Genomic DNA, 46,935 nt, shown 5'->3' with positions numbered 1-46,935 from the left:
CCCCCCCCCCCGCATCGTTTTTCAAAGCGCGGTCCAGCCGGGGCTTTTACACACGCGTTCGCGGAGAGGGAGGGGCCGGGGGGAGGGAGGGGCGCTGGGGGTCACCAGAGGCCGGCGAGGTCTCCTCCGATGCGGAGGGTGAAGGCGCCGACGACGACGACGAAGACCGTCCGGACGAACCGGCTGCCGCGCGCGACCGCGGTGCGCGCGCCGACCCACCCGCCGAGGAGGTTCGCGACGGCCATGACGCCGCCGACGACCCAGACGACGTGCCCCCCGGGGGCGAACACGGTCAGCGCGCCGAGGTTCGTCGCGAGGTTGGTGATCTTCGCCTTGGCGCTGGCCTCGAGGAAGGCGTACCCGAGCAGCCCGACGAGCGCGAAGACGAGGAAGGACCCCGTGCCCGGCCCCAGCGCGCCGTCGTAGACGCCGATGACGAAGCCGGTCAGCACCGCGGCCGTCGTGTGCCGGGCGCCGCTGAAGCGCAGCCGGGTCAGCTCGCCCACCGACGGCTTGAGCAGCGTGTACGCCCCGACGACGACGAGCATGACGAGGATGACCGGGTTGAAGAGCGACTTCGGGATGTGCAGCCCGAGCAGCGCCCCGCCGATCGCGCCGAGGTACGCGACGGCGGCCATCGGCAGCGCCGTGCGCAGGTCCGGCCTCACCCGCCTGTAGTACGTGACCGACGCGGTGGCGGTGCCCCACACCGACCCGAACTTGTTCGTCGCGAGGACCTGGGCCGGCGTCGCCCCGGGCATCCCGAGCAGCAGCGCGGGCAGCTGGACGAGCCCGCCGCCGCCGACGACGGCGTCGACCCACCCGGCGACGAACCCGGCGAGCGCGAGCAGCGCGAGGACGTGCGGCGCGACGTCACCCACGGGTCACGCGGCGTTCCACCCGTCGACGATCCCCAGCACGTCGAGCAGCTCGTGGGCCCGCGCGTCGGGGACGGCGGTCACCTCGACCTTCTGGTTGTCGGGCAGCACCGAGTGGGGCACCCACACGGCGCGCATTCCGACCTGCTGCGGGCCGTGCACGTCCTCGAACATCCGGTCGCCGACGTACACCGCCGCGGCCGGCTCGACCCCGACGGCGCGGCACGCCGCGAGGAAGACCTCGGGGTGCGGCTTCACGTGGTCGAGCTCGCTCGAGTAGAGGTCGGCGTCGATGAGGTCGAGCACGCCGTCGCGCGCGAAGATCTCGCGGTGGTACTCGCGCGTCCAGATGGTGTTGGACAGCACGCCCACCTTGATCCCCCTCTCGCGCAACCCTTCCCAGAGCGGCTTGACCTGCGGGTCGGTGAGGGTGTGCGGCTCCCAGAAGCGCCGGTACGCCGCGAGCGCGAGGTGGTGCCGGTCGTGCTCGGCGTCGACCCCGGCGGCGTCGAGGATGTCGGCGAGCGCCGCGGACGAGTGCTCGTCACGGCCGCGCGCCCACGCCCCGGCCTCCGCCTCGAGGATGCGGTCGGCCAGCCGGTGCGCCTCGTCGAGGTCGGCCTGCGGCACGTCCGGCGACCCGACGGGGATGCCGTGCACCTCGCGAGCGAAGACCCGCCACTGCTCGGGCAGGTCGACGTCGTGCCAGGGCGTCAGCGTCCCACCCCAGTCGAAGACGACCGCCTCGACGCGACGGCTCACGCGCGACCGACCTCCGCCAGCACCTCACGCACCGCGTCGTCCGTGGCGACCTCGCGGCGTTCCCCGGAGCGGCGGTCCTTGACCTCGACCTTCCCCTCGGCCAGCCCGCGGCCGACGACGACGATGGTCGGCACGCCGATGAGCTCGGCGTCCTTGAACTTGACTCCGGGAGAAGCCTGCCGGCGGTCGTCGAGCAGCACCTCGACACCCTCGGACTCGAGCGCGCGGGTCAGCTCCTCGGCGTACCGGTGCACCTCCTCGTCCTTGCCGGTGGCGACGACGTGCACGTCGGCGGGCGAGAGCTCGCGCGGCCAGACGAGCCCGAGCTCGTCGTGGTTGCCCTCGGCGACGCAGGCGACGGCGCGCGAGACACCGACGCCGTAGGAGCCCATGACGACGGTGCGCAGCTTGCCGTTCTCGTCGAGCACCTTGAGGTCGAGCGCCTCGGCGTACTTGGTCCCGAGCTGGAAGATGTGCCCCATCTCGATGCCCCGGGCCGACTCCAGCCCGTGCCCGCACGAGGGGCAGGCGTCGCCCTCACGGACGTCGGCGGCCTCGATCGTGCCGTCGGCGGTGAAGTCGCGCCCGGCCACGAGGTCGAGGACGTGGCGGCCGTGCTCGTCGGCGCCGGTGACCCATGCGGTGCCCTCGACGACGCGGGGGTCGAGAAGATAGCGGATGCCCGAGGACCGCTCGGAACCGAGCGCACCCGGCCCGATGTAGCCCTTGGTCAGCGTCGGGTACCGCGCGAAGTCCTTCTCGTCGAACGCCTCCACGCTCGCCGGCTCGACCTGCGCCCCGAGGCGCTTCTCGTCGACCTCGCGGTCGCCGGGCAGGCCGATGGCCAGCGGCTCGCGCGTGCCGTCGGGGTGGACGAGCATGACGACGACGTTCTTCAGCGTGTCGGCGGCGGTCCACGACCGGCCGTCGGCGCGGGGGAAGGCGTGCTCGAGGTGGGCGACGAGCGTGTCGATCGTCGGGGTGTCGGGGGTGTCCTCGACGTGCGCGGCGGGCACCCCGGAGGCGTCGACCGCGTCGGGCACGGGCACCCGGACGGCTTCGACGTTGGCGGCGTACCCGCAGTTCGCGCACCGGACGTAGGTGTCCTCGCCGTTCTCGGCGGTCGCGAGGAACTCCTCGGACTTCGAGCCGCCCATCGCGCCGGCCATCGCCTGGACGATGACGTAGTGGAAGCCGAGCCGGTCGAAGATCCGGACGTAGGCGTCGCGGTGCAGCTGGTAGCTCTTGTCGAGCCCGGCCTCGTCGAGGTCGAACGAGTAGCTGTCCTTCATGACGAACTCGCGCCCGCGCAGGATGCCCGCGCGCGGCCGCGCCTCGTCGCGGTACTTCGTCTGGATCTGGTAGATCGACAGCGGCAGGTCCTTGTACGAGGAGTACAGGTCCTTGACGGCGAGGGTGAACATCTCCTCGTGCGTCGGGCCGAGGAGGTAGTCGTCGCCCTTGCGGTCCTGGAGGCGGAAGACGCCGTCGCCGTACTCGGTCCAGCGGCCCGAGGTCTCGTAGGGCTCGCGCGGCAGCAGGGCGGGGAAGAGGAGCTCCTGGGCGCCGATGGCGTCCATCTCGTCCCGGACGATGCGCTCGACGCGGCGGAGCACCTTGAGCCCCAGCGGCAGCCACGTGTAGATGCCGGGGCTGACCCGGCGGATGTACCCGGCGCGCACGAGCAGCTGGTGGCTCGGGACCTCCGCGTCCGCCGGGTTCTCGCGAAGGGTTCGCAGGAACAGGGACGACATGCGCATGGCCACGGGGAGGCTCCTGGGGTCGTGGGAGGAGAACCCGGCAAGGATAACGACGCGCCCGTCCCCGGCGCCGCGCGGTTTGTGCGGCGGCCGGACAGCGGGGCCTCCCGTCGCCCACCCGCACGTACCCCCGACGGGGAGCCGCGGCGCCCCGGGCGAGGACCGTCATTTGTCCGGTGGTCGAACGAAAGGGTCCGGCGGGTCTATGGTGACGCCCATGTCGACGTCGACGAGCCGTCGGACCCCGGGGTCCGCGCTGCCCCGCGGAGGGGGCCGGGAGGCCGCGCGCCAGTCGACCCTGCGGGAGCACAACCTCGCCGTCGTCCTCCAGCGCGTCGTCGACGCCCAGGCCGTCGGCGCCCCGCTGTCCCGGGCGGCCATCGCCGGCGAGGTCGGCCTGGCCCGCGCCACCGTCTCGGACCTCGTCGACCGGCTCATCCAGGCACGCCTCGTCTCCGAGCTCGAGCCGCTGACGGCCTCGCGCGCGGGCCGCCCCGCCGTCCCCCTCGCCCCCTGCGGCCGCTCCGTCGTCGGGCTCGGGCTGTCGGTCGGCATCGACCACCTCTCCGCGCTCGTCCTCGACCTGGCCGGCATCACCGTCTCCGAGCGCGTCGTCGAGGTCGACCTGCGCGGGTGCGACCCCGACCGCACCTTCGCCCGCCTCGCCGAGCTCGCCGCCGAGACCGTCCGCGCCGTGAGCGCCGACGGGATGCGCGTCGCGGGCGCCTGCGTCGCCCTGCCCGGCCTGGTCAGCCGCGAGACGACCACGCTGCGCTACGCGCCCAACCTCGACTGGCACGACATCGCGGTCGACGACGCGCTGACCCGCCACCCCGCGCTGGCGCACCTCCGGGTGACGGCGGCCAACGACGCCGACCTCTCGGCGCGGACCGAGGTCGAGGAGCGCCGCCGCCGCGACCGCCGCCCGGCCGAGGCCCAGAACTTCCTCTTCGCCTACGGCGCGGTCGGCATCGGGTCGGCGGTCGTGCTCGGCGGCCGCGTCTTCGAGGGGATGCACGGCTGGGGCGGCGAGATCGGCCACGTGGTCGTCGACCCCGACGGCCGCCCGTGCCACTGCGGCGCCGTCGGGTGCCTCGAGCCCTACGCCGGCAAGGACGCGATGGTCGAGGCCGCCGGGATGCCCCCGGGCACGACGACGGCCGCCCTGAGCGGCGCCGCCGAGACCGCCGGCCCCGCGGCGGACGCGGTCGACGCCGCGGCCCGCGCCCTCGGCCAGGCCGCCGCCACCGTCGTCAACGTGGTCGACGTCGACGAGGTCGTGCTCGGAGGGGTCTACGCCACGCTGCACGGCCGCCTCTCCCCCCGCGTCCTCGCCGAGCTCGAGCGCCGTGCCGTCATCGCCCGGTGGGCCACCGTCCGCGTCTCCCCCGCGCTCGGCGGCTCCAGCTCGCCGGCCCGCGGCGCCGCGCTCACCGTCCTCGACGACGTCATCGCCGACCCCTCGGCCTGGCTCGTCACGGCCGGGTGAACGGCGAGTTACCCGATCGTTACCAGGCGGTACCGGGCAGCCTCTTGCCGGACAACGGTGTCTCCAATATGTTCGGCCGTACAACAATTCGCGTGAGCCCCGGGCCCCAGCGGCCCACCGGACGCCTGAGCCCTCAACGTCGAGGATGGGAAATGAGCAACGTCGCACCGACCGCCACGGGCACGGCCCGCACCGGCAGCCACGAGGTCATCCTCGAGATGCGCGCCATCACCAAGGAGTTCCCGGGCGTCAAGGCCCTCTCCGACGTCGACATGACCGTCCGCCGCGGCGAGATCCACGCGATCTGCGGCGAGAACGGCGCCGGCAAGTCGACCCTCATGAAGGTCCTGTCGGGCGTCCACCCGCACGGCAGCTACCGCGGCGAGATCCTCTGGAACGGGGCCCCGGCCCGGTTCTCGTCGATCCGCGACAGCGAGCAGGCCGGCATCGTCATCATCCACCAGGAGCTCGCGCTCATCCCCGAGCTGTCGATCGCCGAGAACATCTTCCTCGGCAACGAGCAGACCCGCCGGGGCGCGATCGACTGGGTGCAGACCCAGGCCAAGGCCGCCCAGCTGCTCGAGCGCGTCGGGCTCTCCGAGGACCCGATGACCAAGGTCAAGGACATCGGTGTCGGCAAGCAGCAGCTCGTCGAGATCGCGAAGGCGCTCTCCAAGGACGTGCAGCTGCTCATCCTCGACGAGCCGACCGCGGCGCTCAACGAGTCCGACTCCCAGCACCTGCTGCAGATCATGGACGGCCTGCGCTCGCACGGCGTCACCTGCATCATGATCAGCCACAAGCTCAACGAGATCGAGCAGATCTCGGACGCCATCACGATCATCCGCGACGGCCGCTCCATCGAGACCCTCCGGGTCAAGGAGGACGGCGTCGACGAGAACCGGATCATCCGCGGGATGGTCGGCCGCGACCTCGAGTCGCGCTTCCCCGACCACACGCCGACGATCGGCGAGGTGTTCTTCGAGGTCAAGCACTGGAACGTCCAGCACCCGGTGCGGGCCGACCGGCTCGTGGCGAACGACGCGAGCTTCTTCGTCCGCCGCGGCGAGATCGTCGGCTTCGCCGGGCTGATGGGCGCCGGCCGCACCGAGCTGATGCGCAGCATCTTCGGCCGCTCGTACGGCACGCTCCTCGGCGGCACGATCGTCAAGGACGGCAAGGAGCTGCACCTCAAGCACGTGCGCGACGCCATCGACGCCGGCCTCGCCTACGTCACCGAGGACCGCAAGACCCTCGGCCTCAACCTCCTCGACGACATCAAGCGCACGACGGTCTCGGCCAAGCTGTCCCGGATCACCCACGGCCTCGTCGTCGACGAGACCGAGGAGTACCGGATCGCGGAGCAGTACCGCCAGGACCTGCGCACCAAGACCCCGAACGTCGAGGAGGGTGTCGCCAAGCTCTCGGGCGGCAACCAGCAGAAGGTCGTCCTCGCGAAGTGGCTCTTCACCGAGCCCGACCTGCTCATCCTCGACGAGCCCACCCGCGGCATCGACGTCGGCGCGAAGTTCGAGATCTACGGGATCATCCAGCGCCTCGCGGCGCAGGGCAAGGGCGTCATCGTCGTCTCCTCCGAGCTGCCCGAGCTCCTCGGGCTCGCGGACCGGATCTACACGATCGCCGAGGGCCGGATCACCGGCTGCCTCGACAAGGCCCAGGCCGACCAGGAGTCGCTCATGCGCCTCATGACGAAGAACACCACCCGCACGCAGGCCAACGCGGTCTCCTGACCCCGACCCGAGGACCCCCATGAACATCGTCCGCAAGATCTTCGGTGGCGACATCCGCCAGCTCGGCATGGTCGCCGCGCTCGTCATCCTCATCGCGTACTTCCAGTGGCGGACCGGCGGCCTGACCCTGGACCCCAACAACGTCAACAACATCATCCAGGGCAACGCGTACATCCTCGTCCTGGCCATCGGGATGGTGCTCGTCATCATCGCCGGCCACATCGACCTCTCGGTCGGCTCGATCTCGGCGTTCGTCGGCATCGTCGTCGCCATCGCGATCCGCGACTGGAGCCTCCCCTGGCCGGTCGGCATCCTGCTCGGCCTCGGGCTCGGTGCGCTCGTCGGCGTCTGGCAGGGCTTCTGGGTCGCCCGCGTCGGCATCCCGGCCTTCATCGTCACGCTCGCCGGCATGCTGTTCTTCCGCGGTGCCAACCAGTTCGTCGGAGACTCCACCACCGTCCCGGTGCCCGCCGGCTTCCAGGTCATCGGTTCGGGCTCGCTCCCCGAGGTCGGCCCGAACACCGGCTACAACAACCTCACGGTGCTGCTCGGCATCCTGGGCTGCGCGGCGATCGTCTTCGGCGCGCTGCGCTCCCGCGCCCGCCTGACCAAGATCGGGGCCCAGGTCGAGGAGGCGTGGGCGATGTGGGTCCGCCTCGCTCTCGTCTGCCTCGTGATCCTCGGCGCGATGTTCCTCATCGCCTCGGGCCGCAAGGGCTTCCCCGTCTCCGGCCTCATCCTCGTCGTCCTCGTCCTCGTCTACGGCTTCATCGCGAGCAAGACCGTCCTCGGCCGGCACATCTACGCCGTCGGTGGCAACCGCCACGCGGCCGAGCTGTCGGGTGTCAAGAGCCGGCAGATCAACTTCTTCGTCATGGCGAACATGGCCGTCCTCGCCTCCCTCGCGGGCATGATGTTCGTCGCCCGCTCCACCGCGTCCGGTCCGTTCGACGGTGTCGGCTGGGAGCTCGACGCCATCGCCGCCGTGTTCATCGGTGGCGCCGCGGTCACCGGTGGTGTCGGCACCGTCGTCGGCTCGATCGTCGGAGGCCTGGTCATGGCCGTCCTCAACAACGGCCTCCAGCTCCAGGGCGTCGGCGCCGACGCGACCCAGATGATCAAGGGTCTCGTCCTCCTCGTCGCCGTTGCCTTCGACGTCTACAACAAGAGCCAGGGCAAGCCGTCGATCCTCGGTCTGTTCCAGCGCAACCGTGACCGCAACCGGCGCCTGGCCGAGGCCGAGAGCGGCACCGTCGACACCCAGAACCCCGCCCAGTCGAGCGTCAGCTCGACGAGCAGCACCCTCGGCTCGGACTCCTGAGCCACCTCCAGACCCCTCCGGCCGGCGCCCGCCGACCCGTGAGCAGGACCCCGCGTCCGCAGGACGCGCGAGTAGAAGGAAGAGCACATATGCGTCACCTCACCAAGGCGCTCGCGATCACCGCGGTCGCCGGCCTCGCCCTCACCGGCTGCGGCCGGTCCGAGTCCGACAACACGGCCGCCACGGCCAGCGCGGGCAGCTCGGCCGCCGCCGGCTTCCCGGCCGACTCGGTCATCGGGATCTCCCTGCCGCAGAAGACCTCCGAGAACTGGGTGCTCGCCGAGCAGCTGTTCAAGGACGGCCTCGCCTCCGCCGGCTTCCAGGGAGACGTGCAGTTCGCCAACGGCGGTGTCTCGGAGCAGCAGAACCAGATCCAGGCCATGGTCACCAAGGGCGCCAAGGTCATCGTCGTCGGCGCCATCGACGGCTCGCAGCTGGGCACCCAGCTCAAGGCCGCCAAGGAGTCCGGCGCGACGATCATCGCCTACGACCGCCTCCTGACGAACACCGCCGACGTCGACTACTACGTCGCGTTCGACAACTTCAAGGTCGGTGAGCTGCAGGGCCAGGCGCTCCTCGAGGGCATGGCCAAGAAGAAGCCGAACGGGCCGTACAACATCGAGCTCTTCGCCGGCTCCCCCGACGACAACAACGCCAAGGTCTTCTTCGACGGCGCGATGAGCGTCCTCCAGCCGAAGATCGACGACGGCACCCTCAAGGTCGTCTCCGGCCAGACCTCGTTCGAGCAGGCCGTCACCCAGGGCTGGAAGGCCGAGAACGCGCAGAAGCGCATGGACACCCTGCTCGCCGGCTCCTACGGCGGCAGCACCGAGCTCGACGGCGTCCTCTCCCCCAACGACACCCTGGCCCGCGCCATCCTCACCTCGGTGGACCAGGCCGGCAAGCCGGTCCCGGTCGTCACCGGCCAGGACTCCGAGGTCGAGTCGGTCAAGTCGATCATGGAGGGCGTCCAGTACTCCACGATCAACAAGGACACCCGCGAGCTCGTCAAGGAGACCATCGCGATGGTCAGCGCCCTCCAGAAGGGCGAGAAGCCGACCGTCAACGACGACAAGTCGTACAACAACGGCGTCAAGGTCGTCCCGGCCAACCTCCTCGCCCCGGTCATCGTGACCAAGGAGAACGCCGCCGAGGCCTACGCCAACGACCCGACGCTCGGCCCGCTGACCAAGTGACCCCAGCCGGCTGACCGCACGGTCATCCACGACGAGGGCCCGTCCGCACCCGCGGACGGGCCCTCCGTCGTCCCCGGCGAGGGCCGCCGGCGGCGCTCAGGCCTCGCGCTCCCAGCGGCTGCGCAGCCCCGCGTCGACGAACCCGAGCCGCTCGTAGAGCCGGTGCGCCGGGTTGTCGACGTTGACGGCGAGCCACGCCTCCTCGCAGCCTCCGCGGGCCAGGGCCCGCAGCGAGCGCGCGACGAGGTGCGCGCCGAGACCGCGGCCGCGCCAGGCCGGGACCACGCCGACCTGGTCGACCCAGCAGTCCGACAGGGTCACGAAGCCCGCGACCCGGGCCTCGGCGTCGAGGACGACGCGCGAGCGGTCGGGCCGGAAGCCGGGGTCCTCGGTCAGCTCGTCGACCCACTCCTCGAGCGGGGGGTCGGGGAAGCCCGGCCGGTCGGCGAACGAGGCCCGGTAGGCGCGGTGGAAGAGCGAGGCGGTGTCCTCGCTCCAGGCCAGGGCCCTGGTGCCGCGTGGCCGGCGCACGAGCGGCACGGCATCGAGGTCGTGGCGCATCACGTGCTCGGCAAAGGTGCGGCGCAGCCCGAGCGCGCCGAGGAAGTCGTCGGTGCCCGGCGAGGTCGTCTCGACGACGACCCGGGTCAGCACTCCCCCGGACCGCTGGGTGCACCAGGCGGCCAGCTGCTCCCCGAGGCCGGTGTGCCGGGCCGAGGGGCGCACGAGTCCGGTGGCGCTCCATCCCCCACCCGCGACCGGGCGCACGGCGGCGGCCGCGACGAGGTCGCCGGTCTCGTCCCGTCCGCCGACCCCGGGGCCGTCGAGGAAGAGCCGGCGCAGCATCGGCTCGTCGGCGAGGAGCGGCAGCCCGCCGTCCGCGCGCAGGCAGGCCAGGGCGAGCTCGCGCAGGTCGGGCAGGTCCGCGGGCCCGAGGGGCGTCCACTCGGTGAGGGCCATCAGCGGGGCCCGCGCGTCACAGCAGGACCGTGGAGAACTCGCCGACCTCGTGGAAGCCGAGCCGGTCGTAGGTGGCGCGGGCAGCGGTGTTGAAGTCGTTGACGTAGAGCGAGACCAGCGGCGCCTGGCCGGCCATGACCTGCTCGAGCACCGACGCGAGCATCGGCACGGCGAGGCCCTGCCCGCGCAGCCGTGGCGCGACCCACACCCCCTGGAGCTGGGCGCAGCCGAGGGCGATGCTGCCGATGTCGGTCTTGAACACGACCTCGCCGTCCTCGACGACGACGTAGGTGTGCCCCCGGGCCACGAGCGAGGAGATGGAGGCGCGGTAGCCGCGGCTCGACCCGCTGTAGGGGCGGTAGCCGATCTCGGCGGTGAACATGTGCTCGGCGGCGGGCAGGACGAGGTCGACCTCCGACGGGCGGGCCGGGCGCACCCGTTCGTCGAGCGCGACACCGAGCGCCGACGGGGGCTGGTGCGCGGCGAGCAGCGGCTGGTGCGCCCGCACCGCCCGCGGTGTCCCCCAGTGCGGCTCGAGGTGGCTCCACAGCCCCTCGACCTCCTCCCGCGGCCCGAAGACCGAGGCGGCCCGGCCGCGCCAGCGGCGCAGCCGCTCGGCGAACGCCGGCTGGTCGGCGGCGGTCGTGCCCACGGGCACGACGTTGGCGCTGGCCCAGCACAGCGACCGCAGCTCGCCGTCCTCGCGCAGCCCGAGGACCGAGCCGATGGACCCCGTGCGCGCCCCCTCGAGGAGGCGCGCGGCCACGAACACACCGCGCGGCAGGTCGCGGGCGCACACCTCGAGGGCGGCGTCGCGGTCGGCGAGCGACAGCGGCCGGACCGGGGATCGTGTGCGCAGCACGTGCACAGCCTAGGGCCGTGAGGCCCAGAGCACAGGATGCTCCAGGTCGGTGTTGTCCAGGACCCACGTGGCGCGCGACCGCGGGGCCACCTCGGCGAGGTAGGTCCGCTGGCCGCCGACGTACCTCGCGTTGGCCGACGAGTCGGGGTCGCGCAGCGCGTCGTCGACCGGCCCGAAGCGGGCGTTGCCCCGGGGCACCGAGACGTCGAACGGCACCTCGACCCAGAGGCTCGCGTCCCACAGACCGGCGAGCTCGGGGCGGTGGAGGAAGATGCCGTCGACGAGCAGGAGCGCATCCTCGCCGGCGGAGGGCTGCGTGTCCTGGACGGGGCCGTCGGCCCCGACGTCGAACACCGCGCGCGCCCACGGGGCGCCGGCGCGGAAGGGTTCGACGAGGCGCGAGCGCACGGCGTCGTGGTCGTAGGAGTCGCGGTAGAAGGACTCGGCGGTCCGGCCGCGGGCGTACCGCAGGGACCGGGGCCGGTGGAAGCCGTTGACACCGGCCCGGTGCACCTCGCGCCGCCCGTCGAGCGCGGGTGGGGTCACCCGGTCAGGAGACGGTGACGCTCGGGGCGCCCGCGGACTCCTCGTCGACCGGCTCGCCCATCTCCTCGGCGATGCGCATGGCCTCCTCGATGAGCGTCTCGACGATCTGGCTCTCGGGGACGGTCTTGATGACCTCGCCCTTGACGAAGATCTGGCCCTTGCCGTTGCCGGAGGCGACACCGAGGTCGGCCTCGCGGGCCTCGCCGGGGCCGTTGACGACGCAACCCATGACGGCGACGCGCAGCGGCACGGTCATCCCCTCGAGACCGGCGGTCACCTCGTCGGCGAGCTTGTAGACGTCGACCTGGGCGCGCCCGCACGACGGGCAGGAGACGATCTCGAGCTTGCGCGGACGCAGGTTGAGCGACTGGAGGATCTGGATGCCGACCTTGACCTCCTCGACCGGCGGGGCCGACAGGGAGACGCGGATGGTGTCGCCGATGCCCTGCGACAGCAGCGCCCCGAACGCGGTCGCGGACTTGATCGTGCCCTGGAACGCGGGGCCGGCCTCGGTGACGCCGAGGTGCAGCGGCCAGTCGCCGCGCTCGGCGAGCAGCTGGTAGGCCTTGACCATGACGACGGGGTCGTTGTGCTTGACCGAGATCTTGAAGTCGTGGAAGTCGTGCTCCTCGAAGAGGCTGGCCTCCCAAACGGCCGACTCGACGAGCGCCTCGGCCGTCGGCTTGCCGTACTTCTCGAGCAGCCGCTTGTCGAGGGACCCGGCGTTGACGCCGATGCGGATGGAGACGCCGGCCTCCTTGGCGCGACGGGCGATCTCGCCGACCTGGTCGTCGAACTGCCGGATGTTCCCGGGGTTGACCCGCACCGCGGCGCAGCCGGCGTCGATGGCCGCGTAGACGTACTTCGGCTGGAAGTGGATGTCGGCGATAACCGGGATCTGCGACTTCTGCGCGATCGCCGGCAGCGCCTCGGCGTCGTCCTGGCTCGGGCACGCGACCCGGACGATGTCGCAGCCGGCGGCGGTCAGCTCGGCAATCTGCTGCAGCGTGGCGTTGATGTCGGTCGTCGGCGTCGTCGTCATCGACTGCACCGACACCGGCGCGTCCCCGCCGACCTCGACCTTGCCGACCCGGATCTTGCGGGACGGGCGGCGGGGGGCGATGACGGGCGGCGGCGCGGCAGGCATACCGAGGGAGACGGACATGGAACCAAGCCTACGGTCCGAACCTCGGAGGACCATGAGTGACCTCCCCGCGACCTCGTCCACCCGCGCAACCCTCGACGCGGCCGTCGCCGACGCGCAGGAGGCCGGGCACCTGCGCCGGCTGGTCGGCGGTCTCGACACCGAGCTCGAGGCAGCTCGTCGCGAGCGCGACCTCGTCGAGCGGCGTCACCGGCTCGAGGCCGATGACGTCCGCCGGCTCGAGGGCGTCGGGTGGTCCTCGCTCGTCGCCGCTGTGCGCGGCACCCGTACCGGCGAGCTCGACCGCGAGCGGGCGGAGGAGACCGCTGCTCGCTACGCGCTGCAGGCGGCCTCGGCACGGGTCGCCGACCTCGAGGCCCGTCGCGAGGCGACCGTCGAGCAGCTGGAGCGCCTCGGTGACACCGCGGGCCGGGTCGAGCGGGCCCGGCGCGCCCACGCCGAGGCGGTCCGGGCGACCGGCGCCTCCCCCGAGCTCGAGACCGTCCTCGACGACCTCGCCCGGGTCGAGGCCCTCGGCACCGAGCTCGACGAGGCCACCGCCGCGGGCCGCCGCGCCGCCCACGAGCTGGCCGCCGCGCGCGGACGCCTCGGGTCGGCCGAGAGCTGGTCGACCTACGACACCTGGCTCGGGGGCGGGCTCGTCTCGTCGATGGTCAAGCACGACCGCCTCGACGACGCCGGCCGGCACGTGGCATCGGCGCAGGCGGCCCTCGCCGACTTCGCCCGCGAGCTCGGCGACGTCGGCGCGGTCGACACCCTGCGCGCCGACCTCGGCGTCGGGCCGACGATGCGGACCGTCGACATCTGGTTCGACAACCTGTTCACCGACCTCTCGGTCCGCGCGCGCATCAAGGACTCCGCCGCCGACGTCGACGCGGCGGCGCTGGCCGTGCGCGACGTCCTCGCGGACCTCGAGCGACGCGCCGGCCTGCTCGCGCAGGAGCGGGCGGCGCTGCTGCGCCGGCGCGACGAGCTCGTCGGCGGCTGACCGGGGTCAGCCGAGGCGGACGGGGTTGACGAGGTCGGCGTAGATGAGCAGCGCCGACATCCCGACGAGCACGATCGCCACGGAGTAGGCGACCGGCAGGGCCTTGGCGACGTCGACGTAGCCCGGGTCCGGCCGCCCGCGCAACCGGGCCCAGCGGCGCTTCGTGCCCTCCCAGAGCGCGCCGGCGACGTGGCCGCCGTCGAGCGGCAGCAGCGGCACGAGGTTGAAGACGAAGAGCATGAGGTTGAGGCCCGCGAGGAGGCTGACGAGGAACCACAGCCGGTCCGTGACCGACCCGCCGGTCAGCGAGGAGAGCCGACCGGCCGAGGCCTCCCCCGCGACCCGGCCGACGCCGACGACCGACATCGGGCCGTCGACCTCGCGCTCGGCACCGGAGAACGCCGCGTTCCAGACACCGACCATCCGCGAGGGGATGTCGACGAGGGCGGCCGCGGTACGCACCACCGAGTCCGTGAGGATGCCCGGCACCGCCGTCGCCGGCTGCGGGACCCACGCCGTCGGGGAGCTGCTCGTGACGCCGAGGAAGCCGGCCTCCGTCGTCTGCACCGTGCCGTCCGCGTTCGTGACCGGGCGGCCCTGGTCGTCGAGGACGGCGACCTGGGTGCGGATCGGGGTGACGCTCAGCGAGAGCTGCCGGCCGTCGCGCTCGACGACGACGTCGACCGCGCGCCCGGCGGCGGGTCGGACGAGCCGGCCCACGTCGGTCAGCTCGCGGACCGGCTGCCCGCCGATCGACACGAAGCGGTCCCCGGGGAGGATGCCCGCCGCGAGAGCGGGGGTCTGCGGCTTGCCGGCGCACGACGTGGCCTGCGACGCCTGCGCGGCCGGCACGACGCACTGCGCGACGGAGGCGACCTGGGCCCCGGGCTGCGCCGTCGGCAGGCCGTGGGCGGTGACGAAGAGGGTGAGCAGGACGACGCCGATGAGGAGGTTCATCAGCGGGCCGCCCATCATGACGACGACCTTCTTGGGCACCGAGAGCCGGTAGAAGACGCGGTCCTCGTCCCCCGGCTTGACCTCCTCGAGGCTCGCCGCGCGGGCCTCGTCGACGAGCTGGCTGAACCGGCCGGTGCTCGAGGCGCGCAGCATGCCGGGGGCGTCGCCGGGGCGCGGCGGGAACATCCCGATCATCCGGATGTAGCCGCCGAGCGGGATCGCCTTGAGGCCGTACTCGGTCTCGCCGCGGCGTCGCGACCACACGGTCGGGCCGAAGCCGACCATGTACTGCGTGACCTTGACGCCGAACTTCTTGGCGGGGACGAGGTGGCCGACCTCGTGCAGCGCGATGGACGCGGCGACGCCGAACGCCATGGCGAGCACGCCGACCACGTAGGCCAGGATCGTCACCGGTCTCCTCCGGGGGTCTCGACGGGTGCCGCCCCCACGATCTCGCGGGCCCGCTCGCGGGCCCACCGGTCGGCGGCGAGCACGGAGTCAACGCTCGAGGCGTCGACATCGATCCCATTGTGCCCCGCGGACGCCTCGTGCGCCTCGACCACCCGGGCCACGGTGTCGACGATGTCGGTGAACCCGATGGCGCCGTCGTGGAAGGCGTCGACCGCGACCTCGTTCGCCGCGTTGTAGACCGCCGGGTGCGTGCCGCCGGCCTCCCCCACCCGCCGGGCCAGCCGGACCGCCGGGAAGGCGTCGTCGTCGAGCGGGTGGAACTCCCACGTCTGCGCGGCGGTCCAGTCGCACGGCACGTCGACGTCGGTCAGCCGCTCGGGCCACGAGAGGCCGAGCCCGATGGGGACGAGCATCCGCGGCGGCCCGAGCTGGGCGATCGTCGAGCCGTCGTGGAACTCGACCATCGAGTGGATCTGCTGCTGCGGGTGGACGACGACGTCGATCCGGTCGAACGGGACGTCGAAGAGCAGGTGGGCCTCGATGACCTCGAGGCCCTTGTTGACGAGGGTCGCCGAGTTCGTCGTGATGACCCGGCCCATCGAGAAGTTCGGGTGCGCGAGGGCCTGGTCGGGCGTGACCCCGGCGAGCTCCGCGCGCGTGCGGCCACGGAACGGGCCGCCGCTGGCCGTCACGACGAGCCGGCGCACCTCGTTCGCCCGGCCGCCACGCAGCGACTGCGCGATGGCGCTGTGCTCGGAGTCGACGGGGACGATCTGGTCGGGCCGGGCCGCCGCCTTGACGAGCGGGCCGCCGACGATGAGCGACTCCTTGTTCGCCAGGGCCAGGGTCGAGCCGGCGGCGAGGGCCGCGAGGGTGGGCCGCAGGCCGATCGAGCCGGTGATGCCGTTGAGCACGACGTCGGCCCCGCAGCCGGCGGCGAGCGTCGCGGCCTCGTCGCCGACGACGACCTCGGGCCGGTAGGAGGGGTCGCCCGCGGCGGCGGCCACCGCGGCGCGGACCTCGTCGGCGTCACCGACGGCGGTGGCCACGAGGGGCGCCCGGGTCGCGGCCGCCTGCTCGGCGAGCAGGCGCAGGTTGCGCCCGGCCGAGAGCGCGACGACGGTGAAGCGGTCCGGGTGGGCGGCGACGACCTCGAGGGCCTGGGTGCCGATCGACCCGGTGGAGCCGAGGACGGCGACGGTGCGTGAGCTCACGGCTCGCCATCCTGCCTCATCGCTCACGACGTGAAGACGCGCTCCTCGATGAGGCGCTCGCCGACGACGCGGACCTGCGGCCGGTACCGCCCGTGCTCGAAGTCCTTCTCGACCTCGAGCTCGATCTGCCCGCCGCCGAAGCGGTTCTTCTCCACCGAGATGACGACCCACCGGCGGTAGGTCTTGATCGCCCCGAGGTCGTAGGTCAGGTGCTCGCGGGCGACGATGTTCTCCTTGGTCTGGAGGATGAGCACGATGTCGGCCTCGTAGGCGAGCGCGCTGCTGCCGCGCAGGTCGCGGGTGCGCATCCGGTGCCCGGCCCCGAGGCCCTCACGGTCGGCGGCGGTGATCGCGACGACGGGGCACTCGAGCTCCATCGCGATCTCCTTGAGCGTCTCGACGACGAAGGTGACGCGGGTGGTCTCGTCCGCGGTGCCCTCGATGCCGTCGACGGGGATCTTCTGGAGGTAGTCGACGAGCACGAGCGGGGGCTCGCCGGTCTCGTCGGCGACGGCGGCGACGGTGGCGGCGATCTGGGCGATCGTCGTCATCCGGTTGCCCTCGACGATGTGCAGCCGGTCCGACCAGCGCTCGACCGCCATGAGCGCCTCCTGCCCGAAGGACAGGCCGCGCATCGCCGAGCCGAGGCCGCGGCGGTCGGGGTCCTCGGCCTCGAGGACGGCCCGGAAGGCGCGCACGTCGGCCGGCGGGAAGATCGGGTCGTCGACGAGGTCGGCGGCGGCCGCGGCCTCCAGGCCGAGGAGGCGCTGGATGAGCGAGGCGGCGGTCAGCTCGAAGGAGAAGACGACGGCGTGCCGGCCCGTGACGACGGCGTTGCGCATCATCTGCATCGCGAAGGTCGTCTTGCCGGCGCCCTCGGTGCCGGCGACGAGCACGAGCTCACCGGAGCGCAGGCCGCCGGTGAAGGTCGTGTCGAGCAGGTCGAAGCCGGTCGGCCACACCGTGGCCCCGGGTCGGGCGCCGAGGCGCAGCGCCTCGTCGGTGTCGTCGAGGAAGGAGCGCACGGACCGCTGGCGGTCCGGACGGTCGGAGTGACGGGCCCGGCTCATGGGGCCAGTGGAGCACTCGGGACCCGTGGGGCGCAGCCGGACGCGGACGATCCTGTCCCTTCGGACGAGGCCGCCCCCGCCCCGGGAGGCCTCAGGTCGCGAGACCCACGTACTTGACCTCGAGGTACTCGTCGATGCCCTCGAAGCCGCCCTCGCGGCCGAACCCGGACTGCTTGACCCCGCCGAAGGGCGCCGCCGGGTTGGAGACGATGCCGGTGTTGACGCCGACCATCCCGAACTCGAGCGCCTCGGCGACGCGCAGGACGCGGGCGTTGTCGCGGGTGAAGACGTAGCCGACGAGCCCGTACTCGGTCGCGTTGGCGCGCTGCACGGCCTCGGCCTCGGTCGCGAAGGTGCAGATCGGCGCGACCGGTCCGAAGATCTCCTCGGTGAGGCAGCGCGCGTCGTCCGGGACGTCGGTGAGGACCGTCGGCGCGTAGAAGTAGCCGCGGCCCTCGACCGGCGCCCCGCCCGTGAGGACGGTCGCGCCCTTGTCGACGGCGTCCTCGACGAGCTCGTGGACGCCGCGGCGCGCCTTCTCGGTGATGAGCGGGCCGACGTCGACGCCCTTCTTCGTGCCCTTGCCGACGGTGAGGCCGGCCATCCGCTCCGCGAGCCGGCGGGAGAACTCGTCGGCGACATCCTCGTGGACGAAGAAGCGGTTGGCCGCGGTGCAGGCCTCCCCGATGTTGCGCATCTTCGCGAGCATCGCGCCCTCGACGGCGGCGTCGAGGTCGGCGTCCTCGAAGACGACGAACGGCGCGTTGCCGCCGAGCTCCATCGAGACGCGCAGCAGCTGCTCGGCCGACTGCTCGACGAGCTTCTTGCCGACGGCGGTCGACCCGGTGAAGGTCAGCTTGCGCAGGCGCGGGTCGCGGATGACCGGCTCGCAGACCTCGCCCGAGCGGGTCGTCGTCACGACGTTGAGGACGCCGTCGGGCAGACCGGCCTCGCGCATGACCTCGGCGAGCAGGAGCATCGTCAGCGGGGTCTCGGCCGCCGGCTTGACGACCATCGTGCAGCCGGCGGCGACCGCCGGCCCGATCTTGCGGGTGCCCATCGCGAGCGGGAAGTTCCAGGGCGTGATCATGAGCGTCGGCCCGACCGGCTGCGCCATCGTCAGCAGGCGGGTCGCGCCGTTGGGGGCCACCGAGTAGCGCCCGTGGATGCGCACGGCCTCCTCGGAGAACCAGCGGAAGAACTCCGAGCCGTAGGCGACCTCGCCCTTGGCCTCGGCGAGGGTCTTGCCCATCTCGAGCGTCATGAGCATCGCGAACTCGTCGGCCCGGGCGGTGACGAGCTCGAACGCGCGCCGCAGGATCTCGCCCCGCTCGCGGGGAGCCGTCGCGGCCCACGCGGGCTGGGCCTCGGCGGCCGCGGCGAGCGCCGCCATGCCGTCCTCGGGCGTCGCGTCGGCGCACGTCGTGAGGGTCGCGCCGCTCGAGGGGTCGTGGACCTCGAAGCGGGCACCCCCGCCGGCCTCGCGCCACCGGCCGCCGATGAGCAGGCGGGTCGGGACCGACTCGACGAGGGCCTTCTGCGTGGTCGCCATGATCTCCTCCGGTGGTACGGGGCGGCGCGGGCGTGCGCCGGACGGGTCGAGCCTAGGACGGGCGGGGCGGCCGGGGGCCGACCGGGGTCAGCGGTCCTCGAGGCCCCACGGCGAGCCGTAGCCGGCGGGCTTCGGCGCGGCGAGCAGGTCGAGGAACGGCACGGCGTCGAAAGCCTCCGGGCCGAGCACGCCGGCGCCGGACCAGGCGCCGCTCGAGAGCAGCTCGAGCGCGACGACGGGGTTGACCGCGGTCTGCCAGACGACGCACTGGGCGTCGTACTCGCGCATCGTGTCGGCGTTGTCGGACACGTGGTAGAGGTACGTGCGCCGCGGCTGCCCGTCCTTGCCGGTCCCGGTGACCCACAGGCCGGCACACGTCTTGCCCTCCATCCGCGGGCCGATGGTCAGCGGGTCCGGGAGCACCGCTGCGACGACGTCGCGGGGGCTCACCTCGACGCCCTTGACGGTGACCGGCTCGGTGCGGTCCAGGCCGAGGGTGTGCAGCGTGCGCAGGATGGTGATCATCTCCTCGCCGAGCCCGTACTTGATGGTGACCTTCCTCGCGTCGACCCAGCGAGGCATGAGGAGCACCTCCTCGTGCTCGACGTGGACGCACTCGACGGGGCCGATCCCCTCGGGGAACTCGAAGACCTCGGGCTCGCTGAACGGCGGGAGCGTGAACCAGCCGCCGTCGGGCTCACCGGCCCGGTCCTTCTCCCAGACGACCGGCGGGTTGAGGCACTCCTCGATGATCGTCCACATCGAGAAGCCCGGCGCGAAGACCTCGTTCCCGTCCTCGTCGCGGATGACGAGGTTGGCGCCGTCGCGGGTGCCGAGCTCGTCGATCTCCGAGAACAGGTGGTCGGCGGCGTAGCGCGCGAAGACGTCGGACAGGCCCGGCTCGACACCGATGCCGACGAGCGCGAGGCGGCCGTCGGCCTCCCACTCCCCCGCCTGCGCGAACTGCTCGTCACCGAGCTTGACCCCGACCTTGGCGTACGGCTCGTCCGCGTGCCGGCGCGAGAGGCTCATCGCCATGTCGAGGTAGTCGGCGCCGCCGGCGCGCGTGCCCTGGAAGACCGGGACGACGAAGCGCGGGTCCACCGCGTTGAGCACGTGCGTGGCGCCGACCTCGCGGACGAGGGCCTCGACGGCCGCGGCGTCCGAGGCGTCGACCTGCGCGGCGCGGAAGCGGCTCTCCCCCTCGCGGCGCCCGGAGGCCGCGGCCACCGTCCGCTCGGCCCGGGAGACGTCGTGGTCGGCCACGACCCACGCCTCGAAGAAGTCACGCTCTGCGGCGATGCGCGCGGCGGCGTCGCCGACGCCGCCCGCACCGATCATGAGGACGCGCACGGGAACCTTCCTGTCGGCCGGGACGGTGCCCGGCGAGGGGGTCACTTGCTGCTGCGACGGGCGTTGCCGACGACCTGGCCGATGATGACCAGGGCGAGGGCGAGCACGAACATCGAGAAGCCGATGACGTTGGCCTGGGCGGGGATCCCGCGCAGGTAGGAGACGTAGACGAACTTGGGGAACGTCGTCTCGTTGCCGGAGACGAAGTTCGTGATGATGAAGTCGTCGAAGGACAGCGAGAACGACAGCAGCGCGGCCCCGACGATGCCGGGGAGGACGAGCGGGAAGGTGACCCGCCAGAACGTCGCGCCCGGCCCGGCGTAGAGGTCCTGCGCGGCCTCCTCGATGCGCGGGTCGAGGCTCTGCAGACGGGCCTTGACCGTGACGACGACGAAGCTGATGCAGAACATGATGTGCGCGATGGTGATCGTCCAGAAGCCGAGGCCGAGGCCGACCCGCGAGAAGCCCTGGACGAAGATCGTCAGCAGGCTGGCGCCGAGGACGATCTCGGGCGTGGCCATCGGGACGAAGACGAGGACGTTGCTCGCCGCCCGGCCGCGGAACTGGTGGCGCACGAGCGCGAAGGCCAGCAGGGTGCCGAGAACCGTCGCGATGACGGTCGCGATGACGCCGATCTGCAGCGAGGTGACGAGCGCGTCGCAGACCCCGGGCGCGCCGCAGGGGTCCTTCCAGTGCTTGAGCGTCGGGCTCCCCTCGGGGTTCCAGACGATGTTCGACTTGCGGTAGTTGTTGAACGAGAAGACGAACGTGTACGCGACCGGCAGGAACAGGTAGAGCAGGACGAGGACCGCGACGATGATCGCGAAGCGGTTGGTCAACCAGCGGATCACACCAGCTCCTCCGTCCCGAAGCGGCGGACGTAGACGAACACCATGGCGAGGATGAGCGCCATGAGCGTGAAGGACAGCGCGGCCGCGACGGGGAACCCGCCGAGCACCTTGAAGAACTGGCTCTCGATGACGTTGCCGACCATCTTCGTGTTGTCGGCGCCGAGCAGGTCGGCGTTGACGTAGTCACCGGCCGCCGGGATGAACGTCAGCAGCGTGCCGGCGAGGACGCCCGGCATCGACATCGGCAGGGTCACCGTCCGGAAGGTGGTGAACCCGTTGGCGTACAGGTCTCCCCCGGCCTCGATGACGCGGTGGTCGGCCCGCTCGAGGCTGGCGTAGATCGGCAGCACCATGAACGGCAGGAAGTTGTAGGTCAGGCCCGCGACGACCGCCGCCCACGTCTCGGTGATGTGCCCGCCGGGCAGCAGGTGCAGCGCGTTGAGCGTGCTCGCGACCGGCCCCTCGTCGGCGAGGATCTGGCGCCACGCGACGGTGCGCAGGATGAACGAGGTGAAGAACGGCGCGACGACCGCGATGAGCATGATGTTGCGCCAGCGCCCGGCCTTGAAGGCCATCGCGTAGGCCAGCGGGTAGGCCAGGCAGAAGGCGAAGAAGGTCGCGAGCCCCGCGAAGAGCAGCGAGCGCCCGAACTGCGGCGCGAAGTCGGTGAGCGCGGAGAGGTAGTTCGAGAAGTTGACGTCGCGGTAGTAGTAGCCCGGGTAGCCGGGGAACTGCGACTGCAGGCTGACCGAGAACAGCTGGACCAGCGGGACGACGAAGAAGACGAGCAGCCAGAGCGCCCCGGGCACGAGCAGGAGGTAGGGCAGCCAGCTGCGGCCCTCACGCTCCTGCGGCGGGGCGTCCCCGGCGGGGGCACCTCCCGCCGCGCCGGCGTGGGCGAGCGCGCTCACGCCGTCGCCTCCGCGGCGGCCTGCGCCTCGGCCTCGTCGGCCGGCACGGTGAAGGCGTGCGCGTGGTTCCAGGCGATCCACACGTCGTCGCCGGGCCGCAGGTCGATCGGGTCGACGTCGAGGTTCTGCTCGTAGCAGCTCCAGATCGTGCCGCTCGGAAGACGGACGAGGTACTCGGTGGCGACCCCGGTGAACGAGACGTCGAGGACGGTGCCCTTGACGTCGTCGCCGGTGCCCTCCGGCGGGCGGCGCAGCACGCGCACCTTCTCGGGCCGCACGCCGAACATCACGGTGCCGTCGGTCGCGTTGGCCCGGGCCAGCGGCACCTTGACCTTCGTGCCCTGCACCTCGGCGACGAGGCTGTCGCCGTCGCGGTCGACGACCCGGCCGGTGCCGAGGTTGGAGCGGCCGACGAAGTTCGCGACGAACGACGTGCGCGGCAGGTCGTACAGGTCGGCCGGGTGGCCCATCTGCTCGATCCGGCCGTGGTTCATCACCGCGACGGTGTCGGCCATCGTCATGGCCTCCTCCTGGTCGTGGGTGACGTGGATGAAGGTGAGCCCGACCTCGGTCTGGATCCGCTTGAGCTCGACCTGGAGCTGGCGGCGCAGCTTGAGGTCGAGGGCACCGAGCGGCTCGTCGAGGAGGAGCACCTCGGGCCGGTTGACCAGGGCCCGCGCGAGGGCGACACGCTGCTGCTGGCCGCCCGAGAGCTGGGCCGGCTTGCGGGCCGCGAGGTGGTCGACCTGGACGAGCGCGAGGGTCTCGTCGGCGAGCGCGAGCGCGTTCTTGTCGCCGCGACGCTTGGGCCCGAAGGCGACGTTGTCGCGGATGGTCAGGTGCGGGAAGAGCGCGTAGCTCTGGAACACCGTGTTGACCGGGCGCTCGTAGGGCCGGCTGCCGGTGATCTCGGTGTCCCCGATGAGCACCTTGCCGGCCGTCGGCTGCTCGAGCCCGGCGACCATCCGCAGGGTGGTCGTCTTGCCGCAGCCCGACGGGCCGAGGAGGGCGAAGAACGAGCCGCGCGGGACGACGAGGTCGAGGTCGTCGACGGCGGTGAACTCGCCGAAGGACTTCGTGACGGACTCGAGGCGCAGGTCGCCCGTCGCCTCGCGGAAGCCGCTGTTGCGTGCCATCAGTTGCCCTGCACCTTCTGCCAGATGGCGCTGTAGGCCTGGTCGTCCTGGGGCGAGAGCGCCGGGAAGCCCTGGATGTTGTTGTCCTTGATGTACTCCGCCGACGGGAAGATGAACGGGCTCTCGGCCAGCTCGGGGTCGGACTTGGCGAGCTCCTCCTGCGCCCCCTGCACCGGGCAGACGTAGTTGACCCATGCGGCGACCTCGGCGGCGACGGACGGCTCGTAGTAGTAGTCCATGAGCGTCATCGCGTTGCGCCGGTGCGTCGAGGTGATCGGCACCATCATGTTGTCGCTCCAGAGGGTGCCGCCGGACTCGGGGATGACGAACTGCCAGTTGTCGTTCTCGGTCTCGGCCCGGAGGATGAACAGGTCGCCGCTCCAGACGATGCCGGCGATCGCGTTGCCGGACTTGAGGTCCTCGAGGTAGCTGTTGCCCTTGATCCGGCGGATGTACCCCTCGGACATCTTCTGCTCGATGACGGCGACCGCGTTCTCGAACTGGGTGCGCCCCCAGCCGCCGGTGATGTCGACCCCTTGGCTCTGCATGACGAGCGCCACGGTGTCGCGGAACTCCGACAGGACGACGATGCGGCCCTTGAGCTCGGGGGTCCACAGGTCGTCGAGGCTCTTGATCTCCTTGGAGACCCTCGTCTTGTCGTAGCCGATGCCCGCGAAGCCCGACTGCCAGGTGAGGGAGTAGTTGCGCCCGGGGTCGAAGCTGACGTCCTTGAGGCTGTCGAGGAGGTTGCTCGCGTTGGGCATCCGGATGATCTCGAGCGGCTGGGCCAGCTGCTCGCGGATGACGCGGTTGGCCATCCAGTCGGTGAAGACGAAGATGTCCTTGCCGATGTCCTGCTTGGCCCGCAGCTGCGGCGCGATCTTGTTGAAGTAGGAGTCGTTGTCCTCGATGTCCTCGGAGTACGTGGCCTTGATGCCCGTCTCCTTGATGAACGCCTCGAGGGTCGGGTACTGCTTGGTGTCCTCGTCGTAGTCGAGGTAGGCGGTCCAGTTGGCCCACCGGACGACCTTGTCGGTGGCCGAGACGTCCTCGGGCAGCTGCACGGCCGCCGCTCCCCCGGACGGCGGGGTCGGGGGTGCGCACGCGGCGAGGCTCGCGGCGCCGCCCAGCGCGGCCGTCCCGAGGAGGGAGCGACGCGAGAGCTGTGCGGAGCGGGCGGCCCGGACGAGGTCGCGGACGGCGGGGTCGGCGGGGGGCCGCCGGCGGAGAGGTGCCATGGGTGACCTGCCTCAGCTCTCGATGTTGGCCATGACGTGCTTGACCCGGGTGTAGTCCTCGAACCCGTACATCGACAGGTCCTTGCCGTACCCGGACTTCTTGTAGCCCCCGTGCGGCATCTCGGCGACGAGCGGGATGTGGGTGTTGATCCACACGCACCCGAAGTCGAGCGCCTTGCTCATCCGCATCGCGCGGCCGAAGTCCTTGGTCCACACCGAGGACGCGAGGCCGTAGTCGACCCCGTTGGCCCAGGCGACGGCCTCGGCCTCGTCGGTGAACCGCTGGACGGTGATGACCGGGCCGAAGATCTCGTTCTGGATCGCCTCGTCGTCCTGGCGCAGCCCCGAGAGCACGGTCGGCTCGAGGTAGTAGCCGTCGCCGAGCGCCGAGACCCGGTTGCCGCCGGCCGCGACCTGCGCGTGCGAGGGCAGCCGCTCGACGAACCCCGAGACGTGCGCGAGCTGGCGGGCGTTGTTGACCGGGCCGAGCAGCGCGTCGGCGTCGTCGGGCAGGCCGACCGGTGCGGAGCTCTTCGCGTACTCGGCGAGCGCCGCGACGAAGTCGTCGTGGATGCGGGGCGCGGCGAGCACGCGGGTGGCCGCCGTGCAGTCCTGGCCGGCGTTGAAGTAGCCGGCGATCGCGATGCCCTCGACCGCGGCCTCGATGTCGGCGTCGTCGAAGACGACGACCGGTGCCTTGCCGCCGAGCTCGAGGTGGACGCGCTTGACCTGCGGCGCGGCGCTGGCCGCGACCTCGGCGCCGGCCCGGACCGAGCCGGTGATCGCGACGAGCGAGGGGGTCGGGTGCTCGACGACGAGGCGGCCGGTGTCGCGGTCGCCGGTCACGACGTTGAGCGTGCCGGTCGGGAGGAACTCCGAGGCGATCTCGGCGAGCAGCAGCGTGGACTCGGGGGTGGTGTCGCTCGGCTTGAGGACGACGGTGTTGCCGGCGGCCAGGGCCGGGGCGATCTTCCAGACCGCCATGAGGAGCGGGTAGTTCCACGGCGTCACCTGGCCGACGACCCCGATCGGCTCACGACGGATCCATGAGGTGTGGCCGGCCATGTACTCGCCGGCCGCCTTGCCCTCGAGGACGCGGGCGGCCCCGGCGAAGAACCGCAGCTGGTCGACCATCGGCGGGATCTCCTCGCTCGCCGTGAGCGCCTTGATCTTGCCGGTGTTCTCGGACTCGAGGGCGATGATCTCCTCGGCGCGCGACTCGAGCGCGTCGGCGATCTTCAGCAGCGCCTGCTGCCGCTCGCTCGGCGTCGTGTTCCCCCACTCCCCGAACGCCTTCGACGCGGCGGCGTACGCGCGGTCGACGTCCTCGGCGCCGCTCACGGGGGCCTTGGCGACGACCTGCCCGGTCGCCGGGTTGACCACGTCGGTCGTGGCTCCGGTGGAGGCGTCCGTGTAGGACCCGTCGACGAAGTTGCGCAGGTCGCGAGGGCTGCTCATGTCTGGTGCTCCCGGGGGTCGGTGGCGGGGTGGACGCGGTGCGTCGGGGTGACCGGGCACGCGGCTGCGGGCACAGTAGTACGCCGCGCCGCGAAATCACTAGGGTCCGTCCACGATTCATGGGGAATGTTGCACGAATGTGGCACGGAAGTTGCGGAATCCGTTCCGCGGTACTTGCGTGACCCCCTCCCAGCAGCCACGATGGGGCGCGTGACCGCACGGCAGCCCCGCGACCGCTCGCACGACATCCGCCTCGACGACGTCGCCAAGCGCATCATCGAGCTCCTCCAGGAGGACGGGCGGCAGTCCTACGCCGCCATCGCGAAGGCGGTGGGCCTCTCGGAGGCCGCCGTCCGCCAGCGCGTCCAACGCCTCCTCGACGCCGAGGTGATGCAGATCGTCGCCGTCACCGACCCCCTCCAGGTCGGCTTCCGACGGCAGGCGATGATCGGCATCCGCGCCGGCGGGGACCTCGTCGACCTCGGCCAGGCCCTCTCGGACATGCCGGAGGTCGACTACGTCGTGACGACGGCGGGCTCCTTCGACGTGCTGGCCGAGGTGGTGTGCGAGGACGACGACCACCTCCTCGAGCTGCTCACCCAGCGCATCCGGCAGCTGCCGGGCGTCGCGAGCACCGAGACCTTCGTCTACCTCAAGCTCAACAAGCAGCACTACAACTGGGGCACCCGATGACCATCCACCCGAACGACGTGTGGGAGCCGAGCTCCGACCGGCACACCGCGACCGGCGCCCTGTACTCCGAGGCCGCCCGCGACCACCTCTGGATGCACTTCACGCGGCACTCGACCTTCGAGGACCCGGGCCACGGGGGCCTCGGCCAGTCGGTGCCGATCATCACCCGCGGCGAGGGCTGGCGGGTCTGGGACGACCGCGGCAACGAGTACATCGACGGCCTCGCCGGCCTCTTCGTCGTCAACGCCGGCCACGGCCGCACCGCGATCGCGGAGGCGATGGCCAAGCAGGCCGCGGAGCTGGCGTTCTTCCCGCTGTGGTCCTACGCGCACCCGCGGGCCATCGAGCTCGCGGAGCGGCTGGCCCACCACGCGCCGGGCGACCTCAACCGCGTGTTCTTCACGACCGGGGGCGGCGAGGCGGTCGAGACCGCGTGGAAGCTCGCCAAGCAGTACTTCAAGCTGACGGGGAAGCCGACCAAGCACAAGGTCATCTCTCGGTCGGTGGCCTACCACGGCACCCCGCAGGGCGCGCTGTCCATCACCGGCATCCCGGACGCGAAGATGCCGTTCGAGCCCCTCGTGCCCGGTGGCCACAAGGTGCCGAACACGAACATGTACCGGGCGCCGGAGCACCTGCGCGAGGACGAGAAGGCGTTCGGCCGCTGGGCCGCCGACCGGATCGCGGAGGCCATCGAGTTCGAGGGCCCCGACTCGGTCGCGGCCGTCTTCCTCGAGCCGGTGCAGAACTCCGGCGGCTGCTTCCCGCCCCCGGCCGGCTACTTCGAGCGGGTCCGCGAGATCTGCGACGAGTACGACGTCCTCCTCGTCTCCGACGAGACGATCTGCGCCTTCGGGCGGATCGGGTCGATGTTCGCCTGCCAGGACTTCGGCTACGTGCCGGACATCATCACGACCGCGAAGGGCATCACCTCCGGGTACGCCCCGCTCGGCCTGATGATCGCGAGCGAGCGCCTCTTCGAGCCGTTCCGGAAGGGCACGACGTACTTCCCACACGGCTACACCTGGGGCGGTCACCCCGTCTCGTGCGCCGCGGCGATGGCCAACCTCGACATCTTCGACGCCGAGGGCCTCAACGACCGCGTCAAGGAGAACGCCCCCGTCTTCAAGCGCACCCTCGAGCAGCTGCTCGACCTGCCGCTCGTCGGTGACGTGCGCGGCGCCGGCTACTTCTACGGGATCGAGCTCGTCAAGGACAAGACGACCCGCGAGACCTTCGACGACGCCGAGAGCGAGCGGCTGCTGCGCGGCTTCCTCTCCAAGGCGCTCTTCGACGCGGGCCTGTACTGCCGGGCCGACGACCGCGGCGACCCCGTCGTCCAGCTCGCGCCCCCGCTGACGATGGGCCCGAGCGAGTTCGACGAGATCGAGCGCCGCCTGCGCTCGGTGCTCACCGAGGCCGAGAACCACCTCTGAGCGTGGACGGCTCGACGGGTACCGCGCCGCTCTGGTGGGACGGCCGGTCCCCTTCTCCCGCAACGACGTCCGAGGCCGACCTGCCGCTGCGCGCCGACGTCGTCGTCGTGGGCGGCGGGTTCACCGGGCTGTGGACCGCCTACTACCTGCTGCGGGCCGACCCCTCCCTCGAGGTGCTCGTCCTGGAGTCCGAGCACGTCGGCTTCGGGGCCAGCGGGCGCAACGGCGGCTGGGTCTCGGCCCTCTGGCCCGTCGGCGCCGACACGGTCGCCGCCCGGCACGGCCGGGAGGCGACGCTCTCGCTGCTCGCCGCGCTGCGCGACACCGTCGACGAGGTCGGCCGGGTCGACGCGGACGAGCAGCTCGGCGGCGGCTTCGTCAAGGGTGGGACGGTCGCGCTCGCCCGCACCGAGGCGCAGGCGGCCCGGGCGCGGGCCGCGGCGGAGCACGGCGCGGCGTGGGGTGACGGCACGACGTGGCTCGGGCCGCAGGAGGCCCGCGAGCGCCTCCACTCCCCCGGCGTCCTCGGAGCCACCTTCAACCCGCACTGCGCCCGGGTGCAGCCGCGCGACCTCGTCGACGGTCTCGGCGCCGCGGTCCGGCGCCTCGGGGCGCGGGTCGCCGAGGGCGTGCGGGTGGCGCGCGCCGGGGACGGTGTGGTCGTCCTCGCCGACGGTCGTCGGCTCAGCGCGCGGGCGGTCGTGCTCGCGACGGAGGGATGGACCCCCCACCTGCCGGGGCACGAGCGCGCACTCGTGCCGGTCTACTCGCTCATGGTCGCGACCGAGCCGCTGCCCGCCGCGACCTGGGAGCGCATCGGCCTCGCGCAGCGCGAGGTGTTCACCGACCACGGGCACCTCGTCATCTACGGGCAGCGCACGGTCGACGACCGGATCGCCTTCGGCGGCCGTGGCGCGCCCTACCACCTCGGCTCCGGCATCCGGCCCGAGTTCGACCACGAGGAGGCCGTGTTCGCCTCGCTGCGGCGGACCCTGACCGACCTCCTGCCCGTGCTCCGCGGGGTGCGCTTCACGCACGCGTGGGGCGGGCCGCTCGGCATCCCCCGCGACTGGAACCCCACGGTGCTCTGGGACCCGGTGACGCGCACGGGCCGCGCCGGCGGGTACGTGGGCGACGGGGTCGCCGCCACCAACCTCGCCGGGCGGACGCTCGCCGACCTCGTCCTCGGCCGCACGAGCGCCCTCACGGCGCTGCCCTGGGTGGGGCACCGCTCACCGTCGTGGGAGCCCGAGCCGCTGCGCTGGCTCGGGGTCAACGCCGGGCTGCAGGCCGCCCGCCTCGCGGACGCCGAGGAGACGCGCACCGGCCGCGCGAGCCGCATCGCCCCGATGCTGTCCCGTCTGACCGGCGGCCACTGAGAGACCCTCCGCGGGCGATAGGTTCGCCCGGTGCACGAGATCGAGACCCTCGACGCCCTCGACGCCGCCCTCGACGCGGGCACCCCGCTGCGCCGGATGCGGCTGCAGGACCTCGACCTCACCGACCGCGCCGACCGGCTGCTCGCGCGCACCGACCTCGAGGGCCTCGTCGTCCTCGGCGGCCGGCTGCCCGACCGCCTCGGCGAGCACCTGCGCCGGCACGGCGCCCTCGTCTTCCCGACCGACCCGCACGCCCCGGTCGACCCCTACCGCGCGACCCTCTACTCCCCCGAGGAGCTCTACGCCGGCCTGGCCGCCTCGGGCTACGCCGCCACCCCCGACGCGCTGGCCCACGCCTGGTCGCGCGACGCGACCCTCGGGCACGACGTGTTCGTCACCCTCCTGCGGGCCGTCCACGACGACTCGATGAGCGACGCGCTCACCGACCTGCTCGACGACCTCCCCGTCGTCGGCGTCATGGGCGGGCACGCCCTGCGCCGGGACGAGGAGGCCTACGCCCGCGCCGCGGCGCTCGGGCACGCCCTGGCCCGCTCGGGCCTCGTCGTCGCGACCGGTGGAGGGCCCGGGGCGATGGAGGCCGCCAACCTCGGCGCGCTCGCCGAGCACCCCGACGACCTCGCCGCGGCGGTCGAGCGGCTGCGGGCCGTGCCGTCCTTCCGCCCCGACGTCGACGCGTGGGCGCGCCTGGCCCTCGAGGTGCGCGAGCCCCTCGTCGCGGGCCGGACGGCGCGCGCCGTGCGCAGCGTCGGCATCCCCACGTGGTTCTACGGGCACGAGCCCCCGAACGTGTTCTGCGACGGGATCGCGAAGTACTTCAGCAACGCCATCCGCGAGGACGGGCTGCTCGCCCGCTCCCGCGCCGGCGTCGTCGTCCTCGAGGGGGCGGCCGGCACGGTGCAGGAGGTCTTCCAGGCCGCGACCCGCCTCTACTACGACAGCGAGCCCGCCGACGGCCGCCCGCTCCCCCGGCTCGTCCTCGTCGGAGCCCGGCACTGGAGCGAGACGGTCCCGGTCTGGCCCGCCCTCACGGCGCTGGCCGCCGGGCGCCCGATGGCGCAGCACGTGCACCTCGTCGACGACCTCGCCGACGCGGTCGCGGTCCTCGCTACGGGCGCGTGAGCAGGACGATGCCGAGGCACATCTCGTCGGTCGTGCCCTCGCCCCACACCACGTAGCGCTCGCGCTGGCCGGCGAAGGCCGGCAGGAGGTCGCGCAGGGACTGGTCGTGGCGGCAGGTGACCGTGATGCGGTCGCCCGGCGCGACGCGGACCGGCTTCTCCAGCGGGATGCTCCCCTGGTCGTCGAAGTCCCAGGTCGCGATGTCGAGCACGCGTCGCGCGCGGTCGGTGCCCTTGTCGACGTCGACGGTGATGGACCGGCCCAGCAGGTGCATGTGCCCGGCGACGGCGCGGATGGTCCCCTCGTCCTTGACCGTCCGGGTGCAGCTCTGGACCGGGCCGGGGACGACGGGACCGCAGAGCAGGTGCAGCAGGTCGGCGGTCGCCGGGCGCTCCTCGAAGCGGCGCGAGACGTCGGCGACGGACACGACGCGGGCGCACATCCCGGCCGTGCGGTTCTCGCGGCACGGCAGCTCGACCGGCGCCGGGAGGAGCATCGTGTCGAGCGGCTTCTTGCGGCTGCCCGCCGCCTCCGAGACACGCAGCCGGACGGTGCTGCGGTCGGTGCCGGAGCCCGCCAGCAGGTTGTAGTGCATCTGGACGACGAGCCGCCCGCCCGCGCGCAGCGGGATACCGATGTCGTCGGCCATCACCCGCTCGCCGCCACCGGGCGCCCAGGCACCGACCCAGTCGGCGTCGTCGAGGTTCACCCCGATGCCCTGGATCCCGCTGCCGCCGAAGCAGGTCCAGCCGTCCCCCGGGTCGGCCGCGTCAAGCCGCTGCGCCTGCGCGATGCCCTCCGGCTCCACCCGCGACACGATGACGTGGTGGACCAGCGCCGCGTTGTCGGGCCGGATGTCGACGCCGCTCACGAGCTGGTCGGTGCCCAGGTGGGGGTCGAGCAGGAAGCAGCGGTAGTCGTCGGTGGCGGTGGGGGTCGGCGCCGTCGGGGTGTAGGCGCCGGGCAGCCGGACCTCGACGAACCGCTCCCCGGCACGCAGCGGCACGTCCGGCGGCCGCGACACCGGGGCGGCCGGCCTCGACGTCGCGGCGGCGTGGGCCGCCCCGTGCGAGCTCTTCGCCCGCAGGTCGTCGGGCAGCGGAGCGGACGAGCAGCCCGCCAGCCCCACGGCCAGCACGGCGGCCAGGGAGAGCAGGCGTCGTCGCATGACCGGAGCGTAGTGCCGGGGGCGCCCCGCGGTCAGGCGGTGGAGGCGGCCAGCTGCCCGCAGGCGCCGTCGATCTCGGAGCCGCGGGTGTCGCGGACGGTCGTCGGGATGCCGTGCGCGCGCAGCCGCTCGACGAACTGCTGCTCGACCCCGCGCCGCGACGCCGTCCACTTCGAGCCGGGCGTCGGGTTGAGCGGGATCGGGTTGACGTGCACCCAGCCCCGGCCACGGGCGGCGAGCTTCTCGCCGAGGAGGTCGGCGCGCCACGCCTGGTCGTTGATGTCGCGGATCAGCGCGTACTCGATGCTGACCCGGCGCCCGGTGACCTCGTAGTAGCGGTGCGCGGCGTCGATGGCCTCGTCGACCTTGAAGCGCGTGTTGATCGGCACGAGCTCGTCGCGCAGCTCGTCGTCCGGGGCGTGCAGCGACAGGGCGAGCGTCACCGGGATGCCCTCGGCGGCGAGCCGGTCGATGCCCGCCACGAGGCCGACGGTCGACATCGTGATGCCCCGCGCCGAGATGCCCAGGCCCGAGGGCGCCGGCTCCGTGAGGCGCCGGATCGCGCCGATCGCGGCCTTGTAGTTGGCCAGCGCCTCGCCCATCCCCATGAAGACGATGTTGCTGACGCGGGCCGGGCCGCCGGCGGGCGCCTCGTCGGAGCCCTCGGCCTCGTCGCCGAGACCGGCCCCCTCGGTGCCCGCGCCCACCTCCGGCAGCCCGCCGTGGCGCAGCATCCGGGCGGCGGCGACGACCTGCTCGACGATCTCGGCCGTCGACATGTTGCGGGTCAGGCCCTCCTGCCCGGTCGCGCAGAACGGGCAGTTCATCCCGCAGCCGGCCTGGCTCGAGATGCACACCGTGACCCGGTTCGGGTAGCGCATGAGGACGGACTCGACGAGCGCGCCGTCGAAGAGCTTCCAGACCTGCTTGACCGTGGCGCCCTGGTCGGCCGTGATGTGGCGGACGGGCTGGAGCAGCGGCGGCAGGAGGTCGCGGACGAGGTCGTCGCGGACGGCCTTGGGCAGGTCGGTCATCTCGTCCGGCGAGTCGACGAGCCGCTCGAAGTAGTGCGTCGAGAGCTGGTTGGCGCGGAAGGCCGGGTGGCCGAGGGCCGTGGCGGCCTCGCGCCGCTCCTCGACCGTGAGGTCGGCGAGGTGGCGCGGCGGCTTGCCCCGGCGGGGCGCGACGAGGGTCAGCTGGCCGGGGGCGGGGCGCGGGGCGGGGGTCTCGGACATGGTCCCCCGATTCTCGCAGGCCGACCGCGGCCCGGGCGAACCGCGGCCCGAGGCGCTGCGCATGCTCCCCACCTCAAGATTCTTCGTTTCGCCCACACCGGGACCTGTCATCCCTTTACTCTCTCTTTAACTTCGCTCCGCAGGGGGAGCGAGGATGCAGGGAAAGGCAGGGCCATGGGCCTGTTCGACCGCTGGCGCTCGCTCGCAGGGGGCGCCGCCACCGTCCCGGGGACGACCTCCCCCGTCCGTCACCCGGTCGCCGCGGTGCCGGACCTCGACTCCGACCCCGCGCTCGACGCGGCCGTCCGGGCGCACCTCGAGCGGCTCACCGCGGCCGCCGAGACCGACATCGACTCGATGTCGCCCGAGCGCTTCGACGCCGCGCTCACCTCCCGCCTCGTCGCGCGGGACCGCCTGCACGCGACCGGCCTGGGCTTCCAGTACGTCATGCCCTTCACCGAGCACGTCGACGAGGTGCTGACCCTCGACCTCCCGACGAGCGTCGTCACCCTCCCCGAGTCCCGCGTCGTCGCGACGCACCGCCACCTGTGGTCGCTCATGGAGATCGCCCGCGCCAACCTCCTCGAGGAGCTGCACACCGCCGACGCCGAGCGCATCCGCCTCGGCCGCCCGCGCCACTCGGTCTCCGCGATCGTCGGCGACTCGCCGTACACCTCCTCCTTCGCCCGCTTCCTCCCCGAGGTGATCGAGCGCTGGCTCCCCGGCGCCGGCCTCTCCGGCGGGGTCGTGTTCGCGATGCCGCACCGGAACGCCCTCGTGCTGCAGCCGTGCTCGACGCCCGCGGAGGCCCGGGCCGCCCTCGAGCTCGTCCCCGCGCACGCCGCCGAGATGTACGCCGACGCCGCCGGCCCGGTGACCCCGCACGTCTACCACTGGTACCACCGCGAGATCACGTGCCTCACCGAGGAGCTGCCCGACGGCACCCTCGCGGTCGGGTCGACCCCGGTGCTCGACACGATGCTGTCCCGCGGGCGGCGCCGGGCGGGCTGACCCGCCGGCGTCGAACGTCCGGTCAGGCCGCCGGCACGAGGAAGAACAGCAGGGCCCAGGCGATCGGCGCGACCGCGACGAGGGAGTCGAGGCGGTCCATGAGGCCGCCGTGCCCCGGGAGCATCGTGCCCATGTCCTTGATGCCGAGGTCGCGCTTGATGCTCGACTCGATGAGGTCGCCGGTCGTCGCCGCCCCGGCGGCCACGGCCCCGAGCAGCGCGCCGCCCCACCACGGCCCGTCGAGGAGCAGCGGCAGCGAGACGGCACCGACGAGCGCGCACGTCGCGACCGAGCCCGCGAAGCCCTCCCAGGACTTCTTCGGGCTGAGCGAGGGCGCCATCGGGTGCTTGCCGAGGACGACCCCGACGGCGTAGCCGCCGATGTCGGAGAACACCGTGACGAGCACGAAGACGATGATCCGCTGGCGGCCGTCGGGCTCGGCCAGCATGAGCGAGGCGAAGCCGCCGAGGAAGACCGGGTAGAACGCGACGAGCGCGGAGGCCGACAGGTCCCGGGCCGCGCCGTCGAGACCGTCGGCCACGCGCCACACGAGCAGGCCGACGAGGGTGAGGCCGAACGTCACGACGAGGGCCTCGGCGCCGCGCAGGTACGCCGAGGCGATCATCCCGACGGCCCCGAGCATCAGCGGCAGGAGCGGGACGCGCAGGCCGCGCGTCGCGACGGCCCGCCGCACCTCCCAGGCCCCCCGGCAGATCGCCAGGACCACGACGACGAGGAAGGCCCGCGGGTCGAGCACGAGGCTCGCGATGACGACGGCCCCGAGGAGCAGCCCGACCCCGACGGCGGCCCGCAGGTCGCGCCCGGCCTTGGGGGCCTTCGGGGCGGCGTCCGCGGTGTCGGTGGTCGCGGCGGCGTCGGTGGCGTCGGTCATGGGGCGCTCAGACGTCGAGGAGCTCGGCTTCCTTGCCCTTGAGCAGCTCGTCGATCTGCTCGACGTGCCGCTTGGTGACCGCCTCCAGCTCCTTCTCGGCGCGGGTGCCCTCGTCCTCGCCGACCTCGCCGTCCTTGACGAGCTTCTCGAGGGAGGTCTTCGCGCTGCGCCGGATGTTGCGGACCGACACGCGGGCCTCCTCGGCCTCGCTGTGCGCCATCTTCACGTACTCGCGGCGGCGCTCCTCGGTCAGCTGCGGCATCGTGCAGCGGATGATGTTGCCGTCGTTGCTCGGGTTGACGCCGAGGTCGGCCTGCTGGATCGCCTTCTCGATGGCGTGCATCGAGGACTTGTCGAACGGGCTGATGATGATCGTGCGCGCCTCGGGCGTCTGGAACGACGCGAGCTGCTGCAGCGGGGTCGGGGCCCCGTAGTAGTCGACCGTGATCTTCTGGAACATGCCGGGGTGGGCCCGGCCGGTGCGGATGCCGGCGAAGCTCTCCTTGGCGACCTCGACGGCCTTCTCCATCTTCTCCTCGGCCTCGAACAAGGTCTCGTCGATCACGGCGGGCATCTCCTTCGGTTCGCGTCGCGGGCGCGACGCTGCGGGTCCAGTCTGTCAAAGGCCCGGGAGCGCCGGGCCGGGGTCGGTCAGCCGGCGTGGACGAGGGTGCCGATCGGCTCGCCCCGCAGCGCGCGCGTCACGTTGCCGTCCCCCTCCATCCCGAAGACGACCATCGGGAGGCGGTTGTCCATGCAGAGGCTGAAGGCGGCGGCGTCGACGACCTTGAGGCCGGTGCGCAGCGCCTCGCCGAACGTCACCTCGTCGAGCTTGCGCGCCCCCGGGTTCTCGCGCGGGTCGCTGTCGTACACCCCGTCGACGCCGTTCTTGCTCATGAGCACGGCGTCGCACTGGCACTCCAGCGCCCGCTGGGCGCTCACGGTGTCGGTGGAGAAGTACGGCATCCCGGCGCCGGCGCCGAAGATGACGACCCGGCCCTTCTCGAGGTGGCGGATGGCCCGGCGCGGGATGTACGGCTCGGCGACCTGGCCCATCGTGATGGCGCTCTGCACCCGGGTGTCGACCCCCTCCTTCTCGAGGAAGTCCTGCAGCGCGAGGCAGTTCATGACGGTGCCGAGCATGCCGATGTAGTCGGCGCGGGCGCGGTCCATCCCCTTCTGCTGCAGCTCGGCGCCGCGGAAGAAGTTGCCGCCGCCGACGACGATGGCCACCTCGATGCCCTCGCGGACCGCGGCCGCGATCTGGCGGGCCACCCCCCGGACGACGTCGGGGTCGACACCGACCTGCCCGCCGCCGAACACCTCGCCGGAGAGCTTGAGGAGGACCCGGCGGTTGCGGGTCGCGGCAGCGGCCTCGGCCGGGGCCTCGGCGGTGGCGGACGTGGTCACGTGGCCTCCTGGGCGCGGGTTCACGGCGGTCGCCCGATCCTGTCACACCGGATGGCCCCCGGCCCAACCGGGAAACCCGCCGGTAACCTCCACCTGCGACGATGGCGCCGTGGACGACGAGCGCGAGGTGCTGACCTGGGAACGCTTCGACGAGGCGGTGTGGTCGCTCGCCGAGGAGATCGCGGCCGAGGGCGTCCCGGACATGATCCTGTCGATCGCCCGGGGCGGGCTGCTCATCGGCGGGGCCCTCGGGTACGCGCTCGGGGTCAAGAACACGTACACGATGAACGTCGAGTTCTACACCGGGGTCGACGAGCGTCTGGAGGTGCCGCGCATCCTCCCGCCGGCGCCCGACTTCGTCGATCTCCACGACGCGACGGTCCTCGTCGCCGACGACGTCGCGGACACCGGCCTCACCCTGCGCTCGGTGGAGGAGTTCTGCGCCGGGAAGGTCGGCCGGGTGCGGACCGCCACCATCTACGCCAAGCCCCGCTCGGTCGTCCGGCCCGACCACGTCTGGCGCGACACCGACCGCTGGATCACCTTCCCGTGGAGCGACCGCGTGCCGGTCACCGGTCGCGGCGTCCGGGACGCCTGACCGTGTGGCCCGTCACCGCCTCGCGGACCGTCTACGCCAACCCGTGGATCGAGGTCGTCGAGGACGACGTCGTGCGCCCCGACGGCGAGCCCGGACTCTACGGTGTCGTGCGCCTGCGCCGGCCCGCCGTCTTCGTCGTGGCGCTCACCGAGGCCGACGAGGTGGTCCTCGTGACCGTCGACCGGCACACGACCGGCCCGTCGGTCGAGGTGCCGGCGGGTGGCTGCGAGGAGCCCGACCCCCGCGACGCGGCCCGCCGCGAGCTCGCCGAGGAGACCGGCCTGCGGGCCGAGCACTGGCGCGAGGTCGGCCGGATGGACGCCCTCAACGGCATCTGCGTCGCCCCGGAGGTCGTCTACCTCGCGACCGGCCTCTCCCCCGTGGACGGCGCCGGGGGAGCGGTGGCGGAGGTCGACGAGCAGGAGGCCGAGGGCATCAGTGCGGTGCGGACCGTGCCCTGGCCCGAGGTGATGGCGATGGTCGGCGACGGCCGCATCCGCGACGGCGAGACGGTGGCGGCGCTGATGTTCGCCGCGCTCGCCCTGGGTCGCGTCGGCTGACGACCGGGTCCCGACCCGGTCAGAGGACGCCGGCGTTGCGGAGCATGAACTCCGTGTCGGTGTCGCGCCCGCCGCGCGGGTCACGGGCCGGCTGCGTCTCCTGGGTCGTCACCATCTGCTCGGGCCGCACCCGGGGCAGGTCGACGTGCACCCGGCGCTCGAGGTCGTGCCGGTCGGTGTCCTGTCGTGCTGCGTCCATGGCGGCCTCCCTGCGGCCATCGTCGCACGTCGCCGCCCTGCCCGACAGGTGTCGGGGGTCGGGCGTAGCGTCCGCGACATGAGCACCGCGCAGCACGAGGCCGTCGTCCGCGCCTACTGGGCCGCCGCGGAGGCGCGCGACTGGGAGGCCTTCGGGGCGACCCTCTCCCCCGACGTCGTCTACCGCTGTCCCCAGACCCGAGAGGTCGTGCGCGGACGCGAGGACTACGTGCGCTTCAACCGTGAGTTCCCGGGCGACTGGCACCTCACGGTCGACCGCGTGCTGAGCGACGGAGCCGGGGCGATGAGCCGCACCACCTTCACCGTCCGCGGGGAGACGATGACGGGCCTGTGCCTGTTCACGATGGACGCGCAGGGCCGCGTCGAGACCGTCGAGGACTGGTGGCCGGCCCCGTACGAGCGCCCCGCCGAGCGCGCGCACCTGAGCGAGCTCGAGAAGTGACACGACGCCGCCCCCGGGAGGACCCGGGGGCGGCGTGCGTGGAGCGCTCGATGAGCGACCGGGTCAGGACCCGATGCGGAAGCGCGCGAAGCCGGTGGCCGACGCGCCGGCCTCGTCGAGGACCTTGGCGACGGTCTTCTTGGCGTCCTTCGCGAACGGCTGCTCGAGAAGCACCTGCTCCTTGAAGAAGCCGTTGACGCGACCCTCGACGATCTTCGGGAGGGCGGCCTCGGGCTTGCCCTCCTCCTTCGCGGTGGCCTCGGCGACGCGACGCTCGTTCTCGACCTGCTCGGCGTCGATCTCGTCGCGGGTGAGCACGGTCGGCGCGAACGCGGCGACGTGCATCGCGACGTCGCGGGCGGTCGTGGCGTCGCCGCCCTGCGTGGCGACGAGGACACCGATCTGCGCGGGCAGGTCGGGGCTCGTCTTGTGCAGGTAGGAGACGACGTGCTCGCCCTCGAGGCGCGCGACCCGCTTGACCTCGATCTTCTCGCCGATGGTGGCGTTGGCGTCGTCGAGGAGCTGCTTGACCGTCGTGCCGTCCTCCAGGGTGGAGTCGAGCAGCTGGCCGGCGTCGGCGGCCTTCGTGGCCACGGCCTGCGCGAGCACCTGGTCGGCGAGGGCGATGAAGCGCTCGCCCTTGGCGACGAAGTCGGTCTCGCAGAGGACCTCGACGAGGGTGCCCTCGCCGCCCTCGGCCTGCGCGGCGACCAGACCGTTGGAGGTCGTGCGGCCCTCGCGCTTGGTGACGCCCTTCTGGCCCTTGACGCGGAGGATCTCCTCGGCCTTGGCCATGTCGCCGTCGGCCTCGTCGAGAGCCTTCTTGACGTCCATCATGCCGGCCGCGGTCTTCTCGCGGAGCGCCTTGATGTCAGCGGCGGTGTAGTTCGCCATGGTTTCCTGTCTCGCTCGATGGGGTGAGGGGAATGAGCCGGTGGCTCAGGCCTGCTCGGCCGGGGCGGCCTCGGCGGCCGGGGTCTCCTCGGCAGCAGCGGCCGGGGTCTCCTCGGCGGTGGCCTCGGCAGCCTCGGGGGCGGTCGCGGCGGTGGTCTCGCCGGCCTCGGGGGCCACGGCCTCGGCGGCCTGGTCGGCGTCGCCGGAGAGCAGCTCGCGCTCCCACTCGGCCAGCGGCTCCTCGCCCTGGGTCTGCTCGCCCGCGGCGGCCTGGCCACCGGAGCGCGCGATGAGGCCGTCGGCGACGGCGTCCGCGATGACGCGGGTCAGGAGGGTGACGGAGCGGATGGCGTCGTCGTTGCCCGGGATCTTGTAGTCGACCTCGTCCGGGTCGCAGTTGGTGTCGAGGATCGCGATGACCGGCAGGCCGAGCTTGCGCGCCTCGTCGACCGCGAGGTGCTCCTTCTTGGTGTCGACGATCCAGACGGCCGAGGGGACCTTGGACATCGAGCGGATGCCACCGAGGGTCTTCTCGAGCTTGTCCTTCTCGCGCTTCATCATGAGGAGCTCCTTCTTCGTGCGGCCCGAGCCGGCCACGTCGTCGAAGTTGATCTCCTCGAGCTCCTTGAGGCGCGTGAGGCGCTTGGAGATCGTCTGGAAGTTGGTGAGCATGCCACCGAGCCAGCGGTGGTTGACGTACGGCATGCCGACGCGGGTCGCCTGCTCGGCGACCGGCTCCTGCGCCTGGCGCTTGGTTCCGACGAAGAGGATGGTGCCGCCGTGGGCGACGGTCTCGCGGACGAACTCGTACGCGTTGTTGATGTAGGTCACCGACTGCTGCAGGTCGATGATGTAGATGCCGTTGCGCTCGGTCATGATGAAGCGCTTCATCTTCGGGTTCCAGCGACGGGTCTGGTGCCCGAAGTGGACGCCGCTCTCGAGGAGCTGGCGCATGGTGACGACGGCCATCGTCGTTCTCCTTGGTGTGTGTGGTTGTCAGTTGCGTCGGTGGAGCCCGAGCCCCGAGGGGTGGACCCACCTGCCTGGCGTCCCGACGCACCCCGGGCGGACCCGACCTCGTGAGGTCGCGGGCCGCCACTGCCGTGGTGCGTCCCCGGCCGGCGGACCGGCGCGGGAGGAGGACGCGCGAGATGTGGCTCCCGCACGCGGACGCACGGAGGCCATCGGACATGCTACGGCGCGCAGGGGTCCGGCACGAAATCGGTGGGCGGCCCCGCGGGAGCCGAGGTAGCGTCGCGACCTCGTGGGCCGCCTCCTCGACGTCGTCGCCCCGCCCCGGATGGGCGGGGCGTTCCGGTGGAACCTCGCGTCGTCGTGGGTCGCCCAGGTCGGCGACGGCATCGCCCTCGCGGCCGGGCCGCTCCTCGTGGCCTCGCAGACCCGCTCCCCCGTGCTCATCGCGATGGCCGCCGTCGTCCAGAAGCTGCCCGGCCTCGTGCTCGGCCTGTACGCCGGGGCGGTCGCCGACCGGGTCGACCGCCGGCGCGTCGTCCTCGCCGCCAACGCCGGGCGCATCGCCGTCCTGCTGGCCCTCGTCGTCGCTCTGCTCACCGACACGCTCTCGGTCGGGCTGCTCCTCGGCCTGCTCCTGCTCGTCGGGACGGCCGAGGTCTTCGCCGACACCGGGTGGCGGGCCATCCTGCCGATGATCGTGCGGCCCGCGGACCTCGGCCTGGCCAACGCCCGGCAGATGTCGGGCTTCCTCGTCGGCGACCAGCTGGTCGGGCCGGCCGTCGGGGCGGCGCTCTTCGCGCTGGGGTCGGCGGTGCCGTTCGGGGTGCACGTCCTGGCGCTGCTGCTGTCGGTCGGGCTCTTCACCCGGGTCCGGCTGCCCGTCGTCGAGCGCACGGCCCCCCACCAGCACGTGGGCCGCGACATCCTCGACGGGCTGCGCTGGATCGCCCACAACGCCCCGGTGCGGACGCTGACGCTCGTCATCCTCGTCTTCAACGTCACGTGGGGCGCGCCGTGGGGCGTCCTCGTCTACTGGGCGCAGGAGCGGCTCGGGGTCGGCGCCGTCGGGTTCGGGCTGCTCACGACGGCATCGGCGACCGGAGGCATCGTCGCCGTCCTCTCCTACGGGTGGCTCGAGCGGCACGTGCCGCTGGCCCGCCTCATGAAGGCCTGCCTCGCGCTCGAGGTGCTCACCCACCTCGTCCTCGCGGTGACGACCGTCTGGGCGGTGGCCCTCGCGGTCATGGTCGTCTTCGGCGGCTACGCCTTCGTCTGGGGGTCGCTGTCGTCGGCGGTGCGCCAGCGCGCGACGCCGCAGGACTACCAGGGGCGGGTCGGCAGCGTCTACTGGGTCGGGCTCGTCGGCGGGCTGCTCGTCGGGCAGCTCCTGGGCGGCGTCATCGCCGAGCGGTTCGGGGCGGCGGCGCCGTTCTGGTTCGCCTTCGCCGGGGCCGGGCTGACCCTCGTGCTCGTCTGGCGCCAGCTGGACCACATCGCGCACGCCGACGCCGGGACCACCTCGGCCGACGGCTCCCCCGCGTAGCCTGCGGGCCATGCCTTCGATCCCCGGCCACCCCGCGCTGACCGAGTTCGGGACGACGATCTTCGCGACGATGACGCAGCTGGCGCTCGAGAAGGACGCCGTCAACCTCGGTCAGGGCTTCCCGGACACCGACGGGCCGCCCGAGGTCCTCGAGGCGGCCGTCGAGGCCATCCGGTCCGGGCGAAACCAGTACCCGCCGGGGCCGGGCGTGCCGGAGCTGCGTGCGGCGGTCGCCGCGCACCAGCGGCGCTTCCACGGTCTGGAGGTCGACCCCGCCCGCGAGGTGCTCGTGACCGTCGGGGCGACCGAGGCCATCGCGGCGGCGGTGCTGGCGCTCGTGCGGCCCGGCGACGAGGTCGTGACCTTCGAGCCCTACTACGACTCCTACGCGGCGACCATCGCCCTGGCCGGTGGGGTGCGGCGCACCTCGCTGCTGCGCTTTCCCGACTTCGCCGTCGACGAGGAGTCGCTGCGCGCCGCGTTCTCGGACCGGACCCGGATGGTCCTGCTCAACACGCCGCACAACCCGACGGGCAAGGTGTTCACCCGCGCGGAGCTCGAGCTCGTCGCGCGGCTCGCCGTCGAGCACGACGCGTGGGTGGTGGCCGACGAGGTGTACGAGCACCTGCTCTTCGACGGCCGGCGGCACCTGCCCATCGCGGCGCTGCCCGGGATGCGCGAGCGGACGCTGACCATCTCGTCCGGGGGCAAGACGTTCGCGACGACCGGGTGGAAGGTCGGCTGGCTGACCGGGCCGGCCGAGGCCGTCGCCGCGGCGCGCGGGGTCAAGCAGTACCTGACCTTCGTCGGGTCCGGGCCCTTCCAGCCGGCCGTCGCCGTCGGGCTCGGCCTGCCGGACGCGGTCTTCACCGGGCTCGCGACCTCGATGGCGGCCAAGCGAGACCGGCTCGTCGCGGGGCTGCGGGCGGCCGGCTTCGAGGTGCCCGTCCCCGAGGGCGGCTACTTCGTCCTCGCGGACGCCGCCCCGCTCGGGGTCCGCGACGCCGAGGCGTTCTGCCTCGAGCTGCCCGACCTCGTCGGCGTCGTCGGGGTGCCGGCGTCCGCGTTCCACGACGACGTCGACGCCGCGCGCACCCTCGTCCGGTTCGCCTTCTGCAAGCGCGACGAGGTCCTCGACGAGGCCTGCCGCCGCCTCACCGGCCTGCGCCAGGGCTGAGACCCGCAGCCGTCCCTCCCCCTCCCACGCGCCCGGTGAGCCGAGGGTGCGTGCATCAATCGACACATTCGTCGATTGATGCACGTCTGGAGCCGGCGTCCCGGCACCGGCTCCGTCCACAGGGCGCCGCCGGCCGCGGCGCCGTCCACAGATGCTCCGGGCCCCCTGGCCCCCGTGCGGCGCGCGGTCGAGGCTCGACCCATGACGACGACCGGCGCGGTGGGCGCGCTCCTGGTGGCGACGGGCCTCGCCCTCGGGGTGGGCGCGACGGTCGCGGGTGGGGAGGCGGGGTCCGCGGCGTCCGGCCCGACGGCTCCGGCGGCGACGGGCTCCCGTGCCGCGAGCGCGCTCCCGGACGCGCCCGGCGCCGGTCGTCCCGTCGAGCGTGCTCGGTGGCGCTGGCCGGCCGCGCCCGTGCCGGAGGTCGTCCGGCGCTTCCTGCCGCCCGCGTCGGCCTACGGTCCGGGCCACCGCGGCCTCGATCTCGGGGTCGCGGGCGCGGCACCGGTGCTGGCGGTCGAGGCGGGACGGGTCACGCACGCGGGCGTCGTCGTGGGCCGGGGCACGGTGACCCTCCGGCACCGCGACGGCCTGCAGAGCACGTACGAGCCGGTCGTCCCCGAGGTGCGCGTCGGCGACGAGGTCGCGGCCGGCGAGCGGTTGGGGCGGCTGGGAACGGCTCCCGCCCACTGCGGCCGGCGCACGTGCCTCCACCTCGGCGCGCGACGCGACGGCGCCTACCTCGACCCGTTGCCGTTCCTCGTCGGAGGCGGCCACGTCCGGCTGCTGCCCCTCGGGACGACGGGAGTCAGCGCGAGGTGACGAGCGGCGCGCCGCCGCTGTCGCTCCCCGCGACCGCCGCCACGGGCCGCGGGCCGGCCGGGCCCGCCGTGGACGGGGCGTCGGGGCGCCCCAGCCACCAGGCGACGGCGAGGAGGACGACGAGGGCGAGGGCGAGGAGGAGCGCCAGCCGGCGACGGGTCGCCGGCGCCCCGCCGCCTCCGTGGGCCGCTCGCCGGGTCCGGGCCCGGGGCGGCGAAGGGGTCACCGTGGCGTCGGCGGTCCCGGCGTCGGCCGGGGCTGCAGCGGGCACGTCAGCCGCGTGCTGCCCCTCGCGCCCGGGGCGCCGCACGGAGAACCCGCGGCGGGACCGGCCGTGGAGGTCGCTGCGGCGCACGACCGTGGCGGTCGCGGCACTGTCGGTGCCGGTGTCAGTGCCGGTGTCGGTGCCGCCGCCGGGCCCGGGCGCGCCCGGGAGGCCGTCCGGTGACGGCGCCGCGGCGACGTCGCGCTCGGCGAGGTCCTCGGTCGTGGAGAGCTCGGGTGCGGGCGCGCCGTCGAGGTCCTCGGGCAGCGAGTCGTCCCACCACGATCGTCGCGGGGCGGGCCGGTCCTCGCCCGGCTCGCCCGCCGACGCCGGCGCCGGCGGACCCGGCACCGCCTGCTCACCGGACCGGTCGTCCTCGACCGGGGGCAGGGTGTCGTCCCACCACCGGCTGGGTGCGACGGCGCTCGAGACGGGCTCGGACTCGGACTCGGACTCGGACTCGGACTCGGACTCGGACTCGGGCTCGGGCTCGGGCTCGGGCTCGGGCTCGGGCTCGGGCTCGGGCTCGGGCTCGGGCTCGGGCTCGGGGGCAGCGAACCACGCCGAGCCCGTTCCCGCGGCCGGCGTGGGTGCCGGCTCGGGTGCGGGGAGCGTCGAGGAGGGGAAGGCCGAGGAGTCCTCGAGGTCGAGCCCGAGGCGGTCGCCGACGACGCGCAGGTGGGCGCCACGGGCAGCGACCTGCGCGGCGGTCCCCGCGGCGAGCGCGTGCGGGTCCGCGGCGGGCGGCGTCGGCTCCGCGGCGGGCGGCGTCGGCTCGGCGGTCGTCGCCTCCGGGAGCGCGGCCTCGAGCTCGTCGGGTCCGAGCGCCTCCAGGTCGGCGGGGCCGTCCGTGCGCCGGAAGCGCCGGGCGAGCCGGCTGCGCTTCGGGGCGGCCTCGGCCTCGGCCAGCGCCTCCTCGAGGCTGATCTCGGTGAGGTCCTTCGGCTCGAGGTAGAGCCGACGGACCTCGGAGATCCACTCCGGGTACGCGGTGTCACCCACGGCCCCGGGCCCCTCAGGCACGCGGGTGGGCCTGTGCGAAGGACCGCTTGAGGCGATCGACGGACACGTGCGTGTAGATCTGGGTGGTCGCGAGCGAGGCGTGGCCGAGCAGCTCCTGGACCATCCGCAGGTCCGCCCCGCCCTCGAGCAGGTGGGTCGCGGCGCTGTGGCGCAGCCCGTGCGGCCCGAGGTCGGGGGCGTCGGGGACGTGGGCCAGCAGGCGGTGCACCGCGTCGCGCACCTGGCGCGGGTCGACCCGTCGGCCACGACGCCCCAGCAGGAGCGCCGGCCCGCTGCCGTCGACGGCCAGGCGTGGGCGTCCCCGCTCGAGCCACTCGGCGACGGCGTCGCGCGCCGGGGTGCCGAACGGCACCCGCCGCTCCTTGTCGCCCTTGCCGACGACCCGCGCGACGCACGCGGCGAGGTCGACGTCGTCGACGTCGAGCCCGGTCAGCTCGCTCACCCGGATCCCGGTGGCGTACAGCAGCTCCAGGGCCGCGCGGTCGCGCAGGTGGACGGGGTCGTCGTCGTCCGCCGCGGTCGCGGCGACCTCGAGCAGGGCGCCGGCCGAGCGCTGCGTGAGCACCGGCGGGAGCGTGCGGTGGCGGCGAGGGGCCGCGAGGCGGAGCGAGGGATCCTGCTCGACCCGTCCGGTGCGCTCGCACCACCGGAAGAAGGTGCGCAGTGATGCGGAGGTCCGGGCGACCGTCGAGCGGGCGGCGCCGGAGCGGGCGACCGTGCCGAGCCATCCGCGCAGGTCCGCGAGCGTCACGGAGCGCAGGCCGGCGTCGTCCTCGACCCCGGCCGCCGCGAGGAAGGCCGAGACGTCGCGCGTGTACGCGCGCACGGTGTTCTCGGAGCGGCCGCGCTCGGCACGCAGATGACGCTCGAACGCGGACAGCGCCTCTGGCTCGGGGGCGGTCACGCCCACACGGTGTCACCGGGCCTCCCGCGACGCAACGAGAACCGCCGCAACATCAACCGTTCGTCCACGCAGGAACCCGGGCACGTCGTCATCCGGTCCTCGGGACGGCCGCGCCGGCCGCGGTCTTGCGCCAGCGGCCATCGGCCTGCTCCAGCAGCCCCAGCACCTCGAGCACCGCGAGCGCCGCCGGGAGGCGGACCGGGTCGGTGCCGGAGAGCGCGGCGAGGCGCTCCGGGGGGAACCACCGCCGCAGGGGCGCCGCCGCCCAGACGGCGTACTCGGTCGGGTCGAGCGCGTCGGTGGGCCGCGGCTCGGCCCGCCGGGGTGCGCCGAGGTCCTCGCCGATGCGTCCGGCGAGCTCGACCACGTCGGCGACGTCGGTGACGAGGACGGCCCCGGTCTCGCGGACGAGCTCGTGGCAGCCGGCGGACGTCGGGCTGGTCACGGGGCCGGGGACCGCCCCGACGGGCCGCACGAGGTCACGGGCCTCGCGCGCCGTCGAGAGGGAGCCCGACCGCAGCCCGGCCTCGACGACGACCGTGGCCCGCGCGAGGGCGGCGATGACCCGGTTGCGGGCGAGGAAACGGCCGCGCAGCGGCTCGGCCCCGGGCGGTACCTCGCCGACGACCGCACCCGTCGCGGCGACCGCGCCGATGAGGCGCTCGTGCGCTCGCGGGTAGGCACGGTCGAGACCACAGGCGAGCACGGCGACGGTGTCACCCTCGGCGGCGAGCGCCCCGCGGTGGGCCGCCGCGTCGATGCCGAAGGCCGCGCCGCTCACCACGGTCCACCCGCGGCCGGCGAGGCCCTCACCGAGCTCGGCGGCCACCCGCAGGCCGTAGGCGGTCGCCGTCCGGGAGCCGACGACCGCCACTGACCGCTCGGTGAGGGCGGCGACGTCGGCGGCCCCCCGGACGTACAGGCAGAAGGGCGGGGACGAGAGCCGGTCCAGGGCGGTCGGCCACTCCGGGTCGCCCGGGACGAGCACCCGGAGGCCCGCCGCCGAGACCGCCGCCGCCAGCCCGGGCAGGTCAAGACCCGGCACCCTGACGTAGACCTCGCCGCCTGCCTCGGCCCGGCGCTCGCGGATGGCGGCGAGCGCCTCCGCACCGCCCTCCTCCGCGACCGTCCGCACGGTGGGCCCGTGCTTGGGCTCGACGAGGTAGGACAGCGCCACCCGCGCCCAGCGTTCGTCGCGCTCCAGCGGCGACACGCGCCCGGTCATGCCGCCGTCCCCTCGGCGCGGCGCAGCTGGAGCCCGAGCGCGACGTCCTCGCGCCCGGGGGTGGTGCGTCCCGCGAGGTCGGCGGCGGACCACGC

General features: G+C 73.3%; 45 protein-coding genes (1 of these 45 only partly in view). 16 read left to right on the top strand and 29 right to left on the bottom strand.

Features of this window, described 5'->3' with window-relative positions:
* Window positions 1–101: 101 nt before the first annotated feature.
* From KMZ30_RS02370 to KMZ30_RS02360, 3 genes are read right to left on the bottom strand one after another with little or no spacing between them, the layout of a single operon-like run.
* Window positions 102–881, bottom strand: coding sequence for a TSUP family transporter (locus tag KMZ30_RS02370; protein ID WP_215511225.1), 780 nt, complete (start codon window positions 879–881; stop codon window positions 102–104).
* Between the two features lie 3 nt (window positions 882–884).
* Window positions 885–1,640, bottom strand: coding sequence for an HAD family hydrolase (locus tag KMZ30_RS02365; protein WP_215511224.1), 756 nt, complete (start codon window positions 1,638–1,640; stop codon window positions 885–887).
* On the bottom strand, window positions 1,637–3,406 hold the full coding sequence (locus KMZ30_RS02360; protein ID WP_215511223.1) for a proline--tRNA ligase: 1,770 nt from the start codon (window positions 3,404–3,406) through the stop codon (window positions 1,637–1,639). The genes KMZ30_RS02365 and KMZ30_RS02360 overlap by 4 nt, the downstream gene beginning before the upstream one ends.
* A 211-nt stretch (window positions 3,407–3,617) precedes the next feature.
* On the opposite strand from KMZ30_RS02360, the gene KMZ30_RS02355 reads away from it, so the two are divergent.
* The 4 genes from KMZ30_RS02355 (at window position 3,618) to KMZ30_RS02340 (ending at window position 9,157) form a co-directional block, all read left to right on the top strand.
* The gene (locus KMZ30_RS02355; RefSeq protein ID WP_215511222.1) at window positions 3,618–4,889 is read left to right on the top strand and encodes an ROK family protein; all 1,272 of its coding nucleotides are present in this window, start codon (window positions 3,618–3,620) and stop codon (window positions 4,887–4,889) included.
* Window positions 4,890–5,041: 152 nt separating this feature from the next.
* Window positions 5,042–6,640 (top strand): multiple monosaccharide ABC transporter ATP-binding protein, encoded by a 1,599-nt coding sequence (mmsA, locus tag KMZ30_RS02350; protein ID WP_215511221.1) that lies wholly within the window; start codon window positions 5,042–5,044, stop codon window positions 6,638–6,640.
* 19 nt (window positions 6,641–6,659) lie between these two features.
* Window positions 6,660–7,961, top strand: a complete 1,302-nt coding sequence (gene mmsB, locus KMZ30_RS02345) for a multiple monosaccharide ABC transporter permease (protein ID WP_215511220.1) — start codon at window positions 6,660–6,662, stop codon at window positions 7,959–7,961.
* Window positions 7,962–8,050: 89 nt separating this feature from the next.
* Complete coding sequence (locus KMZ30_RS02340) at window positions 8,051–9,157, top strand: substrate-binding domain-containing protein (RefSeq protein ID WP_215511219.1); 1,107 nt, start codon at window positions 8,051–8,053, stop codon at window positions 9,155–9,157.
* A gap of 96 nt (window positions 9,158–9,253) precedes the next feature.
* Here the strand turns inward: KMZ30_RS02340 and KMZ30_RS02335 are convergent, their stop codons facing one another.
* From KMZ30_RS02335 to ispG, 4 genes are read right to left on the bottom strand one after another with little or no spacing between them, the layout of a single operon-like run.
* Window positions 9,254–10,117, bottom strand: a complete 864-nt coding sequence (locus tag KMZ30_RS02335; protein ID WP_215511218.1) for a GNAT family N-acetyltransferase — start codon at window positions 10,115–10,117, stop codon at window positions 9,254–9,256.
* Between the two features lie 16 nt (window positions 10,118–10,133).
* Entirely contained in the window at window positions 10,134–10,979 is an 846-nt protein-coding gene (locus KMZ30_RS02330; protein ID WP_215511217.1) for a GNAT family N-acetyltransferase, read from the bottom strand.
* 9 nt (window positions 10,980–10,988) lie between these two features.
* Window positions 10,989–11,525: a nucleoside/nucleotide kinase family protein gene (locus KMZ30_RS02325; protein ID WP_215511216.1), complete on the bottom strand. Its 537-nt coding sequence runs from the start codon at window positions 11,523–11,525 to the stop codon at window positions 10,989–10,991.
* 4 nt (window positions 11,526–11,529) lie between these two features.
* On the bottom strand, window positions 11,530–12,690 hold the full coding sequence (gene ispG / locus KMZ30_RS02320) for a flavodoxin-dependent (E)-4-hydroxy-3-methylbut-2-enyl-diphosphate synthase (RefSeq protein WP_207023142.1): 1,161 nt from the start codon (window positions 12,688–12,690) through the stop codon (window positions 11,530–11,532).
* Between the two features lie 34 nt (window positions 12,691–12,724).
* Between ispG and KMZ30_RS02315 the strand changes: the two genes are divergently transcribed.
* On the top strand, window positions 12,725–13,678 hold the full coding sequence (locus KMZ30_RS02315) for a hypothetical protein (protein ID WP_215511215.1): 954 nt from the start codon (window positions 12,725–12,727) through the stop codon (window positions 13,676–13,678).
* Window positions 13,679–13,684: 6 nt separating this feature from the next.
* Here KMZ30_RS02315 and KMZ30_RS02310 read toward each other — a convergent pair whose 3' ends face one another.
* From KMZ30_RS02310 to KMZ30_RS02265, 10 genes are all read right to left on the bottom strand, one after another.
* Complete coding sequence (locus KMZ30_RS02310) at window positions 13,685–15,046, bottom strand: M50 family metallopeptidase (RefSeq protein WP_215511214.1); 1,362 nt, start codon at window positions 15,044–15,046, stop codon at window positions 13,685–13,687.
* Entirely contained in the window at window positions 15,043–16,260 is a 1,218-nt protein-coding gene (gene dxr, locus KMZ30_RS02305) for a 1-deoxy-D-xylulose-5-phosphate reductoisomerase (RefSeq protein ID WP_215511213.1), read from the bottom strand. Before dxr ends, KMZ30_RS02310 begins: the two co-directional genes overlap by 4 nt.
* Before the next feature lie 23 nt (window positions 16,261–16,283).
* Window positions 16,284–17,330, bottom strand: coding sequence for a DnaB-like helicase C-terminal domain-containing protein (locus KMZ30_RS02300; protein ID WP_215511212.1), 1,047 nt, complete (start codon window positions 17,328–17,330; stop codon window positions 16,284–16,286).
* Between the two features lie 91 nt (window positions 17,331–17,421).
* Window positions 17,422–18,882, bottom strand: coding sequence for an NAD-dependent succinate-semialdehyde dehydrogenase (locus KMZ30_RS02295; RefSeq protein ID WP_215511211.1), 1,461 nt, complete (start codon window positions 18,880–18,882; stop codon window positions 17,422–17,424).
* An 87-nt stretch (window positions 18,883–18,969) separates the two neighbouring features.
* On the bottom strand, window positions 18,970–20,235 hold the full coding sequence (locus KMZ30_RS02290) for a saccharopine dehydrogenase family protein (protein ID WP_215511210.1): 1,266 nt from the start codon (window positions 20,233–20,235) through the stop codon (window positions 18,970–18,972).
* Window positions 20,236–20,276: 41 nt separating this feature from the next.
* Window positions 20,277–21,086, bottom strand: a complete 810-nt coding sequence (locus KMZ30_RS02285; RefSeq protein WP_215511209.1) for an ABC transporter permease — start codon at window positions 21,084–21,086, stop codon at window positions 20,277–20,279.
* Window positions 21,083–21,997, bottom strand: a complete 915-nt coding sequence (locus tag KMZ30_RS02280) for an ABC transporter permease (protein WP_215511208.1) — start codon at window positions 21,995–21,997, stop codon at window positions 21,083–21,085. The genes KMZ30_RS02285 and KMZ30_RS02280 overlap by 4 nt, the downstream gene beginning before the upstream one ends.
* Window positions 21,994–23,133: an ABC transporter ATP-binding protein gene (locus KMZ30_RS02275; protein ID WP_215511207.1), complete on the bottom strand. Its 1,140-nt coding sequence runs from the start codon at window positions 23,131–23,133 to the stop codon at window positions 21,994–21,996. Before KMZ30_RS02275 ends, KMZ30_RS02280 begins: the two co-directional genes overlap by 4 nt.
* The gene (locus KMZ30_RS02270) at window positions 23,133–24,371 is read right to left on the bottom strand and encodes an ABC transporter substrate-binding protein (protein ID WP_215511206.1); all 1,239 of its coding nucleotides are present in this window, start codon (window positions 24,369–24,371) and stop codon (window positions 23,133–23,135) included. Before KMZ30_RS02270 ends, KMZ30_RS02275 begins: the two co-directional genes overlap by 1 nt.
* A 12-nt stretch (window positions 24,372–24,383) precedes the next feature.
* A complete protein-coding gene (locus KMZ30_RS02265) occupies window positions 24,384–25,829 on the bottom strand; it encodes a gamma-aminobutyraldehyde dehydrogenase (RefSeq protein WP_215511205.1) in 1,446 nt (481 codons plus the stop codon).
* A 210-nt stretch (window positions 25,830–26,039) separates the two neighbouring features.
* Here KMZ30_RS02265 and KMZ30_RS02260 point away from each other — a divergent pair, with 210 nt between their 5' ends.
* The 4 genes from KMZ30_RS02260 to KMZ30_RS02245 are packed head-to-tail and all read left to right on the top strand — an operon-like array spanning window position 26,040 to window position 30,477.
* Window positions 26,040–26,522: an Lrp/AsnC family transcriptional regulator gene (locus KMZ30_RS02260; RefSeq protein WP_242525809.1), complete on the top strand. Its 483-nt coding sequence runs from the start codon at window positions 26,040–26,042 to the stop codon at window positions 26,520–26,522.
* A complete protein-coding gene (locus tag KMZ30_RS02255) occupies window positions 26,519–27,958 on the top strand; it encodes an aspartate aminotransferase family protein (protein ID WP_215511204.1) in 1,440 nt (479 codons plus the stop codon). The genes KMZ30_RS02260 and KMZ30_RS02255 overlap by 4 nt, the downstream gene beginning before the upstream one ends.
* A gap of 2 nt (window positions 27,959–27,960) precedes the next feature.
* Complete coding sequence (locus KMZ30_RS02250; protein ID WP_215511203.1) at window positions 27,961–29,337, top strand: NAD(P)/FAD-dependent oxidoreductase; 1,377 nt, start codon at window positions 27,961–27,963, stop codon at window positions 29,335–29,337.
* A 30-nt stretch (window positions 29,338–29,367) separates the two neighbouring features.
* Window positions 29,368–30,477 carry an LOG family protein gene (locus tag KMZ30_RS02245; RefSeq protein WP_308279530.1) on the top strand — a complete coding sequence of 370 codons (1,110 nt, stop codon included), beginning with the start codon at window positions 29,368–29,370 and terminating at the stop codon, window positions 30,475–30,477.
* Here KMZ30_RS02245 and KMZ30_RS02240 read toward each other — a convergent pair.
* Together KMZ30_RS02240 and rlmN are read right to left on the bottom strand one after the other, a co-directional pair.
* Window positions 30,464–31,645 carry a monooxygenase gene (locus KMZ30_RS02240; RefSeq protein WP_215511202.1) on the bottom strand — a complete coding sequence of 394 codons (1,182 nt, stop codon included), beginning with the start codon at window positions 31,643–31,645 and terminating at the stop codon, window positions 30,464–30,466. The genes KMZ30_RS02245 and KMZ30_RS02240 overlap by 14 nt on opposite strands.
* Window positions 31,646–31,677: 32 nt before the next feature.
* On the bottom strand, window positions 31,678–32,880 hold the full coding sequence (gene rlmN, locus KMZ30_RS02235; RefSeq protein WP_215511201.1) for a 23S rRNA (adenine(2503)-C(2))-methyltransferase RlmN: 1,203 nt from the start codon (window positions 32,878–32,880) through the stop codon (window positions 31,678–31,680).
* A 174-nt stretch (window positions 32,881–33,054) separates the two neighbouring features.
* Here rlmN and KMZ30_RS02230 point away from each other — a divergent pair, with 174 nt between their 5' ends.
* Entirely contained in the window at window positions 33,055–33,891 is an 837-nt protein-coding gene (locus KMZ30_RS02230) for a DUF1444 domain-containing protein (protein WP_215511200.1), read from the top strand.
* Between the two features lie 22 nt (window positions 33,892–33,913).
* Here KMZ30_RS02230 and KMZ30_RS02225 read toward each other — a convergent pair whose 3' ends face one another.
* From KMZ30_RS02225 to pyrH, 3 genes are all read right to left on the bottom strand, one after another.
* Entirely contained in the window at window positions 33,914–34,783 is an 870-nt protein-coding gene (locus KMZ30_RS02225) for a phosphatidate cytidylyltransferase (RefSeq protein WP_215511199.1), read from the bottom strand.
* Between the two features lie 7 nt (window positions 34,784–34,790).
* On the bottom strand, window positions 34,791–35,348 hold the full coding sequence (gene frr / locus KMZ30_RS02220; RefSeq protein ID WP_215511198.1) for a ribosome recycling factor: 558 nt from the start codon (window positions 35,346–35,348) through the stop codon (window positions 34,791–34,793).
* A gap of 86 nt (window positions 35,349–35,434) precedes the next feature.
* A complete protein-coding gene (gene pyrH, locus KMZ30_RS02215) occupies window positions 35,435–36,193 on the bottom strand; it encodes a UMP kinase (RefSeq protein WP_215511197.1) in 759 nt (252 codons plus the stop codon).
* A gap of 109 nt (window positions 36,194–36,302) precedes the next feature.
* On the opposite strand from pyrH, the gene KMZ30_RS02210 reads away from it, so the two are divergent.
* Both KMZ30_RS02210 and KMZ30_RS02205 read left to right on the top strand, forming a co-directional pair.
* Window positions 36,303–36,791, top strand: a complete 489-nt coding sequence (locus KMZ30_RS02210) for a phosphoribosyltransferase (RefSeq protein WP_215511196.1) — start codon at window positions 36,303–36,305, stop codon at window positions 36,789–36,791.
* Window positions 36,792–36,793: 2 nt separating this feature from the next.
* Complete coding sequence (locus tag KMZ30_RS02205) at window positions 36,794–37,351, top strand: NUDIX domain-containing protein (RefSeq protein ID WP_215511195.1); 558 nt, start codon at window positions 36,794–36,796, stop codon at window positions 37,349–37,351.
* A gap of 19 nt (window positions 37,352–37,370) precedes the next feature.
* Here the strand turns inward: KMZ30_RS02205 and KMZ30_RS02200 are convergent, their stop codons facing one another.
* Complete coding sequence (locus tag KMZ30_RS02200; RefSeq protein ID WP_215511194.1) at window positions 37,371–37,550, bottom strand: hypothetical protein; 180 nt, start codon at window positions 37,548–37,550, stop codon at window positions 37,371–37,373.
* Between the two features lie 78 nt (window positions 37,551–37,628).
* Between KMZ30_RS02200 and KMZ30_RS02195 the strand changes: the two genes are divergently transcribed.
* Window positions 37,629–38,012 carry a nuclear transport factor 2 family protein gene (locus tag KMZ30_RS02195; protein WP_215511193.1) on the top strand — a complete coding sequence of 128 codons (384 nt, stop codon included), beginning with the start codon at window positions 37,629–37,631 and terminating at the stop codon, window positions 38,010–38,012.
* A 63-nt stretch (window positions 38,013–38,075) separates the two neighbouring features.
* Here the strand turns inward: KMZ30_RS02195 and tsf are convergent, their stop codons facing one another.
* Together tsf and rpsB are read right to left on the bottom strand one after the other, a co-directional pair.
* Window positions 38,076–38,906 carry a translation elongation factor Ts gene (tsf, locus tag KMZ30_RS02190; RefSeq protein ID WP_215511192.1) on the bottom strand — a complete coding sequence of 277 codons (831 nt, stop codon included), beginning with the start codon at window positions 38,904–38,906 and terminating at the stop codon, window positions 38,076–38,078.
* Between the two features lie 45 nt (window positions 38,907–38,951).
* Window positions 38,952–39,875: a 30S ribosomal protein S2 gene (rpsB, locus tag KMZ30_RS02185; RefSeq protein ID WP_215511191.1), complete on the bottom strand. Its 924-nt coding sequence runs from the start codon at window positions 39,873–39,875 to the stop codon at window positions 38,952–38,954.
* Between the two features lie 295 nt (window positions 39,876–40,170).
* Between rpsB and KMZ30_RS02180 the strand changes: the two genes are divergently transcribed.
* From KMZ30_RS02180 to KMZ30_RS02170, 3 genes are all read left to right on the top strand, one after another.
* Window positions 40,171–41,424: an MFS transporter gene (locus KMZ30_RS02180; protein WP_308279529.1), complete on the top strand. Its 1,254-nt coding sequence runs from the start codon at window positions 40,171–40,173 to the stop codon at window positions 41,422–41,424.
* A gap of 10 nt (window positions 41,425–41,434) precedes the next feature.
* Window positions 41,435–42,601, top strand: a complete 1,167-nt coding sequence (locus KMZ30_RS02175) for a pyridoxal phosphate-dependent aminotransferase (RefSeq protein ID WP_215519845.1) — start codon at window positions 41,435–41,437, stop codon at window positions 42,599–42,601.
* Between the two features lie 201 nt (window positions 42,602–42,802).
* Window positions 42,803–43,423 carry a murein hydrolase activator EnvC family protein gene (locus tag KMZ30_RS02170; protein ID WP_215511189.1) on the top strand — a complete coding sequence of 207 codons (621 nt, stop codon included), beginning with the start codon at window positions 42,803–42,805 and terminating at the stop codon, window positions 43,421–43,423.
* On the opposite strand, the gene KMZ30_RS02165 is transcribed toward KMZ30_RS02170, so the two are convergent.
* The 4 genes from KMZ30_RS02165 to KMZ30_RS02150 all read right to left on the bottom strand — a co-directional run.
* A complete protein-coding gene (locus KMZ30_RS02165; RefSeq protein WP_215511188.1) occupies window positions 43,410–44,690 on the bottom strand; it encodes a hypothetical protein in 1,281 nt (426 codons plus the stop codon). The genes KMZ30_RS02170 and KMZ30_RS02165 overlap by 14 nt on opposite strands.
* A gap of 13 nt (window positions 44,691–44,703) precedes the next feature.
* Window positions 44,704–45,615, bottom strand: coding sequence for a tyrosine recombinase XerC (locus KMZ30_RS02160; RefSeq protein ID WP_308279528.1), 912 nt, complete (start codon window positions 45,613–45,615; stop codon window positions 44,704–44,706).
* An 88-nt stretch (window positions 45,616–45,703) separates the two neighbouring features.
* Window positions 45,704–46,840, bottom strand: coding sequence for a DNA-processing protein DprA (gene dprA, locus KMZ30_RS02155; protein ID WP_215511186.1), 1,137 nt, complete (start codon window positions 46,838–46,840; stop codon window positions 45,704–45,706).
* Window positions 46,837–46,935, bottom strand: partial view of a YifB family Mg chelatase-like AAA ATPase gene (locus KMZ30_RS02150; RefSeq protein WP_215511185.1) — the end only. The gene runs 1,443 nt beyond the window's last position; 99 of the gene's 1,542 nt are visible here — the last part of the coding sequence; its start codon lies beyond the right edge, outside the window; the stop codon is at window positions 46,837–46,839. Before KMZ30_RS02150 ends, dprA begins: the two co-directional genes overlap by 4 nt.

Origin of the sequence: Phycicoccus mangrovi, from assembly GCF_018729305.1 — a bacterium.
In the GTDB taxonomy this organism is placed as follows: Bacteria; Actinomycetota; Actinomycetes; order Actinomycetales; family Dermatophilaceae; genus Phycicoccus; species Phycicoccus jejuensis.
Note: the sequence above shows the minus strand (reverse complement) of the source record. Positions and strands in the feature narration are given on the sequence as shown.

Bases quoted from the DNA above. Each gene is read 5' to 3' on its own strand.
- KMZ30_RS02355 (WP_215511222.1), top strand. From the start codon at position 3,618: ATGTCGACGTCGACGAGCCGTCGGACCCCGGGGTCCGCGCTGCCCCGC.
- mmsA (WP_215511221.1), top strand. From the start codon at position 5,042: ATGAGCAACGTCGCACCGACCGCCACGGGCACGGCCCGCACCGGCAGC.
- mmsB (WP_215511220.1), top strand. From the start codon at position 6,660: ATGAACATCGTCCGCAAGATCTTCGGTGGCGACATCCGCCAGCTCGGC.
- KMZ30_RS02340 (WP_215511219.1), top strand. From the start codon at position 8,051: ATGCGTCACCTCACCAAGGCGCTCGCGATCACCGCGGTCGCCGGCCTC.
- KMZ30_RS02335 (WP_215511218.1), bottom strand. From the start codon at position 10,117: ATGGCCCTCACCGAGTGGACGCCCCTCGGGCCCGCGGACCTGCCCGAC.
- ispG (WP_207023142.1), bottom strand. From the start codon at position 12,690: ATGTCCGTCTCCCTCGGTATGCCTGCCGCGCCGCCGCCCGTCATCGCC.
- KMZ30_RS02315 (WP_215511215.1), top strand. From the start codon at position 12,725: ATGAGTGACCTCCCCGCGACCTCGTCCACCCGCGCAACCCTCGACGCG.
- KMZ30_RS02300 (WP_215511212.1), bottom strand. From the start codon at position 17,330: ATGAGCCGGGCCCGTCACTCCGACCGTCCGGACCGCCAGCGGTCCGTG.
- KMZ30_RS02295 (WP_215511211.1), bottom strand. From the start codon at position 18,882: ATGGCGACCACGCAGAAGGCCCTCGTCGAGTCGGTCCCGACCCGCCTG.
- KMZ30_RS02275 (WP_215511207.1), bottom strand. From the start codon at position 23,133: ATGGCACGCAACAGCGGCTTCCGCGAGGCGACGGGCGACCTGCGCCTC.
- KMZ30_RS02270 (WP_215511206.1), bottom strand. From the start codon at position 24,371: ATGGCACCTCTCCGCCGGCGGCCCCCCGCCGACCCCGCCGTCCGCGAC.
- KMZ30_RS02265 (WP_215511205.1), bottom strand. From the start codon at position 25,829: ATGAGCAGCCCTCGCGACCTGCGCAACTTCGTCGACGGGTCCTACACG.
- KMZ30_RS02255 (WP_215511204.1), top strand. From the start codon at position 26,519: ATGACCATCCACCCGAACGACGTGTGGGAGCCGAGCTCCGACCGGCAC.
- KMZ30_RS02240 (WP_215511202.1), bottom strand. From the start codon at position 31,645: ATGCGACGACGCCTGCTCTCCCTGGCCGCCGTGCTGGCCGTGGGGCTG.
- rlmN (WP_215511201.1), bottom strand. From the start codon at position 32,880: ATGTCCGAGACCCCCGCCCCGCGCCCCGCCCCCGGCCAGCTGACCCTC.
- KMZ30_RS02230 (WP_215511200.1), top strand. From the start codon at position 33,055: ATGGGCCTGTTCGACCGCTGGCGCTCGCTCGCAGGGGGCGCCGCCACC.
- KMZ30_RS02225 (WP_215511199.1), bottom strand. From the start codon at position 34,783: ATGACCGACGCCACCGACGCCGCCGCGACCACCGACACCGCGGACGCC.
- KMZ30_RS02200 (WP_215511194.1), bottom strand. From the start codon at position 37,550: ATGGACGCAGCACGACAGGACACCGACCGGCACGACCTCGAGCGCCGG.
- KMZ30_RS02195 (WP_215511193.1), top strand. From the start codon at position 37,629: ATGAGCACCGCGCAGCACGAGGCCGTCGTCCGCGCCTACTGGGCCGCC.
- tsf (WP_215511192.1), bottom strand. From the start codon at position 38,906: ATGGCGAACTACACCGCCGCTGACATCAAGGCGCTCCGCGAGAAGACC.
- rpsB (WP_215511191.1), bottom strand. From the start codon at position 39,875: ATGGCCGTCGTCACCATGCGCCAGCTCCTCGAGAGCGGCGTCCACTTC.
- KMZ30_RS02175 (WP_215519845.1), top strand. From the start codon at position 41,435: ATGCCTTCGATCCCCGGCCACCCCGCGCTGACCGAGTTCGGGACGACG.
- KMZ30_RS02170 (WP_215511189.1), top strand. From the start codon at position 42,803: ATGACGACGACCGGCGCGGTGGGCGCGCTCCTGGTGGCGACGGGCCTC.
- dprA (WP_215511186.1), bottom strand. From the start codon at position 46,840: ATGACCGGGCGCGTGTCGCCGCTGGAGCGCGACGAACGCTGGGCGCGG.